Here is a 48,122-nt window from a genome sequence, read left to right on the forward strand (position 1 = left end):
GGTTGCTACAGGAGCATTGGCTTGTGCAGTAGTTAAACCAGTAGCATCGCTACATTGCAATGTTACATCAAGTGCAGTTGGAGTTGTAGTCCAAGTTGGGGCAGTAGTATCTACAATATTTATTGTTTGACTTACAGGAAGAGAAACATTATTACAAGCATCTTTCGCAGTCCAAGTTCTGGTTATCGAATAAGTTCCAGGGCATGATCCGGGAGTATTTACGTCTACAAAGGTCAGTGATGTTACCGTACCACTATTATCACTAGCAGTTGCAACAGCAAATATTGGAGTCTGTGGACAATTAATAGTTGAAACGGCAGGTAATGGATTAACGATTGGTTTAGTAGAATCTCCACTATTGATAGTTACAGAAAGTTGTTTTTGACAGCTATTAGCATCAGTTACGGTCACAATGTAAATTCCAGAAAGAATATTTATTAAATCTTGAGTAACAGGAGCAAATGTATTTCCGTCTTTTGTCCAACTATAAGTATAAGCGCCAGTACCACCAGTTACATTTATATCAATTGCACCTGTAGCATCATTGTTGCAAAGTACATTTGTTTTTGATGTTAAGGTAACAGTTAAGTCAGTTGTAGGTTGTGTAATAGCAATAGTACTAATGCCTTTACAGCCATTTACATCAGTTGCAGTAACTTCGTAAGAGCCAACGGTTAAACCAGTTAGGTTTTGAGTAGTTGCAAAAGGACTTCCATTTTTCTTCCAAGAATAGGTGTACGGAGCAACACCACCTGTAGCATTGTTAAGAGTAATTGCCCCAGTTGAAGCTCCAAAACATTTTACATTAAGATGTGAGGCAGTAGCTTCAGTTACAACAACATTGCTAACAGTTACAACAACTGGTTTTGTATCTGAACAACCAGATACAAGATTTTTTCCTTTTATGTAATAAGTACCTGCAGTTGCGGCAGTTGGAGTGTTATAAGGAATAGTTGCTGCTGCGTCTAGCCAATAAGTATAAGTTAATCCAGCCGTACTACCTGCAGTAATCGCAGGAGCAGTAAGATTTACCGTATTAGGAGAACACACTGGAGCAGGATTTGTAATAACTAAAGTATTTGTAGCAAAACTTCTTGCTTTTAAAAATACACCTGCATCATAAAGTTGATCAGATGCATCAGCAATAGCCATTTTTATTTTATAGGTTTGTCCAGGAGTAACTGCATAAGTAGCAGTAAGAACAGTTGTAGATCCGTCAAATTCCATAACTGTAGATCCAGCAGGATTATTTACATAGTAAGCTGCATTATGAGCAGGAAAAGAAGTACCGTACGTATTAGTCCCAGCAGAATGGATATTGTTTATAGTAACAGCATCATTATTGGGTAATTGAGCAAGGTTTACTGCATTATTAGTATAAGAACCAGTGATTCCAGGCCCACTTAAGAAAAAACCAAAAGCATCATTAAAATCAGTGTGAACATATTCAAGATATTCTTCAGAGGCAAATACAAATTTAAATTCAACAAGGTTCCCATCAGGAATAAAATTGAATTCAAGGATGGCGGCATCATGCATTGTTTCTCCAGAAATGTTAGTTAAGTCTGGATCACTTGCGTTATTAACCATTGCATCTGATTTATTTGCAAAGGAATTGGGCCCCATGGCAGAATTTATTTTTCCTGTTGAGATTAAAAGCCCTTCATCAATTGGGAATGTAGAAGTGCCTTTGCTGTAATAACCTAATTGTCTATCACCAGCGGTTCCAGACCAAATATGATCACTCCAGTTCCAATTACTTCCACTTTTTTGGTAGTAGCCAAATCGAACATTGCTCACAACCAAACAGCCAGAAGTTAATATGTTTTTTACTAACCCATCAGCAGTATATCCATTGTTTCCAGCAGTTGGATTAGCAACATCTATAGATCCTGCTACGGCTAATGCTTGTACTGCAGCAGGAGCTGCAAAAGCACTTTTTTTGGCCGTGGATTTACTTTGGTAAGGTGTATTCCCAATTCTAATCGGAATGTTTTTTTCTTGAGCGTATAAACCAAAAGAAAAAAAGAATAATCCTAAAATAGTTAATAAAGTAATTTTTTTCATAATCTTTAATTTCAAAAATTAATAGTTTCTCTAAAGTGATATCCTAGTGTAATTTTATTTAAATATAATTTCGGTGTGTTTAGGAATTAAAATCCTTCGAATAGATTCTTTCTGTTTGATTTTTCCTTTTTCTGGCCTTCATATATTTAACTTTATGGTTTGTGAAAATTTTATTTTTTTTAACATAATCAAAGTTATATAGTCTGTTTTTAATTGATTTTTTTTCCCTGCAAATGACTCAAATACTCGTTGAAAGGACATTTTTGACTAAAAAAAATCAAAAAAAGGGGGTTTGTTTTTTTATTTTTCATTTTTTTTTAGAAGCAATTTTTACCAAAAAATTGGTGAAAAATATTTTTCAACATTGATTTAAATCACTCATAATTAGTTAGTTGTGTGTTTTTGATTTTTATTTCAAACATCGACGAAATACATTTATTATAGATTAAGTACATGTTTTTCTTATAAAAAAACAGATGAGATTTAAAAAAAGCAGAATCTTCAGAATACTTGTAATTGACAAAATGGGATGTTAAAATTTATGTGACTTTTTTTTAAGAATTTATTAAGATTATTTTTTGTTATAAATAGTTCATCACAATAAATTAGAAATATAAAAATTCAACAAAAGAGATGACCTTATAGAATTCTTTTGTAAATTGTAGCTAAATTTTCAAGGCTGTTTTTGTGATTTAATCATAAATGATTCTTCTTTTTTTTAATTTATGATGATTAAAAGAACTAACAAATGCAGTAAAGACAAAAAGGTTAAATACCATATAAACAAATAGTATTCGTAATATGAAAAATTTAATATTGATCAGACATGCAAAATCAAGTTGGGAAGCACCTCTAAAAGATTTTGACAGACCTTTAGTAAAAAAAGGAATTCATGATGCGCATAACGTTTCAGCTAATATTTCAAATTTTCTGCCTAAGACCTTTTTGATGTGGAGTAGTACCGCTGCAAGGGCTGTAGAAACAGCACTTATTTTTGCACAAAATATTTCATATCCAATAGAAAGTATTATTTACAAAGACGATCTTTATACTTTTGATGAGAAACAATTAGAAAAGGTTATCAAATCGTGTAATAATACTTTCGAAAGTGTTATTCTTTTCGGACATAACGAGGCTATTACAAATTTTGTTAATAAATTTGGGGATGTTTTCATCGACAATGTGCCTACTTCAGGTTTTGTATCATTACAATTTGAAGCAGAAAGTTGGGACAAAATAGATAAAGGCAGAACTCAAAAAACCATTTTCCCTAAAGATTTAAAATGAATACAGTGTACGAACAAAAATATATAGATAGAGAAAAAAGTTGGCTGGCATTTAACGCAAGAGTATTACAAGAAGCAGCTGATATTACAGTACCACTTTTAGACAGATTACGTTTTTTAGGAATTTTTTCGAATAATTTAGATGAGTTTTTTAGAGTTCGTTTTGCCGCTATCCGAAGATTAAGTCTTTCAGGAATATCAGGCGAAAAATACTTAGGAGGAATATCTGCTCAACAATTAGTTAAGGATATTACCGAAATAGTGATTCAGCAACAATCAGAGAGTTTAAGGATATTAAGCAATATTGAAGCTGAACTTGAAACAGAGAATATTTTTATTATTACCGAAAATGAGATTACAAAAGATCAGGAAGAATATTTAAAGAATTTTTTCATTGAGAAATTAAGTCCAGAATTGGTTACTATCATATTAAATGACTTAGCTGAGTTTCCAGTTTTAAAAGATACCCTAGGTTATTTGGCAGTACGTTTAGAGATGAACAATACTGGAGAAGTTAGATATGCTGTAATCGAAATTCCTAAAACCATAAACAGATTTGTTGTTTTACCTTCTCATGATGATAAAAATTATATTATTCTGATAGATGATGTTATTAGACATAATTTGAGTAGCATTTTCACCATTTTTGATTACAAGAGTGTCTCTGCACATATGATAAAAATTACTCGTGATGCACAGTTAGATATCGATAGTGATTTGAGTAAAAGTATGCTTGAAAAAATAGCTACATCAGTAAAAGATAGACGAATAGGTGAGCCAGTTCGTTTTATTTACGATCAATTAATTGAGCCAGATACATTACAGTTTTTTCTCGAGAAAATGAAAATCATTTCCACAGATAGTATAATCCCTGGGGGAAGATATCATAATCGACGTGATTACATGAATTTTCCTAATTTAGGAAGACATGATTTGTTATATAAAAGAAATTTACCATTGCCAATTCCAGGACTGAGTATGGAAGGAAGTATATTGGAAAAAATTGGAAAAAAAGATTATTTGCTAAATGCACCCTATCAGTCGTTTTCGTACGTAACTAAGTTTTTACGAGAAGCAGCTTTAGATCCAAAAGTTACATCGATTAAGATTACATTATACCGTTTGGCTAAGAATTCTCAAATAATTAGTTCGTTAATCAATGCCGCTAAAAACGGAAAAAAAGTAATAGTACAAATAGAGCTACAGGCTAGATTTGATGAAGCTTCGAATATTTCGTATGCAGAGCAAATGCAAATGGAAGGAATTGACCTTATTTTTGGAATTAAAGGGCTAAAAGTGCATAGTAAAATATGTGTGATTGAAAGAGTTGATGAAGGAAAAACCAAAAGATATGGATTTATTTCGACAGGTAATTTCAATGAATCAACGGCTAAGATTTATACCGATGTTACATTATTTACAAGTCATCAACAAATTCTAAAAGATATTTCTAAGATATTTGAATTCTTTGACATTAATTACAGAGTGCACCGTTACAAACATTTAATAGTATCGCCACATTATACAAGATCTAAATTTGTAAAATTAATCGACAGAGAGATTCTTCATGCGCTAGCAGGTCGTAAGACATATATAAAGCTTAAGATGAATAGTTTATCGGATTATAAAATGATAGATAAATTATACGAGGCGAGTAATGCAGGGGTGAAAATTCAACTACAAGTAAGAGGGATTTGTTCTTTAATTCCTGGAATTCCTGGAATGAGTGAAAATATAGAAGCAATAAGTATTGTTGATAATTATCTGGAGCATTCAAGAGTTTATATTTTTGGTAATGCAGGATTGAGCGAGGTGTATATATCATCAGCCGATTTTATGACAAGAAATCTAGACGGAAGAGTAGAAGTAACTTGTCCAATTTATGATCAAGCAATTAAAAATGAGTTAATAGATAATTTTAATATTGCTTGGAAAGGAAATGTAAAAGTCCGTTTTCATTCTTATAAATTAGATAATAAATACAAAGCTAGAAACCATCATGCCGTATTTAGAGCACAATTAGAAACATACAAATATTATCAAAACAAAGTAAATACTATAGAGGAAGTTGTTTTAAAACAATAATAGTCTTTATAGTAATATGCTAAATTTCAAATCATAAGCGAGAATGATTAAAATAAAAAAATATGGAGCAATCGATATTGGATCAAATGCCATGCGATTGTTAATTTCCAATGTTGTAGAACAAGAGGGGAAGGAACCTCAGTTTAATAAAAGCTCCCTAGTACGTGTGCCAATTCGTTTAGGACAAGATGCCTTTACAGTTGGTGAAATATCTCAAGAAAATATTGAAAGAATGTGTGACGCAATGAAGGCATTCAATCTTTTAATGAAAGTACATAAAGTAGAACGTTATATGGCATTTGCAACATCAGCAATGAGAGAAGCCTATAATGGAAAAGAAGTGGTAGAAATAATCAAGAAGAAAGCAGATATAAAGATTGAAATTATCGATGGTAAAAAAGAAGCTGCTATTATTGCTTCAACAGATTTACATCATTTGTTAAAAACAGATCAAACGTATCTTTTTGTAGATGTTGGAGGTGGAAGTACAGAGTTTACACTCTTCTCAAACGGAAAATTGGTTACTTCAAGATCTTTTAAAGCAGGAACTGTGCGATTACTAAACGGAATGGTTTGCGATGTGGTATGGGATGAAATTGAAAAATGGATTAGAACTAATACAGAAGGATACGAAGAAGTTACACTTATAGGGTCAGGGGGGAATATTAATAAATTGTTCAAAATGTCGGGCAAACAGCAAGAAAAACCCTTATCATATATTTATGTAAACTCACAATATGCTTTCTTAAATTCTCTAACATATGATCAAAGAATTGCTGAATTAGGGCTTAATCCCGATCGTGCCGATGTAATCATTCCAGCAACAAGAATATATCTTAATGCAATGAAATGGAGTGGAGCACGACAAATTTATGTTCCTAAAATTGGTCTTTCAGATGGTATCGTAAAGGCAATGTATTACGGAAAAATATAATTAATTATCTTCTCGCAAAGCACAAAGAAAACGAAAAAGACTTTACTTCTTTGCGAGAGATTTATTTAGTATCAGTAAATTTAGGCTTAACAGTTCTGCAAGAATATATAGTTATAGTACTTTTATTAACTACAGCCATGAGTTGTACTATTTAATACTTTATGAATAAAACGAGATTAGAGGCTTTTAGTGACGGTGTTTTGGCAATTATACTGACCATTATGGTTCTGGAGATTAAGGTTCCTCATGAAGAAAGCTTTAAGGATTTAATACCTCTTTTCCCTAAATTTATAAGTTATGTCTTGAGTTTTGTCTATATAGGTATTTACTGGAATAATCATCATTATTTATTACACGGAGTTACCAAAGTCAATGCTAAAATTCTTTGGGCTAATCTGCATTTACTTTTTTGGCTTTCGCTGGTTCCTGTTTCAACTGGTTGGATGGGAGAACATAATTTTGCTAAACCAGCAATGGCATTGTATGGTGCTATATTATTGTTGTCAGCAATTGCATATGTTATATTACAAGAGATTATTGTTTCTAGCGAAGGAAAAAATTCAGTATTAGCTAAAACATTAGGAAAAGATTTAAAAGGGAAAACTTCGGTAGTTTTATATATAATAGGAATCATTAGCTCTTTCTTTAACGAATGGATTTCAGGAGCATGTTATTTTATAGTGGCATTATTATGGTTAATTCCGGATAAAAGAATTGAAAATATTTTCAGTTCAGCTGAAAAAGCTATCGATTCGTAAAATGCAATAATTTTGTTATTCATAATAAAACACAATGAAATCAATATTTCAATCTCTTCAAGTTTTACCTCTAAACGAATTAGATAAATTAGATGGTTTAATTACTAGAAAGAAATTAAAAAAAGGAGATTTTTTAATTCAAGAATCACAAATAGCCAAAGATATTGTTTTGATAAAATCGGGTGCCTTGCGCTCATTTTATATCAATTCTGAAGGAGAAGAAATCACAAACTGTATTACATTCGAGAATGAATTTATGGCAGCTTTTGCTAGTTTTATTACCCAGAAACCAACAGAAGAAAATATTCAGGCGTTATTTGATACAGAACTCGAAGTTATAAGCCATGCTAGTATTGAGCATCTTTATGAAAATAGTATTCATTGGCAAAAAACGGGACGAATAATAGCAGAAATGCAATATATAAATTTAGAACAACGTATTTTATCTTTTCAGAAACTGACGGGAAAAGAACGTTATGAAACCCTTTTTAAAAATCACCCCAATTATATTCAGTTGATTCCGTTACAATATTTAGCATCTTTTTTAGGAGTTACACCAAGACACTTAAGCCGAATTCGGAAAGCAATTTTATAGGACATTTGTCTGGTTACCGAGAGCAGTTTCGTTATTATGTTTGCTGAAAACAATATGTAATGATGAGAAAAAATATTTTAGTAATAGGAGGAACAGGATTAGTTGGTAAAGTTATATTGCGCATACTTAAAGGAAGAAATCCTAACTATAACTTATTTGTTGGGAGTCGACAATTAGGGAATACAATCAATGATTTGGTTATTGATGTAAACAATTCAAAAACTTTTGACTGTATTATTGATAATAAAATTGATCTAATTGTATTGTGTACAAAAGACAGTGATAATGAAATCTTAAAGTACGCAATACAAAATAAGCTAGATTATATAGATATTACAAAACCTACTCCAGATTTAACAGTTGCATATGATCTAGCAATAGCAAACAAACAAAATGTAAATAGTCGCATCGTTTTTGGCTCCGGCTGGATGGGAGGGATAGTTGGTAATTTAGTTGATTTGGTAGAACCAGATAAGAGCAAAATTCAGGAAACAAATCTTTATATTTATTATTCTATAAAAGACTTGGCAGGGAAAAGTTCAGCAAATTTTTTGGCAGAAAATGTATGTAAGCCATTTATTGTCTATAAAAATAATAAACCTCAAAATGTCAAGCATTTTTTAAACTCTGAAAAATACAACTTCTCATTCGGAATTGGAAAACGACAGGTTTATAATCTAGATGTGCCAGATTTATTTATTTTAAATCAGATAGAAAAAATACCGACTGTTTCGGTAAAAATGACCTATAATTCTAAATTTGTCACCAGTTTAATGGGTTATTTTCAATCGCTTAAGATTTTTAATATCATGTCTTTAAGAGAAAGAAAACTATTGTTTGGAGGGAGCGGAAATGGAGATCAAACTATTTTTGAAATCGTTATTAAAGCACAGAATAAGACAAGAAAAATAAGCTTACAAAGCGTTAAAGGTCAGGCTGAGCTAACAGCATTTTCTACAGTTTTACATATCGAAAAGATGCTAAATGAAGATTTAGTAAACGGAATTTATTTCAGTCATCAAACACATTCAGCACAAGAAATCTTTGAAGTATTAAATAATTACAGCACAATTAATCTTAAAATAAGCTAATTGAACATGAAAAACATTCTCATTATCAATGGACATCCTAATCCAGCAAGTTTTAATTTTGCTTTAGCCGAAGCTTATAAAAAAGGAGCTTTGCAATCAGATGCAAAAGTAGAAACGATTACAATAGCCAATCTGAAGTTTAATCCCAATTTGCAATTCGGTTATCAAAGAAGAACCGAATTAGAGCCTGATTTATTAGAGTCGTGGGAAAAAATAAAACGAGCAGACCATTTAGTTTGGATTCATCCAGTTTGGTGGGGAGGATTGCCAGCAATTACAAAAGGATTTATTGATCGGCTTTTTTTGCCAGAAATGGCTTTCCAGTATCGTGAAAATTCGGTTTGGTGGGATAAACTCTTAAAAGACAAAACAGCTCATATTATTACTACTTTAGATCAGCCAGGTTGGTATTACAGATTGTTTTTTGGAAGACCAAGCGTAAATCAATTAAAGAAATCTACTTTAGAATTTTGCGGAGTAAAACCAGTCAAAGTAAGTTATATTGGAGTTATAAAAACATCCAATAGTAATCAAAAAGAAAAATGGCTGACAAAAATTTATAATTTTGGACTAAAGAATAAGTAGTTTTTTAGCCATTCTAGCTATTGGGACTGTAGTAATCTTTGCGTATAATCTTTGAACCTTAGTGTCTCAGAGTCTCAGAACTTAGCTTAATTAAGTATGTAAATCTAATCCAAATGTTGTTCTTAAAAGTTCGATGTTTGGATTTATTTCTAATAACCTATTATAGCGATCCTGATCGTTAAGACTTCTTTTGAATTCAAAACTCTCATTTACAATAATATTAATAGTAATATCGTGATTATGCAAATGTCCTCTTAAATGTCCTAATAAGCCATTAAGTTCTTTTTCAAAATCAAGCTTAGAGCCTTCATTAGGTAGTTCGATAGAAATAGAAGTACCGTTTAAAACAGGATCGTTTATCAGTAATAATGATTCCATTATCTTAAAACCTTTCTCGCCTAAACGTTGTGCATACTTATTCCATTGTAGTAACATTTCTGTTTCGGTAAAATCCTCAGTAGGTAAATGAGTTGTTGGCTTTACATAAGATTTATTAGCAGCCTCTAATTCTTTTTTCTTACGAATACTTGATAAAGAAAATGCTGAAACACCTGGCTTTGTAATATTTGGCATTACTGGATTAGCTTCAGCTACTTTTTCTGGAGCTTCAGTTTCAGGTTTTTGAGTATCTGGAGTTGAATTATGCGTTGCTAGAGGTGCTTCTTTCTTTTCGACAGGAGCTTTAACTTCTGTGATAGAGAAAGTAGGATTTCTATAATAAGTAGGCGGAATTATGTATTGCTCAACTTTTTTTTTTCTCCATCAAAGTTGATAGAGGCCAATTGCATCAAACTAAGTTCAACCAAAAGTCGCTGATTCTGACTTAGCTTATATTTTAAATCACAATCATTAGCAATTTCAATTCCTTTTAGTAAAAATTCCTGACTCGCTTTTTGAGACTGTATCCCATACATTTGTTGAGCCTGTTCACCAACTTCAAGAAGAGATAAAGTAGAAGGAGTTTTGCTAACCAATAAATCTCTAAAATGCGATGCTAAACCAGCAATAAAATGATGGCCATCAAAGCCTTTGGCAAGGATGTCATTGTAAGCGATTAATAATTCAGGGATTTTATTTTCAAGGATAAAATCAGTGATAGAAATATAAGTTTCGTAATCTAAAACGTTTAAGTTTTCGGTAACAGCCTGACGTGTTAAATTGGTACCACAATAAGAAACAACTCGGTCAAAAATAGACAAAGCATCACGCATTGCACCATCTGCTTTTTGCGCAATGATATGTAACGCATCGTCTTCGTAAACAACACCTTGACTTGTTGCCACTTCAGCTAGGTGTTCTTTGGCATCTTTAACGGTAATTCTTTTGAAATCAAAAATTTGACAACGAGATAAAATCGTTGGAATGATTTTATGTTTCTCAGTTGTTGCCAATATAAAGATGGCATGTTTAGGCGGTTCTTCTAATGTTTTCAAAAAAGCATTAAAAGCGGCCGATGACAACATATGCACCTCGTCAATAATATATACTTTATACTGTCCTGTTTGTGGAGGGATTCGAACCTGATCAATCAAGTTACGAATATCATCTACAGAGTTGTTAGAAGCAGCATCAAGTTCAAAAACATTAAAAGCAAAATCTTCATTAGGATCATCATAACCGGGCTGGTTTATTTTTCGTGCAAGAATACGTGCACAAGTTGTTTTACCAACTCCACGAGGTCCTGTAAATAATAGCGCCGAAGCAAGGTGGTTACTTTCTATGGCATTTAGTAAAGTGTTGGTAATCGCTTTTTGTCCCACAACATCTTTAAATGTCTGCGGGCGATATTTACGAGCCGATACTACAAATTGTTCCATAGATTGTTTATTGGATAGCAAAGATAGATTATAATTTAAAGATTTAAAAATTTAAATATTGAAAGATTTTGCACGTTTAAGTAGTTACTGATTTTTAAATAATTACTATTAAATAATAGAGCCTAATTTTATTTGAAATGATAACATTCAGGTATTTAGTTATTCATTTTAGAATGTTAATTTGTAATCAAAAAATAATTATTTTAGCTAGAAATAAAGTCATTCGTTACTGTATAATTGAAATAAGATGAATTTATTGAATTATTTAGATGAATCTTTTAATAGTAATTTTTATAAAATTGAATAACATGAAAAAGTTATCAGCAGAACAAAATAGAACATTACTTGATATCTTAAAAACTCGTTTTGAGAAAAATAGCAACCGTCATAAAGGAATTGAATGGGCTAAAGTACAAGCAAAACTAGAAGCAAATGCCGAAAAAATGTGGTCGCTAAATGAAATGGAAATAACCGAAGGCGAGCCAGACGTTGTTGGTTATGATAAAGTAACCGATGAATATATTTTCTATGATTGTTCTGCTGAAAGTCCCAAAGGACGCAGAAGTATTTGTTACGATCATGAAGCGCTGGAAAAAAGAAAAGAAAATAAGCCAAAAGATAGCGCAGTTAATATAGCAACCAATATGGGGGTTGAGATTTTGACCGAAAAAGAATACCGAGAGCTACAGCAACTTGGTAAATTTGATACTAAAACATCAAGTTGGATAGTTACACCAGCTGATATCAGAAAACTAGGAGGTGCACTTTTTGCTGATTTTCGTTATAACACAGTTTTTGTATATCATAACGGTGCAGATTCGTATTATGCCGCCAGAGGATTTCGTGGGATGTTAAGAGTTTAGATTTCTATTCTCAATCTTATCAGATTAAAGAAGGAAGTGTCATGTAAACAGTTTTGATATGTTTTAATGATAATTAGTAAGCAGATCTAGAAGATTATGCATATTTTTACTTCCGACCTTGTTAACGCTGACAAAAGTAGTATCATATAAAATGACTCGATTTTTATTATTTTAATTAATTATAATATTAAGGTGATTAAAATTTGATTACGGATATGTATAAATTATTGATTAGAGCAAATGAAAGGTTAATACTAATTATAAACTTGAAAATTATTTTTAGATATGGGAATGATTGCAGAATATCTTATGATTGACCAAGAGACATTGGACTCTCTTATAGATTTAAGTAATGAAGATTTGACAAATAAGATTTTTGAAATAGAGGAAACCGAAAAGTTTGAAAGAATAGATATTGATAAAATTTGGGATGTACTACATTTCTTTTTAACAGGCGTTTCGGCATCAGAACCTATTGAGGATAATAAGCTGAGTGAAGCCGTTGTAGGAGTTGATAATTTTAATCCAGATGATGAAAATGCCGATTTTGTTTCTCTTATTAAAAATGAAGCATTAGCCGAAATAGTAATTGTAATTGAAAAAGTTGATTTTGAAAAACTCACAACTAATTTTGATTTGCAACTATTGAAGAAAAATAAAATATATCCAAACGGAATTTGGAAAGATGATAGAGCACAATTACTTGAAGAAATAAAAGAATCACTAAATTCAATTCTTGATTTCTACAAAAAAGCATTACTAACAAAACATCATATAATTGTAAGTATTCTTTAAAGGTTAAGAAATATTAATTAGTAATATAGTTTGCTGAATTACCAAAAAATGGTAACTTTACGTAAATCTATAAGATATCATGGGAAGAAATACATCTATATCGTTGGGGGATCATTTTGAGAATTTTATCGAACATAGTCTTTCTGATGGAAGATTTAAAAATGCTAGTGAAGTTGTTAGAGCAGGTTTACGTCTTTTAGAAGAAGAGGAAAATCGACTAATCATTTTAAAAAATGCAGTTCAGGAAGGAATTAATAGTGGGCGAGCTGAGAATTTCGACCCTAATAAACATCTTGAAAGTTTGAAAGCAAAAAGGAAGTAAATGGCTAAATATCATTTAACTAATAAGGCTGTTGAAGATTTAGCTCAAATTTGGAATTATACTTGCGAAGAATGGTCCGAAAGGCAGGCTGATAAGTATTATTTCCTACTTCTAGATTCATGCAGTGAAATTGCCGAAAACCCCAATTTGGGTAAAAATTATGATGAGATAACAAAAGAATTATTTGGATTCAAATCAAATGAACATATTCTGTTTTACCAGGTTATTTCAAATGATGAGATTGAAATTATTAGAATACTTCATAGTAGAATGGATTTAAAAAGTAAATTTTTAAAATAAAATTGATAAGAAACTCCTAGCAGAGTAATTGCTTGCTGTAATATGGTTTCTTGAAAACGAGAATAGTATTAAAAGTGATATTTCAATAAGAAGCCTCCTGACTCCGCACCCATTTCAAATATATTTTTTATAATTCCATTTGTTTATCTGTAAGATATAGCAAAGCAAATTTTTCATTTATAATAGAATAAGAATATAATTATCTTTGTTTCATAATAACTACTTTCTAATGAAGAAATCCATCGCCTATCTGCCACAAAAGAAACAAAGAGATCTTCTGCGTTTTGTAGAACAAATAACTGCAAGACTTCCAAAAACGCAAATGATTATTCTCTACGGAAGTTATGCAAGAAATGAATATGTAGATCGTGACGAAAGAGTAGAATTTGGTATTCCTACTTCTTATAGGAGCGATTATGATATACTCGTAGTAACAGATGGAGTAACCGACCAAAGAGCAACCCGAATGCTTGATGCAGTTGATGATATGTATTATAGAGACCCAGATTTGCAAACTCCAGTTGAGTTTATTCATGAAAATATAAAACGATTAAATGAATATATCGACACAGGCAGATATTTTTATACACAGATAAAAGAAGAAGGGGTTGTACTTTATGATAGTGAAAAGTTTACTCTTGCAGAACAGCGCCCACTTCGTTTTGACGAAATAAAACAGCAAGCAGAAGAATATTTTAAAGAAAAATTTGAAAGCGCAAAAGAATTTTTATTAGTTGCTCAATTTTGTTATGAGCAAGAATTATATAAGAAAAGCTCTTTTAATCTTCATCAAGCTTGCGAAAACAGTTTTCAGACGATTCGATTGGTACATACGTTAACCAATCCAAAACAGCATAATTTGACTAAGTTGTTTTCTTTTACAAGGAAATATTCATCAGATTTACCGTCAGTTTTTCCCAATGATACCCCCGAAGAAAAACGATTATTCGAACTTTTAAAAAGTGCTTATATCGAAGCACGTTATAATCCAAAGTTTATAGTAACAAAAGAAGATATCGATGCATTGCTACCCAAAGTAAAGCGATTACTCGAAATTACAAAGCAAATAAGCGAGGATAAAATTGCCGAATATGCAAAGCTAATTAAGGCTTAAAGAAAAATTATCTCTCTTGTGTAGGTATGAGCTAAATGTCATTAAGTTAAGCTTTTTGAACTATAATTTATCTCGCAAAGACGCCAAATTTTTACATGATTTTTTGCGACTTGGCGTCTTTGCGAGAGATTTATTCAGTTCAATATAAAAGATGTTTTTAGCTTAATTGCATTGTCCAATAGCAACTAAGATTGTTCCTAAATAAATCATCTTCCTTTGATGCTTAAATCACTTAAGATTTTTGCAGTTTCAGAATCAGAATTGGCTGAAAATCCTGCAACATAAACACCTTTTTTGCCTGAGGTAGATTTTATTCCATAAACCACAGCTTCATCTCCAGGATCGGAGTTGCCTTCGTATCGATACACATGCACGATTTCAAATTTTTCAGGATTTTTCTTAATTACATCTTCATTTAGATTAAAATCATAAGTAAATCCCTTTTCGTTTAATTGATCCAAAGCCTTGGATACAGTTGCGTAATGATACATTCTAATCATGATAAATGAAATTTTACAGGTTGACGACTAAAGATAACTATTTTAAAATTAAGTCTTTGTAAAAGAGTGTTAAAGTAAATTTTGTAATGCTCGGAAGTAACCTATAAAAACGCTAAATTTGCCACGCAGACCGCCTTATCGTCGTTTTGAGAAATCAAAAGGGAGGAAAGTCCGGACACCACAGAGAAGCATAGCGGGTAACACCCGTCGGCGTTAGAAATAGCGTTAGGACAAGTGCAACAGAAAGTATGTACAGGTAATGCTGTAGTGAAAACAGGTAAACTCTATGCGGTGAAATATCAAGTATATCAGCATTTAAGAGCTTCTCGTTCGTTGCTGAAGGGTAGATAGCTTGAACTTATGAGTAATTGTAAGTCTAGATAAATGATAAGGTATTGTTAGTAATAACAAGAACAGAATCCGGCTTACAGGTCTGCATTTTTTTATATTTGTGAGAGTATCAAAGTTATTTTCATGAAACAATCTTCTTCAAATTATTTCTAAAAACTCAAAATAGGAATTTATTACTTTTGGTTTAGCAATTTTATTTTTTAGTATTTATTATTGTAGAAGCTTATTTTAAAACTAGTTAATACTATTAAAAGACTATCGATTAAGCAGGTTTTAAGTTTTTAATCTATAGCGACCTTTTTAATTTGTATAAAAAAATATCATAATGAAAACAAGAATCGGAATTTTAGGATTGGGTGGAGTAGGTGGTTATTTTGGTGGACTTTTGGCGAAAGCCTATGCTGAAAATGATGCTATAGAGGTAGTTTTTATTGCTAGAGGAAAAGCAATGGAAGTTATTGCTCAATCGGGTTTAAAAATTAGTACTGATGAAGGAGAAACGACTGTTTTTCCAACTGTAGTATCAAATGATCCTGATGTAATCGGTAAGCTAGATTATCTTATTTGTGCTACTAAAACCTATGATATCGAAGAAAGTCTTGATGCCATAAAAAAATGCATTACCAAGAATACGGTTATTCTTCCTTTATATAATGGCGTTGATGCTCCAGAACGCATTAGTACTATTTTTCCAGATAACGAAGTCTTGCAAGGTTGTGTATATATCGTTTCGATGATTGTTGCGCCTGGTGAAATTAAAAAAATAGGTGTTTACGAAAAACTATTTTTTGGTTCCGATAGTGCTTCGGTTTATAGAATGAAGGCGTTACAAACTATTTTTGAGAATGCTAAAATCGAAAGCTATTTAGTAGATACTATCGAAGATACGGTTTGGGAAAAGTTTGTTTTTATTTCATCTTTGGCTTCGGCTACTTCTTATTTAAATCAGAATATTGGTGAAATCATGGGAAATGCTTCTAGCCGTAATTTATATGTTTCGTTATTAAATGAAATCACTATGATAGCAGCTGTAAAAGGACTGAATTTACCTAATGATATTGTAATGCAAACGATATTGAAATTAGAAAAAACGCCTCGTGATGCAACTTCGTCTATGCACCGTGATTTGTTGGCAGGAAAAAAAACAGAGCTTTCGTCGCTTACTGAATTTGTAGTAAATGAAGGTTTGAAATACGAAATCGAAACGCCAACCTATCAGACGATTTTAGATAAATTAGCTAAATATGAGAGTAATTAATCTATTATTTTAAACTCCAGTCCGATATTACGAATACTATCGATGCTAATTCGGGAGTCGTCTTTAAAGTATTTTCGAATTTTACTGATATAAACATCCATGCTTCTTCCAGAAAAAAAGTCGTCATTTTTCCAAATCGATGATAGGATTTGTTCTCTTTTTAGCATTTGATTTTTATGTGTGTAAAAGAAATGAATAAGAGCTGCTTCTTTTTCAGTAAGTTGTTGTGTTATATCGTCTTTTTTTAAGCACAAACGTTTGGTGTCAAATAAATAAGCTCCAATTTGTAAATTGTTTGCTTGGGCAAAAATCGGTGTTTTTTGTTGGCTTCTTTTCAAGATGTTGTTCAGGCGTAAGATAAGCTCTTCAGCTTCAAAGGGTTTTACGATATAATCGTCTGCTCCCAGTTTTAAACCAATGATTTTGTCTTCTTTAAGCTTTCTGGCTGTCAAAAAAATAAAAGGTATTTCGGGATTGATTTTAATGACCTTTTCGGCAAGTGTAAATCCATCAATGATAGGCATCATAACATCAAACACACAAATGTCAAATGTTGTAGTTTGAAATATAGCTAAAGCTTCTTGCCCATTTTCTGCCCATGTAACTTCATAATTATATAATTCCAAGTATTGTTTAAGCACGTTTGCAAAATCTGAATCATCCTCGGCTAAAAGTATTTTTTTCATTTTATTAATTGTAAGTATTGCAACTGATTCCGATAGTTATCAGGACTGAAACTGCGACTGAAAACTTAACTCAACGGAATGCTAATGTAAAACTTTGCTCCTTTTCCTAAATCGCTCATTACGGCAATTGATCCTTGATGTGCTTTTATAATTTGGTTTACATAATACAGTCCTAATCCTAACCCTTTTGAATTGTGTAGATTGCCTTGTTCTACGCGGTAAAATTTATCAAATAATAATAGATGTTTGTTTTTAGAAATTCCAATTCCGTTATCCTGAATGCTTAAACCGAATTCGTTCTTGTTTAATATTGTTTTAATAGTAATTGTATTTGAACCATATTTTACAGCATTTTCGAGTACATTTAGGATGGCTGTTGTTAAATGAAATTTATCTAATACCAATATCGTATCGTTTGTAGTAAATTGAGTTTCAACGGTAACCTTTGGATATGTAATTCTAAAATCTTCTATAATAGCATTTAGGAAAGGCTCTGTAATGATTTTTTCTTTTTGCATTTCCATTTCATTCTCCTCTAAGGAGTTTGCCAGAACTTGGTCGATTAAACTCTGTAAACGGTTGTTTTGGCGAGAAATGGTATTAAGAATAGAATTAAAATGAATTTCGTTGTCACGAATGTCTTTTCGCTCCAGTATTTTGGTCGAAATAGCCAAAGTTGTCAGAGGAGTTTTGAGTTCGTGGGTGATATTATTAATAAAATCAGTTTTGATATCGCTTACTTTTTTTTGCTTGATTAATGCTTTTATGGCAATTACAAAAAGTGTTATCAGGGTTAAAATAGATAGTAAAGAAAGAAACAAAATCATGCTCATTCTTTTTAATATTATCATTTCCCAATCGATAACCGAAACATACATAGAGTCTTCGGTTAATAAATTATAATCTTGGGTTTGTGCTGTTACGCTTGCTGTATTTGCATAATTTCGCACTAAAAAAGCATTGTCAAGCGAAGCCAGATTACCATATAATTTGTTTTTTATAAATGGCTTTTCAGAGAAAATAGTATCTGCTTTTTTAGAATTATTATAGATGATAAACTTGTTGAGTACAATGGCAAAATCAATCGAAAAATTTGGAATTTCTCTTTCAAATTTCAGTTGCAATTTTTGAGTTAGTTCGCTACGAAATTCATTTTGTAACAAAGCACTTTTAATATCCGCTTTTGTTTTTTTGTCATGGATATAATTCTCAGCTAATTGCTTGTAAAGAAGCTCTTTTTTGAAGACAATAGTTGAATCGATATCGCTATAATCATTTGTAATATTAGCTATTTCATTCTTTATTTCTGAATGGAATTGTGCGACTTTATAATCATAGGTTGTTTTTACTAAATAGCATTGTACAACAGATAAAACCACGAGGGCGATAGCCGAAAAAAAAATTAATAAATTGATTCTGTGTTTCATATTATCAAAAAATACATTTCAAAAATAAGTCTTTTATCTTTTAATTCTTGAATTAACTCCCGATTAACCTACGATTAACTTACAATAGTATTTTTTAGGAGCATTTTTGCAATCGAAATATATAGAAAAATACAAATTATGAGAAAACAATTATCAATGCTGATTCTATTTGGAATTACATTTTGTTATGGACAAAAAATGGAAAAAGTAACGGTAGATTATTTAGATACCAATGATTTATATGTCAATGACGAAGACTCTCAATCATTGCATTATTATAAAATGGTTCCGAAAACGGATATTATTGGTGCTTTGGTAATTTTGCCTTCTGGAGGAGAAACTACAGAAGATTTATTAAAACAAATAACACTGCATGAGTTAGCTGTTAAGAAAGGAATGGTCGTAATTATTCCTTCTATAAATTGGGGAACAGATAGTAGAGAAGCTGATTTTGCTTTTTTAGACAAGATTTTTAATGAAATTGTAACAAAGCACAAAGTCTCTAAGGATAATTTTATTTTAGGAGGTTTATCAAATGGTGGTATTATTTCTTTGACTTATGCAGAAAATTCGGTTAAGAATCCGAGTAAATTCTTTTTAATTCCTAAAGGCATTTTTGCTCTAGATGCTCCGCTGGATCATGCTCGTTTTTATAAATATTGCGAAAGAGAAATTGAAAGAAATTTTTCTGAAGCAGGGGCAAATGAAGCAAAATGGATAAAGGATAATTGGGATAGTTTGTATGGTGGTTCGCCTGATCAGTTTCCTGAAAAATATATCGAAGCTTCTATTTTTTCTTTTGGTGCAAAAGATGGAGGGAATGCAAGATACTTAAAAAACATGCCGATAAGAATGTACACTGATCTGGATATTAACTGGCTAATTAATGAACGTCACCGCGATTTACAGGATTGGAATGGGATTGATATAGTTGGAATGATCAACCAATTAAGAATCATGGGCAATTACAATGCAAATGTAATTATAAGCCAAGGTAAAGGCGTGAAATTAAACGGGAGCAAAAATCCACATTCATGGTCGATAATGGATACAGAGGATTGTTTGAATTGGATTCTTAATTTACTTAAAAAATGATTAAAATAATAATAATTATAATCTGTCTTCTTGTTTCTGCATTTGGATATGCACAAAATGAAACTCTAAAAGATAGTATTCCGAATAAGTTAGAGGAAGTTGTTATTGATGCTAAGTCAAAAACATTTATCAATAAAAACGGAAACTTAAAAATAGATGTACCCAATTCTATTTATAATTCTATTCCTAATACGATGGATTTATTGTCCAAACTGCCTAAAATTATTATAAGTTCAGACAAAGAGAATATTTCTATTGTTGGCAAAGGAACTCCTCTTATTTATATCGATAATCAAAAGGTAGGAATAAACGATTTGAATGCTCTAGCTGTTGATGATATAAAGAATATCGAAATTATCCAGAATCCATCTGCTAAATACGAAGCCGAAGGTAGAGCAGTAATTTTAGTTACAAGAAAGTTTAGTAAAAAAGATGGATTTAGGACCATTTTATCTGAAACAGCTTCTTTTAAGAAAGACTTTAATAATTATATTGGATTTAATTCTAGTTTTAAGAAAGGTAAACTAGAGTGGAAAGCTAATTTTAATTATAACCAATTGCAACCTTGGGAATACCAGAGTGTCGATTATGCAATCCCGAATGCTAGTATTGTTTCGAATTATAACGTTGAGGCTTTTACAAAAAGGAAACAGTTTGTTTTTGGTGGTAGTTTATTTTATAAAATAAATGAGGATGATTATCTGTCGTTTACTGTTAGTAGTAAATTGCAAAGTGATACTTTTTACATAAATGCAAATACTTATAATAAAAAAGAGGATGTTACAAATAACGTTCTAACTTTTACTGATAATGCTAGTAATAAGGATTTTTCGAACTCATTTTTGAATTATTTAAAAAAGATTAAGTCTATTGAAACACAGGTTTTTGCAGGTATTCAATATTCTAATTTTGATCAGGGAGTGTTTAGTGAAGTTCAAAATAACTATAACGATACTGAGTTTGGATTGACACAAATTCGAGATCAAAAATTTAAAGTTGGTGTTTTTTTAGGAAGAATTGATATAGAGAAAAAGTTTAAAAATGAAATGATTTTTGAAGTGGGAGGGCTTTATTCTTCTGCAAATTCAAAGTCAGATTTTGATATTTTCGACTATGAAACAAATCAAAATATACTGAGCCATTATGATTTTAAAGAGCAAAATCTAGCAGGATATAGTCAGTTATCAGGTAAAATAAATAAAATTGATTTTACGGTTGGACTTAGGGTTGAGAATACTAATGCAAATGGAAGATATAAAACGGATGTAACACCTTTAATTGAGAAAAACTACACCGATTTTTTCCCAAAAGCAGAATTTACATTTCCGATAGATAGCACAAAAAGTATTAGTTTAAATTACTCTAAAAGTATTTCTAGACCTAATTATTCCTCTTTAAGTCAAGGAACAACTTATATTAATCCTTATTTTGTATATGCGCGAAATATCAATCTTGACCCGACTATTAGCAACGAAATTTCTTCCGTTTTTCAGTATAATGATAAATCGCTTAAACTAAGTTTTTATCAAAATACAAATCCTGTTTATAGTAGTTTTACTTATGATAAAGAGCAAAATATATTAACTTTTAAAGATGAAAATTTCGATAGAGAGTCAGGTTTTTCAGCCGACTTTACGCTACCCTTTAGTTATGAATTTTGGACAATGACAAATTCTTTAGTTTTCATTTTAGAAAAAATAGAAGATGATTCGGCTCTGTTTTTATCCTCAAAACCCTATTTGTATTATTACTCAAGTAACGAATTTAAACTACCAAAAGGATATACTTTATCTGTTTCTTGCTGGGGATTAACCAAACAACATATAGGAGCATTTGAGAAAAATGAAAGATTTGTTATTGATATGGCACTTTCTAAAACCTTTTTCAAAAACTGGAATTGTACTTTGAGTTTTAATAACGTTTTTAATAATAATGTTATTGAAGAGCAGTTTGTTGTTAATAATGTAAACTCACAAGCAAGATATTTGATAGATTCTCATGAGATTTCAATTGCCATAAAATATTCCTTTGGTAAAATGAAAGACACTGAATTTAAAGGCAAAAATATAAATGATTCAGATAGAATTCGGTAATGTCTATTTAGATATGAATATATAAAAACAAGCCTCCTTGAATAATCAAGGAGGCTTTATGCTTATGTGAATCAGATTTTAGTTATCCTTCGTCGTCTTCGGTATTTTTTGTAGATGTTTCGTTGTTTTCCTCTTCCTCTTCAGATGAATCAAATTCGAAGAAACTAAAAAACGAACCTCCATAACTTTTCTTGAATGAAAAATTACTCAAATGATCGAGTTTAGTGTATTTAGAATGTTCGATAATCATCATTCCGTCTTCTTGCAATAGGTCTCTTTCAAAAACTAGCATGACAATTTTTTCAAATGTAGCTTGATCCATTGCATACGGAGGATCGGCAAAAATGATATCGTAAGAAGTTTTACTGCTTTCTAAGAATTTAAAAACATCACTTTTTGTAGCAGCAATATTAAAGTCATATTCTGCTGCGATTTGTTTGATGAATTTTACACAACCAAAATCACCATCTACAGATGTAATTGGTGTGCATCCGCGAGAAGCAAATTCATAGCTTATGTTTCCGGTTCCGGCGAATAAATCTAATATCTTTAAACCTTCGAAACTAAAATGGTTGTTCAAAACATTAAATAATGCTTCTTTAGACATGTCAGTTGTAGGTCTTACGGGAAGGTTTTTTGGTGGAAAAATGCGTCTTCCTTTGTGTTTTCCTGAAATGATTCTCATGATTGAAAAAGTATAAAATGTTGTTGATTTTGAGCTGTTGAAAAAGAATTTTTTCTTTTTAAGTTAGATACGTCAAACAAGGATACATTTCGGATATACTTATAAGCGATTTCAAAGAAATTATCATCTTCAGAAATCGTTCCTAATAATTCAAGTTTAAAAATCTCTGGGTTCATATTAAGTTGTTCTGCTGTAAACAGTAAGTAATAAATAAAATCCTCAGGAGTTTGATATTCAAAAGAATTAAATAATAATAGTTTTTTGTTTTGCAGTACAATGATTTCAAAATGGCCAAAATTAAAATTGACTACCATTGTCTTTTCGTCATTGTTTTTGGATTGATCCAAAAGCTTTTCGACAAGAATACTATTGGCATGTTTGTATTCGAATGAACCAAACTGGTCAATAAAAAAGTTATTGATATTTACATATGGAATGTAAACAGCATTCATTTGGTAATTAGTAATTACATCGAAAGCAAAAAAATCGGTTTCAAAAACCTTGGTATTATATTGTAAATAACTCCCTAGGAAGTTTTCATCAAAAAGGGCAGTTGGAACAAATGTTGATAAATTGTTGTTGTGAACAACTGTTATTTCATCATAAGTATCTTTAAGCTCGGGATGTTTACTAAAAGCATCAGCAAATAAATCTTCAATTTTTGTAGTTTTATGAAACGTGTCAAAAGTAACTTCGTTTAAAGATAGAATTGTATTGTTTAAAGTATCAAAACAACAAAATGAAAGTCCAGTCAGTGAAACCTGAATAGAAAGTTTTTTGTATTTTTTTGATGTTATATTTGTATTTTGTGATTGCATAAATGGTTTTAGAATTCAATTCTTGTTAAGAATCAAAATAGAATTATACGTGATGACAAACTTACAATTTTTTTTTATTCATTTGGGAATTTATGTGGTTCCCTCGCGTTTGATACCTATATTTGATGATAATTTTACATTAAAATAATCGTTATGAGTTCTTCCTTGTTTTATAGTCTTTTACAAAAAAAGTTTCCTTTTTCTCCTACATATAAACAGGACATTTTTTTCCAAAAGATTGCTATATTTTTAACCGATACAGCTAATGAGACAATTTTTGTGCTTAAAGGGTATGCAGGAACAGGAAAAACCACAGTAATTTCGACTATTGTAAATAATTTAATTGACATTGATAAGAAATATGTCTTGCTTGCACCAACTGGTCGTGCAGCCAAAGTAATTGCGAATTATTCGAGCAAACCAGCTTTTACGATTCATAAAAAAATATATTTCCCAAAGAAATCTTCAGGAGGAGGCGTTTCGTTTACTATTCAGCAAAACAAGCATAAAAACACCATCTTTATTGTCGATGAGGCTTCGATGATTTCCGATAGTAATTCAGACTCTAAATTATATGAAAATGGTTCTCTATTAGACGACTTAATTTCATATGTTTATTCAGGAACCAATTGCAAAATGATTCTTTTGGGAGATACAGCTCAGTTGCCTCCGGTAAATCTAGATATTAGTCCAGCGCTAGATATTCATACTTTAAGCGTAAATTATAACAAAGAAATTGAGCATATCGAACTTGATGAGGTAATGCGTCAGGAAGAAAATTCAGGGATTTTATTTAATGCTACTGAGTTACGTGAATTGTTAAAAGAGAGTTTTATTACTGAGTTTAGATTTGATGTTAAGAAGTTTAAAGATATCGTGCGATTAACAGATGGTTATGATATTCAGGATGCTATCAATTCTGCTTACAGTAATTATAGTATTGAAGATACAGCATTTATAGTACGTTCTAATAAAAGAGCCAATCAGTACAATGAACAAATTAGAACCAAGATTTTGTTTAAAGAAAGTGATCTTTCTACAGGAGATTTCTTGATGGTTGTTAAGAATAATTATTTCTGGTTAAAAGATTCAGATGAAGCTGGTTTTATTGCAAATGGTGATATTATCGAGATTTTAGAAATCTTTAGTATTCAGGAATTGTATGGATTTAAATTTGCTAAAGTAAAAATTAGAATGGTCGATTATCCAAATCAAAAGCCTTTTGAAACAGTTTTGCTATTGGATACTATTAAAAGTGAATCTCCATCATTAACCTACGAAGAATCAAACCGATTGTATGAAGAGGTAATGAAAGATTATGAAAATGAAACGACAAAGTATAAGAAATTCCAGAAAGTAAAAGCCAATGAATATTTTAATGGCTTGCAAGTAAAATTCTCTTATGCGATAACCTGTCATAAATCGCAAGGTGGGCAATGGGATACTGTATTTATTGAACAGCCTTATTTGCCAAACGGAATCGATAGAGATTATATTCGATGGTTGTACACCGCTATGACAAGAGCAAAAAATAAATTATATTTGATAGGATTTAAAGACGAGTATTTTGTTGAATAATTTAAAGTTTTAAATACGAACTTGATTTGTTATAAAATTTAATCGCTTTTCTCTCAGATATTGCTGAGGTTAAGTGTAGCAGGGTTTAAAAACTTGTTGGGTTTGCTTTGAAACAAAATATCTTTAGAATAATTTGTGCTAATTCGTGCCATTCGCGTTAGCTTTTTTAGAAAACCAATCTCTTTATGATTATGAATACACTAAACGACCTACATACTATTTCACAAACTTTTTCGAATACCGATAAAATGCCCGTTTTGTTTCTTGGGCATGGAAGTCCGATGAATGCTATTGAAGAAAATGAGTTTGTAGCTGGATTTAGAAACTTAGCTAAAACTTTGCCTCAACCCAATGCTATTTTATGTATTTCGGCACATTGGTATACCAAAGGAACAAAAGTTACGGCTATGGAAATGCCTAAAACGATTCATGATTTTGGTGGTTTCCCTCAAGCTTTATTTGATGTACAATATCCTGCCAAGGGTAGCCCCGAATTAGCCGTTGAAACGAAAAGAATACTTAGTCCTGTCGAAATAGAATTAGATGAAACTTGGGGTTTAGATCATGGGGCTTGGAGTGTGATAAAACATTTATATCCTGAGGCAAATGTGCCAGTGATTCAGTTAAGTATTGATTACACAAAACCTGGACAATATCATTTTGAATTGGCTCAAAAACTACAATCACTACGCCATAAAGGCGTTTTGATTATTGGTAGTGGTAACATTGTTCATAATTTGAGGCTGATTGATTTTCATAATTATGATAAGGATAATTATGGTTATGATTGGGCGATTGAAGCACGACAGACAATTAATGACTATTTGTTAGACGGGAATTTCCAACCGCTTATCAATTTTGAGAAAATGGATCGAGTGATGCAATTAGCAATCCCAACACCCGATCATTATTTACCACTGCTTTACACTTTAGGATTAAAAGAAAAATCAGAAGAACTAAGTTTGTTTAACGATAAATTGATGGCAGGGTCGCTGAGTATGACATCAGTTAAGATTATGTGATTTTTTAGTTTCAAGTTTCAAGTTTCAAGTTTCAAGTTTGGCAACTTTGCGCCTTTGTGCCTTTGTGCTCTTTGCGGTTAATTTTAGTTTCTAAGTAGGTATAAGTTTTAATAGCCTGTTGTTAGTCTAATTGCATAAAAATACCCATCTGCACTCCCGAAATAAACAGTATTGTTGCTAATAAACGGTGATGAAACGATTGCGCCAAGTTTGTAGAATTCATCCATAACCTTTTTGCTCTCTTTGTATTGAGATAAATCTGAGCCTTTGGCCGCGTAAACAAAATCTAGATTGTCGTTGTTTAGTATTTCGCCAGCATGTTTTTTTCTTGCATCTGTACTTATAAGCTTTGATATTTTGCCCGACGAAAGCATGTCTAGAGAAAAGAAGTTACCTGTAAAGTCTCCAAAATAAATAGTGCTTCCTGCAATTGCTGGTGATGAATATACGTATCCACTAGTTCTAAAGCGATAGAGTTCTCTGCCTGTTTTAGAATCTAATGCAAGTAATGCATAGGTATCTGAGGTTCCTACATATAGAATGTTGTCTAATACTATTGCCGAGCTGAGAATCCATGAGTTTTCTGCATCATATCTCCAGATTTCTTTTCCTGTTTCTGAGTTTAAAGCAAAAAGGTAAGGATCTCTAGCTCCAAAATATACCATTCCATCGGCAACAGTTACAGACGATTGAATTCCTTTGAATCCCGTTTTGGTTCCTGTAGAAAACTTCCATTTTTCTTTTCCTGTTGTGCAATTGATTGCATACAAATTAGCATCCCATCCGCCAATATATAATATGTTTTTATCTATAACTGGTGTGCTATGAATTGGACCGTTAGTTTTAAATTTCCAATTAAGACTTCCTTTTTTTGCATCGAGTGAGTATACATTTCCGTCACTACTTCCAAAAAGAACCGAAGCTTGTTTGTCGTCTTTGTAAATAACAGGTGATGATAAAAAATAATCCCATAAATTATCCATAGCTCCCTCAATGCCAGTTTCTCTATACCAATTCTCACCTCCAGTTCTGAATTTCCATATCTGATTACCTGTTTTGGTATTTACAGCATAATAATAACCATCAAAGCTGCCAAAATAGATAGTATTTTCATAAATACATGGCGAACTATGAACTGCACCGTTTGTTTTAAATTTCCATTTTAAATTTCCAGAATTTTCTTCGATTGCATAAAGATATCCATCTTCGCTACCAATAAAAACGATTCCATCTTTTGCAATTGGAGAAGAAAAGATTTTACCATCGGTTTTAAATTTCCATTTTACATCTCCTAATGGTAAATATCCTTTACCTGGAAATACTCGATCAGAGAATGAGTTTATGATTGATGTTTCAGTTTTTTGTGCAAATGCGCTATGCATAACTAAAAAGAAATAGAGAGGGAGAAGTGCTAATGATCTTTTCATATTTTTATTTTTCGTATAAAAATAAAAATTTTATAATATATTAAACTTTAGTTATTTAAGAAATATGTTATAAATAAATTTTTTAAACCTGATAGTGAATAAGTATATTTGTTTTCAGGATTGAACATTAATAATACTATCAAAAATGAAAACAATAGCAGTTATTCCCGCACGTTACGCTTCTACACGATTTCCAGCGAAACTGATGCAAGATTTGGGAGGTAAAACAGTAATTTTAAGAACCTATCAAGCTGCAATGCAAACCAACTTGTTTGATGATGTATTTGTTGTGACCGATTCGGATATTATATTCGATGAAATCGTCTCGAATGGAGGTAAAGCCATAATGAGTATTAAAGAACATGAGTCGGGAAGTGATAGGATTGCTGAAGCAATCCAAGATTTAGACGTAGATATTGTTGTAAATGTTCAAGGTGATGAGCCTTTTATTGATGCAGAACCCTTAGCAAAGGTTATTGAAGTTTTTAGAAATGATTTCGATAAAAAAGTAGATTTGGCTTCTTTAATGCGTGAAATAAAAGACGAATTTGAAATAAATAATCCTAATAATGTAAAAGTAGTGGTAGATCAAAGTGGATTTGCTTTGTATTTTTCTCGCTCTGTAATTCCATATCCAAGAGACAAAGATGTTGGAGTATGTTATTTTCAGCATATTGGAATTTATGCTTTTAGGAAGCAGGCATTATTGGATTTTTATAGCCTTCCGATGAAAACTCTTGAAGCTTCAGAGAAGCTAGAGCAGTTACGTTATTTAGAGTTCGGAAAACGTATTAAAATGGTCGAAACTACTCATGTAGGTATAGGAATTGATACACCAGAGGATTTAGAAAAAGCAAGATTATTGTTGTTATCGAAATAAAGTTACTGTATAGTCTTGTCTTCCTGAGTGTTTCGGAATTTCGGGAGAAGATCAGTAGCGGCCTTCGACTCCGCTCAGGGTGACAGTATAGTGTATAAGTGATGTAATGAGTATTTGCTTGTTGTAGTATATTCATTATGTTGTCAGGCTGAGCGGAGTCGAAGCCCTACGTAACGGTAATCTTTGCTTAGTCTGACATACTTTAATAAATACGCAAGTCTTAGCCCTGTCCCGATAACTATCGGGAGTAGCGGCATCCTTTTTCTGGCTTTTTTGCCAGTAAAAGATATAGCGGACAGCAGGAAGTAGCTCCTTAAAAAAGGAGTTGTTATAAAAATAAAAAAGATTTATTTAAACAGTCTATAAAAAAAGCTCCAAAACGTGAAGATTTGGAGCTTTTTTATATTTGATGATTAAACTAATTTCTTAGTATAAATTAGGATATTTAGAAGGATTTACCTCATTCATCATGCTGTATACTTTTTCATAAATATCTTCGGCAGAAGGTTTTGAAAAGTAATCTCCATCAGTCCCATAAGCAGGACGGTGAGCTTTTGCAGTTAATGTTTGTGGTTTGCTATCTAGATGTACGTATGCGTCTTGTTGTTCGACAATTTGTTGCAGGATGAAAGCTGAAGCACCACCTGGTAAATCTTCATCGATTACTAGCAAGCGATTTGTTTTAGCGATACTTTTTACGATATCCTGATTGATATCAAACGGAAGTAATGATTGTAAATCGATAACCTCGCAGTCAATACCAGCTTGCAATAATTCAGTGGCAGCTTGTTCAACTAATCGCAAAGTCGATCCGTATGAAACTAGGGTGATGTCTTTACCTTCTCTTAAAGTTTCAACAACTCCAATAGGGGTTTTAAATTCTCCGTAGTTGCTAGGAGCTTTTTCTTTTAATCGATATCCGTTTAAACATTCGATTACAAGAGCAGGTTCGTCACATTCTAATAAAGAGTTATAAAATCCTGCAGCTTGAGTCATGTTTCTAGGAACTAGTACATGTATTCCGCGTATAGCATTGATGATCATTCCCATTGGAGAACCCGAATGCCAGATGCCTTCTAAGCGGTGACCACGCGTTCTAATGATTAATGGAGCTTTTTGTTTACCTACAGTTCTGTATTGTAAAGTAGCCAAATCATCACTCATAATTTGGATTGCATATAGTAGATAATCTAAATATTGAATTTCAGCAATAGGACGTAAGCCTCTTAAAGCCATTCCAATTCCTTGACCAATTATGGTTGCTTCACGAATACCTACATCGGCAACACGAAGTTCTCCATATTTTTCTTGCATTCCTTCTAATCCTTGGTTAACGTCGCCAATGTTTCCTACGTCTTCACCAAAAATTAAGGTTTCAGGGTATTTAGTAAAGATTGCATCAAAGTTATCTCTAACAATCATTCTGCCATCTACATCTAAGCTGTTAGCTTCATATTTTGGTAAAACTTTCTCTACAGAGAAAACATTTAAATCAGAGTCTGAGAATAAATTACTGCTAAATCTCTCTTGAGTTGTAGCTATATAAGATGTGATCCAATTTGCTAATTCAGTTTTGCAGTCTTCGTTTACAATTAAGCGCAATACTTTACGAGCAACAACTAGCATTTCCTTTTTTAGAGGAGATTTTACAGTACTTAATTCAGAAGTAAGTTTTATTATTTGGTCTTTATTTGCGCTTTTTGGAGCAATGTTTTCTAATAAAGAAAGTAATTCTTTTTGATCGTGTATAATTGGATCTATAAAAGAATTCCATGCTTCTTTTTTAGCGTCAAAAACTTCTTTTTTAAGTTCAAGTTCCATCTCAGAGAGTTCTTCAGGAGAAGCAATATTGATGGCAATCATCCATAATCTCATTTGACGAATACAGTCAAAATCTTTTTCCCAAGCCAAACGAGTTGCATTCTTATAACGTTCGTGAGAACCAGAAGTAGAGTGTCCTTGCGGTTGTGTTAATTCGTTTACATGAATTAATACAGGAATATGTTTTTCGCGGGCAATAGCAGCCGCTTCTTCGTAAGTTGCTATTAATTCGGCATAATCCCAACCTTTAACTCTAAAGATTTCATATCCGTTTGAGTTTTCATCACGTTGGTATCCTTTTAATATTTCAGAGATATTTTCTTTAGTGGTTTGATGTCTTGCATGAACCGAAATTCCGTACTCATCATCCCAAACACTCATTACCATTGGTACTTGTAATACTCCAGCAGCATTTATAGTTTCAAAAAATAAACCTTCAGAAGTACTGGCATTTCCAATAGTTCCCCATGCAATTTCGTTACCATTAACAGAAAAATTATCTTTGATTTTTATACCATCAACATTTCTGTATATTTTAGATGCCTGAGCAAGTCCTAATAATCTTGGCATTTGTCCAGCAGTAGGAGAGATATCAGCACTAGAATTTTTTTGTTTGGTTAGGTTTTTCCATGAACCATCTTCATTTAAACTATGAGTAACAAAGTGTCCACCCATTTGTCTTCCTGCAGACATAGGATCAAAATCTAAATCTGTATGTCCGTACAAACCAGCAAAAAATTGTTTAGGAGTTAATTCTCCAATAGCCATCATAAAAGTTTGATCACGGTAGTATCCTGATCGGAAGTCACCATTCTTGAAAGCTTTAGCCATTGCCAATTGAGGAACTTCTTTTCCGTCGCCAAAAATTCCAAATTTGGCTTTTCCTGTCAATACCTCCTTACGGCCTAATAGGCTACATTCCCTGCTGATTATAGCGATTCTGTAGTCGTTCAAAACTTCAGTTTTGAAATCTTCGAAAGTAAGTGTAGTATTGTTTTTTTCTTTTATCATAATCTGGAAAGGGTCATGTTAGGTCACAAAATTACTTAAAAAGTAGCAATTATCATAATTCGTTAAAAAAAATATAATTTAATTATCTGTATTTAAATGGGTATAACGGGATACTTTTTTTATTGTATTTTTATTGTTTTGTTTAATTTTGTGATAATAATTTATGTTTTATTTAATTTTTATTTGATTAAAACCACTTTCTTGTAAAAAGATTGGTTAATGTTTTAGGAGATAAAGTGACTACAAATCGTATTTTTTCGCCATAATTATCTTGAGAAATTTCCCATCCATTATTAGAATATACAGGAAAATACAATTCAAAGTAATCTGGAACAAAATTTAATCGGATACCACTATCATATATAAATTTTTCAGAAAGGCCTTTACTCTTAATAAAACCAACGTCGCCATAAGCTTCTATCCAGTTCCATAGCGAATAACTTGCATTTAAAGTTCCTATCCATTGATTAGCAAATTGAGGAATTAGTTTTGATTTAAAACCTCCTTCGGCCATTATAAATTGTTGACTAAAAATACCAGTGCTTTCAGATCTGCCATAATAGTTATAGTCAAATAGGTAATCAGTAGGGCGATCAATACCAAAACTGAAATAATCAGAATTGGTGTTGTTGTATAAAAAAGTTCCAGCGTACATTCTTAGGTTAATTTGGCGATTGTTTTCAAAAAGTTTTCTGAATTCTATTTCGCTGGCAAGTTTTCCAAATTGGCTAGCAAATTGGACTTCCGACATAAAATTAAAATGATTCGTAATCTCTGTTTTTGTATTATAATAACGAGCATTGAAAACTGAATAATTGGGACTAGAATTATCAGTTATATAATTACTTTTTTCTCTATTTACAATAACTTGGCGCATTGTGATAAGTTGTTTTCTGTTGTCACGAAAATTTTCTTCTCTGATACGTAACTGTACCATTGGGTTTAATTTTAGATACGTTGCGTCTGGAGCGTAGTGAAAATAAGCCTCAGAAAAGGAATATCTTATATTGTATAAGGTACTATTTCTAAAATTCTGAACATAAGAGAAGCCAGACGAACCAGATATAGTCTTTGCTTTTATAGAGTAAGCAGGATTTACATCAAATGTAAATGGTTTGTCTAATATTGTTTTGTTATGAAAACGTATTCCAGGAGCAATCCCATCATAATAATTATAATTAAGAGTCGGAATGTAGATTATCTGATTGTAATAGGGATCTTCTAAATCTTTTACAAAATTAAATTTTATAGGACGATTGGTTGGTGAAAAACCTTTTAAGGATTTCCAGTTGTTTCTCAAATTATATTCAGGAACTTCATTTTGATAATTTATAACAATTTTATCTGCATTTTTTCTTTCTACAGTAAATGTAGTGTCGGTGCTTTTAGTGTCTATCCATTGTTTAAACATTATATCTTTTTTCTTCACTCCATATATTGGAATCGGAAGATAATTATCTGTTTTGTTTCTTATAGAAAACGTAACGCTGTCTTTTGTTTTAGAAACATTATGAAATTTGTAATCAATTATTTTTCTAGAGTTAATTATAATATCAAAGAACCAATCAATGTTCTTTTTGGCATTATAATTCATTAAACTTTCAAAGTTTGTACGACTTACTTGCTCTATTTTATTAAGTTCATAAAAATCCTGAATGCTCGTTTGTACACTATTGTTACCCAAATAATCATCTAGATAGCTAAGGCTTAGTCCAGCTCGGTATTTGCTGGCAATTTGTTCATTAAATTTTATTAGCGTGTTCTTAGGATCGCCTAGTGGCTGGTCGAGGTTCTTGCGAGCCATAAGCATATAAAAATAGCTGTATTGCTCATTAAAACTCAAATTTGTTAGTTTGTAGCTTTTTAAGATCTTTAGTTTAGAAAGACTTCCCATCATTTTCTGATCAGGGTAGTTTTCTTCGATATATTTCATCATGACATATATTTGAATGCCATCATAAATCCAGTTGTCTTTTCTGGGGTCAAGGCGTAAGCTGTTTTTTAAATAAGTGTTTAAGTACGTTTTTAAGAACTTAATTTCAAACATAAATGCATCAGGAAACGGATTTATAAATGAAGGCAACTGGTTTAAACCATAAAACGGATTTCTTTCATAATCTATTTGCGAAACAGTAATTTTATTATGCGGATATGTACCAATATAAGCATTTGTGTAATCTACAATTTTGCTTATAGCAAGAGCTTTCTGTATTTCGTCTAAATTGTTATTCCTTAAATTAGTGGAAACTTCTAGGGAGCCAATTTTATAATTTTTGAAACTATTCTTCGGTTCAATAAACATACTGAAATCAGTTCTCTTATTGCCAGAATAGCTAGTGTTGCTGTAAGTCTCAAATTGATCTTGAGAAACCTTATCTAAGTCAGTTGTGATAGTGTAATTGTTCGGAATTTTTATTTCAACGTCATAATCAGTAGTAGCATTTGCAATGTCATCTAGATTGTAATTGTTGTATTTTATAAAACGATGATTTTCAAATCGGGCAGGCGTTAAGAACCAGTTTTTTAGGTTTAAACTTCCGTTTTGTGAAAATCCATATCTTGTAAATTTATCACTAGGAATCTTAACAATATAGGTCAGGTGTAAAACAATAGTTTCGTTAGGAGCTAGTTTCTGGTTTAGCTTAACGACAATAAAATCGGGGTTCTTAACAGATCTTTCCCAAGCAAGTGCTCCGTCTTGAGTATCGGCTAAGCTTATAATTGTTGTATTTCCACGTTCTTCTGGTTTTGCAAGATGGAATCCTCTGTAAAATTCATCCGAAAAACGTTTGGCAAGTGGGGTGTTTTTATCTGAAAAAGAATTGTTCCAATCATTAAGAACAACAGAAATTAAGGTGTCGTTTGATACATTGTTAAAAGTAATTTCTTGTCTAATGTTCAATGTTTTTAGCTCGAGATTTACCGCAACCGCCATTTTAGAATGATGCTGTGCGTATTGTTTTATCGAACTAAATAAAACAAAAATACAAATAGTAAATTTAGAAAGTAACTTCAATGATTATCCTTAAAGATTTAATAACGAAATAAATATACTATTAATTGTGGATTTATGAAACTTAATAGACAGAAAAAAGCATAAAAAAAGCTGTTGTTACACAGCTTTTTTAAATTTTAGAAATTAGGACTTAAATCATATTTTTTATAGAATTTATCCAGAGCTTCAACTACTTCATCTTCAGAATCAACGATTTTGAATAAATCTAAATCCTCAGGACTTACAGTATGTTCTTTCTCTACCAAAGTAGTTTTTACCCAATCAATTAATCCTGACCAAAATTCGGTTCCAACTAAAATAATAGGAAATTTTCCAATTTTCTTAGTCTGAATTAAAGTGATAGCTTCAAACATTTCGTCAAGAGTTCCAAAACCACCTGGCATAACCACAAAGCCTTGAGAATATTTTACAAACATTACTTTACGAACAAAAAAGTAATCGAAATTTAAGTTTTTATCGTGGTCGATATAAGGGTTAAAATGTTGCTCAAAAGGCAATTCAATGTTCAATCCAACTGAAGTTCCACCTCCTAAATGAGCACCCTTATTACCAGCTTCCATGATCCCGGGACCACCACCAGTAATTACACCATAGCCAGCTTTACTGATTTTATAGGCAATTTTCTCAGCCAATAAATAATATTTATTATCTGATTTTGTTCTTGCTGATCCAAAAATAGACACACACGGACCAATGCGTCCCATGTTTTCATATCCATTTACAAATTCAGCCATGATTTTAAAAATCGCCCAACTATCATTGGTTCTAATTTCGTTCCATGTTTTTTGTTTTAATCTATCTTGGATTACTTTATCCTCGTCATTGTCAAAATCTTCTAATCTCATTTTATTTTGTATTAATTTATTTTTCAGGAGCATTTACCAGCTATTCGCTTTATCTTTTGGTTTTTAAAGAAAAAACCAAAAGGATGCCGCTACTATCTGGGCTAGGGCTTCCGTCTTAAAAGTGTATTTGTTTTAAAGCGGGGCGCAATATACTAAGATAATTCTTTTTTCAAAAACTGCGCTGTATAACTTTTCTTGTTTTTTATTATTTCTTCGGGAGTTCCTTTTGCAATAAGCTGTCCGCCACCTTTTCCGCCTTCGGGACCAATATCAATAATATAATCAGCAAGTTTAATTACATCCATATTATGCTCGATAATCAATATAGTATTTCCTTTATCGACCAATTTATTAATCACATCCATAAGAACCCGAATGTCTTCAAAATGCAATCCAGTTGTAGGTTCGTCAAGAATATAGAATGTATTTCCAGTATCTTTTTTAGATAATTCACCAGCAAGTTTAATACGTTGCGCTTCACCACCAGAAAGCGTTGTGCTTTGCTGACCAAGTGTGATATAACCTAAGCCAACATCCTGTATAGTTTTTACTTTTCTGTAAATTTTCGGAATGTTCTCAAAAAACGGAACCGCTTCATCTACAGTCATATTTAAAACATCCGAAATGGATTTTCCTTTATAACGTATCTCAAGAGTTTCTCTGTTAAAACGTTTTCCTTGACAAGTCTCGCATTCAACATAAACATCAGGTAAAAAATTCATTTCGATAGTTCTCACACCGGAACCTTCACAAGTTTCGCAACGGCCACCTTTTACATTAAAACTAAAACGACCTGCTTTATAACCACGAATCATACTTTCAGAAGTCATCGTAAATAGATTTCTTATCTCAGTAAAAACTTCAGTATATGTTGCCGGATTCGAACGTGGAGTTCTACCAATCGGACTTTGGTCAATATCGATAACTTTATCTATATGTTCCAAGCCTTCAATTTTTTTATAAGGCTGTGGTTTCTTTACACCATTAAAATAATAAGCATTAAGAATAGGGTACAGTGTTTCATTTATCAATGTTGATTTCCCGCTTCCAGAAACACCAGTAACGCAAATCATTTTTCCTAAAGGCAATTCAATAGAAACATTTTTTAGGTTATTTCCTGTTGCACCAGTAAGTTTTAAAAACTTTCCGTTTCCTTCACGACGTTTTGCAGGAATTTCGATTTTCATTTCTCCATTCATGTACATAGCCGTTATGGTATGGTGCTGCAGAATTTCCTCTGGAGTTCCTTTACTTATAATTTCACCACCATATTTTCCTGCTTTAGGGCCAATATCAATAACATAATCGGCACGTTCAATCATGTCCTTGTCGTGTTCTACTACAATAACAGAATTCCCGATATCACGCAATTGTTCCAAAGAATGAATTAGTTTTTCATTGTCTCTTTGGTGCAAGCCAATGCTTGGTTCATCTAGAATATATAATACCCCAACTAATTGTGAACCAATCTGGGTTGCTAATCGAATACGTTGCGCTTCACCACCAGAAAGAGATTTAGAACTTCGGCTTAATGCTAAATAATTTAAACCTACATTCATTAAGAAGTTCAGGCGGTCTTTTATTTCTTTAACAACTTCAGAAGCAATCAAAAGTTGTTTGTCGGTTAAATGACTGTTCAGATCTAAGAACCATGCAGTCAAATCAGATATATCCATATCACACAATTCGGTGATATTTTTTTCATTTATTTTGAAAAATAAAGCTTCTTTTTTTAATCTAGAGCCATGACATTCTGGACATTTTATTTCGTCCATAAAATCTTTTGCCCAACGTTTTATTGTAGTCGAAGCACTTTCGTCGTGTTGACTTTTGATGAAATTAGATATTCCTTCAAAATCTATTTTATAATCACGAGCTACACCCAAATCTTTTGAGTTAACGGTAAATTTATCTTTTCCACCATGTAAGATCATATGCATGGCTTCAGCAGAAATTTTTTCGATAGGATCGGTAATTTTAAAACCAAACTTCTCTCCAATAACTTCCAGCTGTTTGAAAATCCAAGACGATTTATATTCGCCAAGCGGAACAAATCCACCGGCTTTAATAGATAATTTAGGATTCGGAATTATTTTTTTTATGTTGATTTCATGTACGGTTCCTAATCCGTTACAATGAGGGCAAGCTCCTTTTGGAGAGTTAAAAGAAAATAAATTCGGCTCAGGATTTTGATAAGATATTCCAGTAGAGGGACACATTAAATTACGACTAAAATAGCGCACCTCATTAGTATCCTGATCTAAAATCATCAATACATTTTCACCATGATGCATAGCAGTATTAATGCTTTCAGATAATCGCTTTTGATTGTCAGGAGTATCTTCAATAACCATTCTGTCAACAACAATCTCAATATCATGTGTTTTGTAACGGTCTAGTTTCATGCCGGTAACTAAATCCTGAACTTCACCATTAACACGAACTTTTATGAAACCTTGTTTGGTTATTTGTTGAAAAAGCTCGGCATAATGACCTTTACGTGCTTTAATTACAGGAGCAAGAATGTTAATGCGTTTGCCATTAAAATCATGAATAATCAAATCTTTAATTTGTTCGTCGCTATAGCTCACCATTTTTTCGCCTGTATTATAACTATAGGCATCAGCGCCTCTCGCATATAATAAACGGAGGAAATCATATATTTCGGTAATCGTACCTACGGTAGAACGAGGACTTTTACTAGTTGTTTTTTGTTCAATAGCAATAACAGGCGAAAGGCCATCGATTTTATCAACATCAGGACGTTCTAAGCCACCTAGAAACTGTCTGGCATAGGCTGAAAAAGTTTCTACATAACGACGTTGACCCTCGGCATAGATAGTATCAAATGCCAAAGAAGATTTCCCTGAGCCTGATAAACCGGTAATTACGACCAGTTTTTCACGAGGAATAGAAATATCGATGTTTTTTAGGTTGTGAACTCTTGCGCCAAGAACTTCAATAGTATTATTTGTATCCGACATAATTTTTGCAAAAAAGCAAAGTTACCATTTTGATTTGTTCTTTCGATATAACAGTATAGAAGTTTGTGTTAAAATAGAATATGGATGAAACTGATTTAATATATGTTGCGTTAAAAAGAACACGAATAAAACAGATTTCATCCGCGTCCCATTACACACACAGGAAAAAACGCCAACTTAAATAGTTAGCGTTTTCTTTTGCGAGTTAAAATGTAATTATCAATGGCTTCTTTGGTTGTGTACCAATTGCGTCCTTCTTTATAAGCATCTATTTTACCTGTTCTAGCTAATAAGCTCACGTATTCCTGACCATAAGGAGCACTTGGTTCACTTACAATATTAGATATCGTTTGGTATTCGGTTTCGTTACCAGGCATTGCATTTAAATAAATAGTAAGGGTTCTTTCTAGAGCTTGACACATTAAAAGAACTAGTTTTTGATAATTACCATTGTTTGCCTGATTGAGTGCTTCGTAATATTTTTTTCTATCATTTTTAAGGATAATGGCAGGTGGAAAACCACAACGCATCAATAGTAAATTCATACTCAAGCGAACTGTACGACCATTACCATCAAAAAATGGATGAATCCAAACAAATTTATGATGAAAAATAGCTGCTAGCTCGATATCATTTAAACCTAGTGGATTTGTATTTATAAAATCGATTAATTCATCTAGATAATCGGAGACTTTGTTAGCATTTGGAGGCATAAAATTAGCACCCGAAATACGAACACCACCATTTCTGATACGTCCTGCAAAATCCTCTTCGATAGAACGTAAGACTAAATTATGAAGAGAAAGTATATCTATACTTCGAAGTTTGTAATCATCAGTTACTATTGAGTATACATAATCAATGGCTTTATCATGGTTGTGAGTTTCAAAATGTTCTCGAAGTGATTTACCTTTTATAGTAATTCCTTCCTGTATTACCATTTGGGTTTCTCGTAAGCTCATTGTATTGCCTTCGATGCTATTAGAATTGTATGTCCATTCTATCGATAAGCTTTCACGGATTTTATTCAAAGCGATAGTAGGCAATGGTCTGCTGGCTTGCAAATCTTGTCTTTTTTGGTAGAGTCTTTTAAATGTTGATTCAAACTCGTTTCTATATGTTAAGTCTATATTCCACATTCCACAAAGATACGTCTTAATATCGGATATTTTTAATTTATACGCTATCCGATAATAAGGTTATTCTATTGTCATAGATTTTAACTTGGTTCTATAGGCTTCTAGTGCTATAGATTTGGAAATGAACCCGTAATATTTTCCATTTTTTATTACAGGCAAGAAAGCCACTTTAGATGCTTCAAATTTATTCATCACTGTTTCCATGCTATCTATTGAGGAAATAGTTGCCGGAGGAGTTTTCATAACATCTTTTATCAAGGTATATTTTACTCTGTAAACATTAAAGATAATTTCTCGGATATCATTAAAATGTACTATTCCTACTAGTTCTGAATCTGAATTTATTACAGCAAAAACAACTTGATTAGAGTGCGAAATATAATCAACTAATTTACTAAGATGCTCATCAGGAGAAACTGTTAAATAATCGGTCTGAATGATAGAATCGATTTCTAGAGTCGACAAAATATTAGAATCTTTATTGCTTGTAAAAGCATGTCCTTTCTGCGCTAATCCTTTTACATCTAGAGAATATTTTTCGAAACGTTTAGAAATAGCAAAACTAATTGAGGAAACAATCATAAGCGGAATCATTAAGCTATAACCACCCGTAATTTCGGCAATAAGGAAAATAGCTGTAAGAGGCGCATGAAATAAACCGCTTAAGATTCCAGCCATTCCTACCATTGTAAAATTACTAATTGGTAGTTGCGTAAGACCTGTTAGGCTAATCAATTTAGAAAAGAAATAACCTATGTAAGAACCTAAAAATAAAGAAGGAGCAAAGTTACCACCATTACCACCACTACCAATTGTTAAACCAGAAGCAAAAACTTTTACCATCATAGTACATCCAACAAAAAGTAATAAAACCCACTGGTTATTTCTGAAGCCTTCAAATAGGGTATTGTCTAATAATTTTCCAGGGTCACTTTCTGATAAGGTCTTAATGCTTTCATATCCTTCACCAAAAAGGGTTGGGAATATGAATATAAGAATTGCTAACATCGAAGAACCAAATAGCGCTTTTTTATAAGCACTCATTTTTAATTTAGAAAAATAGTGTTCTACTCTTTGAAAGTTTCTAGCATAATATACCGCTATAAAGCCGGTTAATACTCCTAAAAGTACATAGAAAGGGATATTGTGATAATCAAAAGTTTGTTGTTGTTTAAAATTTAATAAGATGTTTTCATCTAGAACAATCGCCGAAACCAAAGCGCCAGTAGCAGCCGAAATCATAATTGGAGTAAATGCTGAAATGCTTACATCAACTAATAAAACTTCGATAGCAAAAAGAACACCAGCAATTGGGGCATTAAACGCAGCTGCAATTCCAGCTGCAACACCACAACCAATAAGTAATGTTCGGTCTTTATAAGGTAATTTGTAATTTTGGGCATAATTAGATCCAAAAGCAGCTCCAGTAACCACAATTGGGCTTTCTAAACCTGCAGAACCACCAAGACCAACAGTAAGGGAGCTGGTGATAATTTGCGCATACATTTGCTTTTTAGGGATAATACTAGCCTTTTTAGCAACAGTATATAAAATCTGAGAAGTACCTTTTTCAATAGTTCCACCTAAGACTCTCTTTACTACAAAAACGGTAAGTAAGATACCAATGATAGGTAAGATACTATTAATGAAACTTAGTTTTAGAATACCATTAATGTAAGTGGCAAACGAGAACACACTATGCGCAAAGGTTTTTAAGACAATTACAGCAAAGGCACAGGAAATACCAACCAAAACACTGGACATGAATATAAATTGCTTTTGCGTCAATATAGATTGCAGCATAGCAATAATTGATTCGAATCTCCTGAAGTATTTTTTTAACATTATGTTTTAAAAAAGTTATATGATAGTGCAAATTTAGCCTTTAGAACCCGAATTAAACAATTTTAAAGCTGTTAATCTCTTTAAAGAAATTAACAGCTTTAAAAAAAGTATTCTAAAATGTTATTTAATTAAAATCCAACGGCAGCATCGTCACCACGATAATCAGCACCACCTTCAAGTTTTTTGTTTGGTAAAACCAAAATAGCATCTACTTTACCAATTACAGGAGCATTTTTTTCGTTGACGATATAATTTTTTGATTTTAAATATTCAAGTGTTTTTGTATCAAAAGCTTTTGGTTCAAAACTTATATTGTCAGGTAACCATTGGTGATGAAAACGAGGAGCATTTACAGCTTCCTGCATACTAAGATGATATTCATGTACATTTAAAATAGTTTGTAAAACCGATGTAATAATTGTAGAACCACCAGGAGTACCAACAACCATATATAGGTTGCCATTTTTTTCAACAATTGTAGGAGTCATAGAACTTAACATTCTTTTTTGAGGCGCAATACTATTAGCTTCGTTTCCTACTAATCCAAACATATTAGGTTCACCAGGTTTAACACTAAAATCATCCATTTCGTTGTTTAGGAAAAAACCTAATTCGTCACAATAATATTTAGAACCGTATGCATCGTTAATTGTTGTTGTAGCAGCAACAGCATTCCCAAACTGATCTACGATAGAATAATGGGTTGTTTCGGTACTTTCGCTATATTTTACTTCACCATGCTTAACATCCGAAGATAAAGTGGCTTTGTCAAAACTAAAATTTGACATTCTATGTTTTAAATAATCATCAGCAAGTAATCCTTTTAATGGGATTTTTACAAAATCTGGATCGCCTAAAAAGTAGCTTCTATCAGCATAAGCTCTTCTTTCGGCTTCTACAATTACTTGTATTGCTTCAGCTGAATTATGGCCCATTTTTTCTAAATCGTAAGGCTCAATCATTTTTAAAATTTGTGCCAAACAAATTCCGCCACTACTAGGAGGAGACATTGAAGTAATTTTTAAATCTTTGTAATTAAAAGTCAATGGTTTTCTCCATTTAACTTCATAAGTTGCTAAATCTTTCATGGAGATAATTCCTCCTTTTTTGTTAAGATAATCAACTAATATTTTAGCCGTTTTTCCTTTGTAAAATTCATCGCGGCCATTTTTCTGAATTCTTTTTAACGTTTCAGCAAGAGCAGAATATTTAATCGTATCATTTTCTTTGTATACGGTTGCAAGCAAAGTATTTTTGCCATTTCTTTCTATAATTACATCACGATATTCGTTTAATCGTTTTTCTTGTTTCTGGGTTACAATTACACCTTTTTCAGCAAGAGCAATAACAGGTTCCAGAATTGTTTTCATTGGTAAAGAACCAAATTTTTTGTGAACTGCAAAAACACCAGCAACAGTTCCAGGTATTCCAATGGCTAGTGCAGTTTCGGTACTTTTTCCTTTAATAACGTTTCCGTTTTTGTCTAGAAACATATCTTTAGTAGCTTTTAAAGGAGCTCTTTCTCTGTAATCAAGAGAACCAACTTCGCCATTTGCTTTTCGGTATACCATAAATCCACCGCCGCCAATGTTTCCAGCATAAGGAAAGGCAACAGCCAATGCTAATTCGGTAGCAACCATGGCATCAAATGCGTTTCCTCCTTTTTTCATGATGTCGGCACCAATTTTCGAAGCTTCTTCACGTGCCGAGACAACCATTGCTTTATTGGTAACTAATCCTGTTGGTTGATTGGTTGCGTTCTGGGCAAAAGAGGCAAGAGAGATAAAGTAGCATAAAAAGGCAATCTTTTTCATAATGAAAGTAATTTGTGATTAACATGTTGTTTTAATTCTTCAAAAAAGGCAGTGAATTCAGTTTCAAATTCAGAATAGAATTCTTTTAATTCCGCTGTAGCGAATTGCATTTTTGAAGTGTTTTTTGTTCTGCGATCCATCTGAGTCAGGATATGATTAATCCCTTCGATGGTTTGGTAGCTTACCAGCCAATTTTCCCGAAACATAATAGGCATTATACGCTGTGTTTTTTCAGATAAGATATCATGATTTTCAGTCAGAGAATCGTAAAATTTCTTAACAAAACCATCAAGATTTTCATCAGAGTAAGCTTTCCAGTTTTTTGCCAAAAAGTGATCATAAAAGATATCAATAATAACGCCAGCGTAATGGTGATACTTCTCATGGAGCTTTTTGGTACTTTGTCTAAAAATAGGATGAGCATCGGTATAGGTATCTATGGCGCGATGCAAAATTATACCTTTTTGAATTTCAGCAGGAAAACTTTCAAATTGTTTTCCTCGAATTCCATCAGCCATAAAATTGCCAATTTTGATTAAATCATTATCGCCAGAAAGATATATATGAGCTAGGAAATTCATTTTTTTTAGGAGTTACTAACGCTATAAAAAGACGTAGCGTTAAGTTTACTCATGTAAATGTAATAAAAACTTTTTAACTCATTTGCTTAAAAATACAGCAGTTTAGATACTTTTTTTAAATCTTGGCATCTTATTCACTTAGTTACTCCGCAACTTTTTTATATTTGTAGCAATAACCATAACTCATTAAAATGACTTTAATAAAATCGATATCAGGGATAAGAGGAACAATTGGTGGTAAAGTAGGTGATAATCTAACACCAGTTGATGCAGTAAAATTTGCTTCGGCCTATGGAACATTCCTTAAAAATAATATTAAAAAAGAAAAACTAACAGTTGTAATTGGTCGTGATGCGAGAATTTCAGGACCAATGATTCACAACTTGGTTGTAAATACATTAATTGGTTTAGGAATAAATGTTATAGATTTAGGTCTTTCAACAACACCAACAGTAGAAGTTGCTGTTCCTTTAGAAAAAGCAGATGGAGGAATAATACTTACAGCATCACATAATCCAAAACAATGGAATGCATTAAAATTATTGAATGAAAAAGGAGAATTCTTAAATGGAGCAGAAGGATCAAAAATTTTAGAAATTGCAGAAGCAGAAGCTTTCGATTTTTCGGATGTAGATAGTTTAGGAGAAATCACAATTAATGATGCTTATATGGATATCCATATCGATGAAGTTTTAAATTTACCTTTGGTAGATGTAGAAGCGGTAAAAGCAGCAAAATTTAAAGTTGTAGTTGATGGAGTAAATTCTTCTGGAGGAATAATTATTCCAAAATTATTAGAATTAATGGGAGTTGAAGTAGTAAAATTATACTGCGAACCTAACGGACATTTTCCTCATAACCCCGAACCATTAAAAGAACATCTTACAGATATATCAGAATTGGTAGTGAAAGAAAAAGCACATTTAGGAGTTGTAGTAGATCCAGATGTAGATCGCTTAGCTTTTATTTGTGAAGACGGAGAAATGTTTGGAGAAGAATATACTTTAGTAGCTTGTGCAGATTACGTTTTGAGTAAAACACCAGGTAATACAGTTTCAAATATGTCATCATCTCGCGCATTAAGAGATGTTACAGTTGCACACGGAGGAAAATATGAAGCAAGTGCAGTAGGAGAGGTGAATGTAGTAGAATTAATGAAAAAAAATAATGCTATTATCGGTGGAGAAGGAAATGGAGGAATCATTTATCCAGAATCTCATTACGGAAGAGATAGCTTGGTAGGAGTAGCATTATTTTTAACACATTTGGCAAATAAGAAAATGACCGTTTCAGCTTTGCGTGCTTCATATCCGGAATACTATATGAGCAAAAATAAAATTGAATTAACGCCTCAGATTGATGTTGATGCAATTTTGGTTGCAATGACAGAAAAATATAAAAATGAAGATATCACAACCATTGATGGAGTGAAAATTGATTTTGCTACAGAATGGGTTCATTTAAGAAAATCGAATACAGAACCAATAATTCGTATTTATACCGAAGCACCGTCTCAGGAAAAAGCAGATGTTTTAGCTTTAAGAATTATAGATGAAATAAAAGCAATCGCAGGAATTTAATTTTTGAGATAGAATCGAATAAAAAATGCCCGAAATTTAATTTCGGGCATTTTTGTTTTGTGTACTTAAGTAATAAACTCAATATAGTCGTAAGGCTTTAAACTTATTTATCTTCTGTGTTTCCATCTTTTATGAGTCCATAAATAATACTCGGGAGCTTCAAGAATTTGCTTTTCAACTTCTCGCAGATAAGCATGAGTAATCTCAAAACCATCAGCTTTTTTAGGCGTATCGCAAATAGGAATAAAAGTAGCTTCGTAATAGCCGCGTTTTACTTTTTTTACTTTCACAAACAAAACACTTAAATTGTATTTTCTGGCAAGCATTTCGGCACCAGTATGAACAGGAACTTCAATTCCCATAAACGAATCCCAATGAAAAGCTCTGTCAAGTTTAGGAGATTGGTCGCTAGCTAAACCATACATGCTCAAAATACCATCTCTTTGGTTTTGTGCCATGAGTGGAATTATTTTTTTAGTTTCTACTAATTCAGCATCATATTTAGAACGGATTTTTCGAACTAACTTGTCGAAATAAGGATTCACAATTTTTTTGTAAACACCAATACCTCTAAATTTAATTTGCGAATTTATAGTTAATAGCCATTCCCAGCTGGCATAGTGAGAAGCAACCAAAACTACGCTTTGACCTTTTTCTTCGTATTCTTTTATAAGATCGATATTGGTAATAATAAAACGTCTGTGCATTTCTTCAGGAGAAATAGTCATTGTTTTTATCATTTCCAAAAACATGTCACACATGTGTTGGTAAAACTTTTTTTCGATTACTTTTCTTTCTGTGTCATTAAGATGTGGTAATGCAAGAGCTAAATTTTCTTTAACCGTTTTTCTTCGGTATCTTATAAGATAATAAACAATGAAGTAAACGACATCAGAAAATAGATAAAAAACCGGAAAGGGAAGTATGGATATAATCCAAAGTAATGGATATGAAAGTATGTAAACAAGGAATTGCATGCAGTTTAATTTTTTACAAATATAACTCAAAAATGAATAACGTATATATTTTAATCGGTAACTGTGGAGTCTATGAGAATTACTATATTTACAATTCATAATAAATATAGAATATGAATACTATTTTGATAGGAATAATTGTTGCCAATGTTTTAGTTAGTTATAAGGGATTTAATGATCTTTCTTTTTTTAGAAAATATGAATTTCATGTCGGGAGCATTCGCTCAGGTGAGCAAATAAGAATGTTAACATCTGGTTTCTTGCATGTTGATATGATGCATTTGCTTTTTAATATGCTAACGCTATATTTTTTCGCACCAGTAGTTATTAATCATTTAGGGAGTTTTTCGTTCATATTGATTTATATAGGAAGTTTAGTTTTTGGAAGTTTACTAACGATGGTATTTCATAAAAACGACTACAGTTATCGCGCAGTAGGAGCCTCTGGAGCTGTAACAGGAGTTTTGTATTCTGCAATTTTATTACAACCGAACATGATGTTGGGTATATTTTTTATAATTCCGATGCCAGCATATCTCTTCGGGATCCTGTATTTATTGTATTCGATATATGGAATGCGAGCTAAAAATGATAATATCGGGCATACGGCGCATTTTGGAGGAGCTATTGGTGGTTACATGATTACTTTGATAAAAGAGCCAACATTAGTTGTTGATCATTCATTGATGGTTATTCTCTTGGCTATCCCAATTGCTGTACTTTTTATAATGGCTAAGCTTGGAAAACTTTAATGGCATAACTTTTGAAAAGGATTAATCAAACAATTAAATGATACAAATATGAAAAGAATAGCTTTATTTTTAACTCTTATGTTTATGACTATGACTCACGCTCAAGAAGCTAAACAAATCCCTCAAATTAGTGTGTCTGGAGAGGGTAAAGTAAAAGTAGCTCCAGACCAAGCAACAATTTTAGCAACTATTGAAACCAAAGGAAGTAATGCTAAAGATGTAAAAAAACAAAACGATCAAAAAATGGATGCAGTTTTAAAATTCATTAAAAAAATGAATATTCCAACTGCAGATTTTAAAACTAAACAAGTTTCATTAAATCCTCAATATGATTATGAAAAAAAGAAACATAATTATAATGCTACGCAAACAGTTGAAATCTTATTGAAAGATTTAACTAAGTATGATGAGTTAATGGAAGGATTGGTAGATCAAGGAATCAATCGTATAGATAATGTAACATTCGAGTCTTCTAAATTGGCGCAATACGAGTCGGAAGCTAGAAAACTAGCAATAAAAGACGCAAAGTCTAAAGCGGAGGATTATGTATCAGTCTTAGGGCAAAAAGTAGGTAAAGCAATTGTTATTTCGGATAACTCTCAAGGATACCGTCCGCAACCGATCTATGCAGCAATGAAATCTATGGCAATGGATAGCGCAGGAGCGGCTTCGAATGAAACGCTAGCAATAGGGGAAATTGAAATCGTGTCAAACGTAAGTGTGAGTTTTATTTTAGAATAATAAAAACACTTTAATATATAGAAAATCCCGTCATTTATAAAATGGCGGGATTTTTTTATAGAGTAAAATTAGCGGAGTAATGTCTAGTTATAATAGATGTCGTTTTTTGGGCTACTATATATAGTAGCCGCTTTTTTTTGTATCCTATATATTAGGAGTAATATTCTATTATTAATACATAAGAGAAGTTTTTTTGGGAGCACTTTCCTGCTATCCGCTCCAATCTTAGCCTTTTTAAAGGAAAAAGGTTAAGGATTTCCTCTTTTATCAGGGCTAGGGAGTTCTAAATCTGCTCAATCAACGAAATCTGTGAGAAACAAGAACCCGAAACCCCAGTAAAACCGAGCGAAAACAGGAGAAGAAGAAGTTAATAAGTAGAAAAATCTTAGAAAACCCAAAAACACCGAAACAGTAAGGTGTGAGTTATCAATGTGTTAAGAAATAAACGCAAAACAAACATAAAAATGCGATCGAAAAGTATTGTTTATCTATAAAAAGGTGGTAGTTTTGCACCCGCAACAAACAAGACGTTCACTGATACACTGGCAAGCAAAACAATCGGATTTAGGAACGAAAGTTTCTAA

Annotated in this window: 39 protein-coding genes and 1 other RNA gene; 22 read left to right on the forward strand and 18 right to left on the reverse strand. The window is 32.1% G+C overall.

Annotated elements, in window-relative coordinates; translation table 11 throughout:
• On the reverse strand, positions 1-2,067 hold a 2,067-nt coding region (locus LPB87_RS19630; protein ID WP_230729028.1), incomplete at its 3' end, for a choice-of-anchor L domain-containing protein.
• A gap of 801 nt (positions 2,068-2,868) precedes the next feature.
• Between LPB87_RS19630 and LPB87_RS19635 the strand changes: the two genes are divergently transcribed.
• From LPB87_RS19635 to LPB87_RS19665, 7 genes are all read left to right on the forward strand, one after another.
• On the forward strand, positions 2,869-3,354 hold the full coding sequence (locus LPB87_RS19635) for a histidine phosphatase family protein (RefSeq protein WP_230729029.1): 486 nt from the start codon (positions 2,869-2,871) through the stop codon (positions 3,352-3,354).
• Positions 3,351-5,438, forward strand: coding sequence for a polyphosphate kinase 1 (gene ppk1 / locus LPB87_RS19640; RefSeq protein WP_129539077.1), 2,088 nt, complete (start codon positions 3,351-3,353; stop codon positions 5,436-5,438). The genes LPB87_RS19635 and ppk1 overlap by 4 nt, the downstream gene beginning before the upstream one ends.
• A 43-nt stretch (positions 5,439-5,481) precedes the next feature.
• Positions 5,482-6,372 (forward strand): rod shape-determining protein, encoded by an 891-nt coding sequence (locus LPB87_RS19645; protein WP_129539076.1) that lies wholly within the window; start codon positions 5,482-5,484, stop codon positions 6,370-6,372.
• A 161-nt stretch (positions 6,373-6,533) separates the two neighbouring features.
• The gene (locus tag LPB87_RS19650; protein ID WP_230729030.1) at positions 6,534-7,130 is read left to right on the forward strand and encodes a TMEM175 family protein; all 597 of its coding nucleotides are present in this window, start codon (positions 6,534-6,536) and stop codon (positions 7,128-7,130) included.
• A gap of 34 nt (positions 7,131-7,164) precedes the next feature.
• Entirely contained in the window at positions 7,165-7,725 is a 561-nt protein-coding gene (locus LPB87_RS19655) for a Crp/Fnr family transcriptional regulator (RefSeq protein WP_129539074.1), read from the forward strand.
• Positions 7,726-7,784: 59 nt separating this feature from the next.
• Positions 7,785-8,816 carry a saccharopine dehydrogenase gene (locus tag LPB87_RS19660; protein WP_230729031.1) on the forward strand — a complete coding sequence of 344 codons (1,032 nt, stop codon included), beginning with the start codon at positions 7,785-7,787 and terminating at the stop codon, positions 8,814-8,816.
• A gap of 6 nt (positions 8,817-8,822) precedes the next feature.
• Complete coding sequence (locus LPB87_RS19665; protein ID WP_230729032.1) at positions 8,823-9,401, forward strand: NAD(P)H-dependent oxidoreductase; 579 nt, start codon at positions 8,823-8,825, stop codon at positions 9,399-9,401.
• Between the two features lie 90 nt (positions 9,402-9,491).
• Here the strand turns inward: LPB87_RS19665 and LPB87_RS19670 are convergent, their stop codons facing one another.
• Both LPB87_RS19670 and dnaX read right to left on the reverse strand, forming a co-directional pair.
• Entirely contained in the window at positions 9,492-9,974 is a 483-nt protein-coding gene (locus LPB87_RS19670) for a DNA polymerase III subunit gamma/tau (protein WP_230729033.1), read from the reverse strand.
• 158 nt (positions 9,975-10,132) lie between these two features.
• Positions 10,133-11,218 carry a DNA polymerase III subunit gamma/tau gene (dnaX, locus tag LPB87_RS19675; protein WP_230729034.1) on the reverse strand — a complete coding sequence of 362 codons (1,086 nt, stop codon included), beginning with the start codon at positions 11,216-11,218 and terminating at the stop codon, positions 10,133-10,135.
• Between the two features lie 308 nt (positions 11,219-11,526).
• Between dnaX and LPB87_RS19680 the strand changes: the two genes are divergently transcribed.
• From LPB87_RS19680 to LPB87_RS19700, 5 genes are all read left to right on the forward strand, one after another.
• Positions 11,527-12,081 carry a DUF4256 domain-containing protein gene (locus LPB87_RS19680; RefSeq protein ID WP_230729035.1) on the forward strand — a complete coding sequence of 185 codons (555 nt, stop codon included), beginning with the start codon at positions 11,527-11,529 and terminating at the stop codon, positions 12,079-12,081.
• A gap of 285 nt (positions 12,082-12,366) precedes the next feature.
• On the forward strand, positions 12,367-12,876 hold the full coding sequence (locus LPB87_RS19685; RefSeq protein ID WP_230729036.1) for a YfbM family protein: 510 nt from the start codon (positions 12,367-12,369) through the stop codon (positions 12,874-12,876).
• A gap of 79 nt (positions 12,877-12,955) precedes the next feature.
• A complete protein-coding gene (locus LPB87_RS19690) occupies positions 12,956-13,198 on the forward strand; it encodes a type II toxin-antitoxin system ParD family antitoxin (RefSeq protein WP_230729037.1) in 243 nt (80 codons plus the stop codon).
• Positions 13,199-13,498 (forward strand): type II toxin-antitoxin system RelE/ParE family toxin, encoded by a 300-nt coding sequence (locus LPB87_RS19695; protein WP_230729038.1) that lies wholly within the window; start codon positions 13,199-13,201, stop codon positions 13,496-13,498.
• Between the two features lie 229 nt (positions 13,499-13,727).
• The gene (locus LPB87_RS19700; RefSeq protein WP_230729039.1) at positions 13,728-14,612 is read left to right on the forward strand and encodes a HEPN domain-containing protein; all 885 of its coding nucleotides are present in this window, start codon (positions 13,728-13,730) and stop codon (positions 14,610-14,612) included.
• 206 nt (positions 14,613-14,818) lie between these two features.
• Here LPB87_RS19700 and LPB87_RS19705 read toward each other — a convergent pair whose 3' ends face one another.
• On the reverse strand, positions 14,819-15,112 hold the full coding sequence (locus LPB87_RS19705; RefSeq protein WP_129539065.1) for a hypothetical protein: 294 nt from the start codon (positions 15,110-15,112) through the stop codon (positions 14,819-14,821).
• A 122-nt stretch (positions 15,113-15,234) separates the two neighbouring features.
• Here LPB87_RS19705 and rnpB point away from each other — a divergent pair.
• Together rnpB and LPB87_RS19715 are read left to right on the forward strand one after the other, a co-directional pair.
• Positions 15,235-15,556: RNase P RNA component class A (gene rnpB, locus LPB87_RS19710), an RNA gene on the forward strand.
• Between the two features lie 232 nt (positions 15,557-15,788).
• Complete coding sequence (locus tag LPB87_RS19715) at positions 15,789-16,721, forward strand: 2-dehydropantoate 2-reductase (protein WP_230729040.1); 933 nt, start codon at positions 15,789-15,791, stop codon at positions 16,719-16,721.
• Here the strand turns inward: LPB87_RS19715 and LPB87_RS19720 are convergent.
• Together LPB87_RS19720 and LPB87_RS19725 are read right to left on the reverse strand one after the other, a co-directional pair.
• On the reverse strand, positions 16,718-17,407 hold the full coding sequence (locus LPB87_RS19720; RefSeq protein WP_230729041.1) for a response regulator transcription factor: 690 nt from the start codon (positions 17,405-17,407) through the stop codon (positions 16,718-16,720). The two genes, LPB87_RS19715 and LPB87_RS19720, sit on opposite strands and share 4 nt — an antisense overlap.
• Positions 17,408-17,472: 65 nt before the next feature.
• Positions 17,473-18,834: a HAMP domain-containing sensor histidine kinase gene (locus LPB87_RS19725; RefSeq protein ID WP_230729042.1), complete on the reverse strand. Its 1,362-nt coding sequence runs from the start codon at positions 18,832-18,834 to the stop codon at positions 17,473-17,475.
• Positions 18,835-18,972: 138 nt separating this feature from the next.
• On the opposite strand from LPB87_RS19725, the gene LPB87_RS19730 reads away from it, so the two are divergent.
• Both LPB87_RS19730 and LPB87_RS19735 read left to right on the forward strand, forming a co-directional pair.
• Positions 18,973-19,929, forward strand: coding sequence for a hypothetical protein (locus tag LPB87_RS19730; protein ID WP_230729043.1), 957 nt, complete (start codon positions 18,973-18,975; stop codon positions 19,927-19,929).
• Positions 19,926-22,022: an outer membrane beta-barrel family protein gene (locus tag LPB87_RS19735; RefSeq protein WP_230729044.1), complete on the forward strand. Its 2,097-nt coding sequence runs from the start codon at positions 19,926-19,928 to the stop codon at positions 22,020-22,022. Before LPB87_RS19730 ends, LPB87_RS19735 begins: the two co-directional genes overlap by 4 nt.
• Before the next feature lie 82 nt (positions 22,023-22,104).
• Here LPB87_RS19735 and LPB87_RS19740 read toward each other — a convergent pair whose 3' ends face one another.
• Positions 22,105-22,707 carry an RsmD family RNA methyltransferase gene (locus tag LPB87_RS19740; protein WP_129539057.1) on the reverse strand — a complete coding sequence of 201 codons (603 nt, stop codon included), beginning with the start codon at positions 22,705-22,707 and terminating at the stop codon, positions 22,105-22,107.
• Positions 22,704-23,525: a DUF3822 family protein gene (locus tag LPB87_RS19745; RefSeq protein WP_230729045.1), complete on the reverse strand. Its 822-nt coding sequence runs from the start codon at positions 23,523-23,525 to the stop codon at positions 22,704-22,706. Before LPB87_RS19745 ends, LPB87_RS19740 begins: the two co-directional genes overlap by 4 nt.
• Positions 23,526-23,678: 153 nt before the next feature.
• On the opposite strand from LPB87_RS19745, the gene LPB87_RS19750 reads away from it, so the two are divergent.
• A complete protein-coding gene (locus LPB87_RS19750; RefSeq protein WP_129539055.1) occupies positions 23,679-25,103 on the forward strand; it encodes an AAA family ATPase in 1,425 nt (474 codons plus the stop codon).
• Between the two features lie 191 nt (positions 25,104-25,294).
• Positions 25,295-26,125 (forward strand): 4,5-DOPA dioxygenase extradiol, encoded by an 831-nt coding sequence (gene ygiD / locus LPB87_RS19755; protein WP_230729046.1) that lies wholly within the window; start codon positions 25,295-25,297, stop codon positions 26,123-26,125.
• 107 nt (positions 26,126-26,232) lie between these two features.
• Here ygiD and LPB87_RS19760 read toward each other — a convergent pair whose 3' ends face one another.
• Complete coding sequence (locus LPB87_RS19760; protein WP_230729047.1) at positions 26,233-27,552, reverse strand: PQQ-binding-like beta-propeller repeat protein; 1,320 nt, start codon at positions 27,550-27,552, stop codon at positions 26,233-26,235.
• 145 nt (positions 27,553-27,697) lie between these two features.
• Here LPB87_RS19760 and kdsB point away from each other — a divergent pair, with 145 nt between their 5' ends.
• A complete protein-coding gene (kdsB, locus tag LPB87_RS19765; protein WP_230729048.1) occupies positions 27,698-28,432 on the forward strand; it encodes a 3-deoxy-manno-octulosonate cytidylyltransferase in 735 nt (244 codons plus the stop codon).
• 426 nt (positions 28,433-28,858) lie between these two features.
• Here kdsB and LPB87_RS19770 read toward each other — a convergent pair whose 3' ends face one another.
• From LPB87_RS19770 to LPB87_RS19805, 8 genes are all read right to left on the reverse strand, one after another.
• Positions 28,859-31,264, reverse strand: a complete 2,406-nt coding sequence (locus LPB87_RS19770) for an alpha-ketoacid dehydrogenase subunit alpha/beta (RefSeq protein WP_230729049.1) — start codon at positions 31,262-31,264, stop codon at positions 28,859-28,861.
• 187 nt (positions 31,265-31,451) lie between these two features.
• Complete coding sequence (locus LPB87_RS19775) at positions 31,452-34,199, reverse strand: aminopeptidase (RefSeq protein WP_230729050.1); 2,748 nt, start codon at positions 34,197-34,199, stop codon at positions 31,452-31,454.
• Between the two features lie 197 nt (positions 34,200-34,396).
• Entirely contained in the window at positions 34,397-35,125 is a 729-nt protein-coding gene (locus LPB87_RS19780; protein ID WP_129539052.1) for a TIGR00730 family Rossman fold protein, read from the reverse strand.
• A 152-nt stretch (positions 35,126-35,277) separates the two neighbouring features.
• A complete protein-coding gene (gene uvrA, locus LPB87_RS19785) occupies positions 35,278-38,109 on the reverse strand; it encodes an excinuclease ABC subunit UvrA (RefSeq protein ID WP_230729051.1) in 2,832 nt (943 codons plus the stop codon).
• Positions 38,110-38,294: 185 nt separating this feature from the next.
• Positions 38,295-39,248, reverse strand: a complete 954-nt coding sequence (locus LPB87_RS19790; protein WP_230729052.1) for a Fic family protein — start codon at positions 39,246-39,248, stop codon at positions 38,295-38,297.
• Between the two features lie 60 nt (positions 39,249-39,308).
• Positions 39,309-41,093: a chloride channel protein gene (locus tag LPB87_RS19795; protein ID WP_129539049.1), complete on the reverse strand. Its 1,785-nt coding sequence runs from the start codon at positions 41,091-41,093 to the stop codon at positions 39,309-39,311.
• Between the two features lie 128 nt (positions 41,094-41,221).
• Positions 41,222-42,907, reverse strand: a complete 1,686-nt coding sequence (gene ggt, locus LPB87_RS19800; RefSeq protein WP_230729053.1) for a gamma-glutamyltransferase — start codon at positions 42,905-42,907, stop codon at positions 41,222-41,224.
• Positions 42,904-43,488, reverse strand: coding sequence for an acyl carrier protein phosphodiesterase (locus LPB87_RS19805; RefSeq protein WP_230729054.1), 585 nt, complete (start codon positions 43,486-43,488; stop codon positions 42,904-42,906). The genes ggt and LPB87_RS19805 overlap by 4 nt, the downstream gene beginning before the upstream one ends.
• Positions 43,489-43,679: 191 nt before the next feature.
• Here LPB87_RS19805 and glmM point away from each other — a divergent pair, with 191 nt between their 5' ends.
• Complete coding sequence (gene glmM / locus LPB87_RS19810; protein WP_230729055.1) at positions 43,680-45,068, forward strand: phosphoglucosamine mutase; 1,389 nt, start codon at positions 43,680-43,682, stop codon at positions 45,066-45,068.
• Between the two features lie 107 nt (positions 45,069-45,175).
• Here the strand turns inward: glmM and LPB87_RS19815 are convergent, their stop codons facing one another.
• Positions 45,176-46,045 carry a lysophospholipid acyltransferase family protein gene (locus LPB87_RS19815; protein ID WP_230729056.1) on the reverse strand — a complete coding sequence of 290 codons (870 nt, stop codon included), beginning with the start codon at positions 46,043-46,045 and terminating at the stop codon, positions 45,176-45,178.
• Positions 46,046-46,158: 113 nt separating this feature from the next.
• Here LPB87_RS19815 and LPB87_RS19820 point away from each other — a divergent pair, with 113 nt between their 5' ends.
• Positions 46,159-46,797, forward strand: coding sequence for a rhomboid family intramembrane serine protease (locus tag LPB87_RS19820; RefSeq protein WP_129539044.1), 639 nt, complete (start codon positions 46,159-46,161; stop codon positions 46,795-46,797).
• Between the two features lie 48 nt (positions 46,798-46,845).
• Positions 46,846-47,538 (forward strand): SIMPL domain-containing protein, encoded by a 693-nt coding sequence (locus LPB87_RS19825; protein ID WP_230729057.1) that lies wholly within the window; start codon positions 46,846-46,848, stop codon positions 47,536-47,538.
• Positions 47,539-48,122: the final 584 nt, after the last annotated feature.

This window comes from Flavobacterium sp. EDS (genome assembly GCF_020991525.1).
Lineage (GTDB): Bacteria > Bacteroidota > Bacteroidia > Flavobacteriales > Flavobacteriaceae > Flavobacterium.

Coding starts and splice junctions, on each gene's coding strand:
- LPB87_RS19700 (WP_230729039.1), top strand. CDS start 13,728: ATGAAGAAATCCATCGCCTATCTGCCACAAAAGAAACAAAGAGATCTT.
- LPB87_RS19805 (WP_230729054.1), bottom strand. CDS start 43,488: ATGAATTTCCTAGCTCATATATATCTTTCTGGCGATAATGATTTAATC.
- LPB87_RS19790 (WP_230729052.1), bottom strand. CDS start 39,248: ATGTGGAATATAGACTTAACATATAGAAACGAGTTTGAATCAACATTT.
- LPB87_RS19735 (WP_230729044.1), top strand. CDS start 19,926: ATGATTAAAATAATAATAATTATAATCTGTCTTCTTGTTTCTGCATTT.
- LPB87_RS19750 (WP_129539055.1), top strand. CDS start 23,679: ATGAGTTCTTCCTTGTTTTATAGTCTTTTACAAAAAAAGTTTCCTTTT.
- kdsB (WP_230729048.1), top strand. CDS start 27,698: ATGAAAACAATAGCAGTTATTCCCGCACGTTACGCTTCTACACGATTT.
- uvrA (WP_230729051.1), bottom strand. CDS start 38,109: ATGTCGGATACAAATAATACTATTGAAGTTCTTGGCGCAAGAGTTCAC.
- dnaX (WP_230729034.1), bottom strand. CDS start 11,218: ATGGAACAATTTGTAGTATCGGCTCGTAAATATCGCCCGCAGACATTT.
- LPB87_RS19650 (WP_230729030.1), top strand. CDS start 6,534: ATGAATAAAACGAGATTAGAGGCTTTTAGTGACGGTGTTTTGGCAATT.
- LPB87_RS19645 (WP_129539076.1), top strand. CDS start 5,482: ATGATTAAAATAAAAAAATATGGAGCAATCGATATTGGATCAAATGCC.
- LPB87_RS19760 (WP_230729047.1), bottom strand. CDS start 27,552: ATGAAAAGATCATTAGCACTTCTCCCTCTCTATTTCTTTTTAGTTATG.
- LPB87_RS19690 (WP_230729037.1), top strand. CDS start 12,956: ATGGGAAGAAATACATCTATATCGTTGGGGGATCATTTTGAGAATTTT.
- LPB87_RS19820 (WP_129539044.1), top strand. CDS start 46,159: ATGAATACTATTTTGATAGGAATAATTGTTGCCAATGTTTTAGTTAGT.
- LPB87_RS19635 (WP_230729029.1), top strand. CDS start 2,869: ATGAAAAATTTAATATTGATCAGACATGCAAAATCAAGTTGGGAAGCA.
- LPB87_RS19815 (WP_230729056.1), bottom strand. CDS start 46,045: ATGCAATTCCTTGTTTACATACTTTCATATCCATTACTTTGGATTATA.
- LPB87_RS19705 (WP_129539065.1), bottom strand. CDS start 15,112: ATGATTAGAATGTATCATTACGCAACTGTATCCAAGGCTTTGGATCAA.
- LPB87_RS19660 (WP_230729031.1), top strand. CDS start 7,785: ATGATGAGAAAAAATATTTTAGTAATAGGAGGAACAGGATTAGTTGGT.
- LPB87_RS19725 (WP_230729042.1), bottom strand. CDS start 18,834: ATGAAACACAGAATCAATTTATTAATTTTTTTTTCGGCTATCGCCCTC.
- LPB87_RS19780 (WP_129539052.1), bottom strand. CDS start 35,125: ATGAGATTAGAAGATTTTGACAATGACGAGGATAAAGTAATCCAAGAT.
- LPB87_RS19730 (WP_230729043.1), top strand. CDS start 18,973: ATGAGAAAACAATTATCAATGCTGATTCTATTTGGAATTACATTTTGT.
- ppk1 (WP_129539077.1), top strand. CDS start 3,351: ATGAATACAGTGTACGAACAAAAATATATAGATAGAGAAAAAAGTTGG.
- LPB87_RS19795 (WP_129539049.1), bottom strand. CDS start 41,093: ATGTTAAAAAAATACTTCAGGAGATTCGAATCAATTATTGCTATGCTG.
- LPB87_RS19695 (WP_230729038.1), top strand. CDS start 13,199: ATGGCTAAATATCATTTAACTAATAAGGCTGTTGAAGATTTAGCTCAA.
- LPB87_RS19715 (WP_230729040.1), top strand. CDS start 15,789: ATGAAAACAAGAATCGGAATTTTAGGATTGGGTGGAGTAGGTGGTTAT.
- LPB87_RS19740 (WP_129539057.1), bottom strand. CDS start 22,707: ATGAGAATCATTTCAGGAAAACACAAAGGAAGACGCATTTTTCCACCA.
- LPB87_RS19825 (WP_230729057.1), top strand. CDS start 46,846: ATGAAAAGAATAGCTTTATTTTTAACTCTTATGTTTATGACTATGACT.
- LPB87_RS19775 (WP_230729050.1), bottom strand. CDS start 34,199: ATGGCGGTTGCGGTAAATCTCGAGCTAAAAACATTGAACATTAGACAA.
- LPB87_RS19720 (WP_230729041.1), bottom strand. CDS start 17,407: ATGAAAAAAATACTTTTAGCCGAGGATGATTCAGATTTTGCAAACGTG.
- ggt (WP_230729053.1), bottom strand. CDS start 42,907: ATGAAAAAGATTGCCTTTTTATGCTACTTTATCTCTCTTGCCTCTTTT.
- LPB87_RS19665 (WP_230729032.1), top strand. CDS start 8,823: ATGAAAAACATTCTCATTATCAATGGACATCCTAATCCAGCAAGTTTT.
- LPB87_RS19655 (WP_129539074.1), top strand. CDS start 7,165: ATGAAATCAATATTTCAATCTCTTCAAGTTTTACCTCTAAACGAATTA.
- ygiD (WP_230729046.1), top strand. CDS start 25,295: ATGAATACACTAAACGACCTACATACTATTTCACAAACTTTTTCGAAT.
- glmM (WP_230729055.1), top strand. CDS start 43,680: ATGACTTTAATAAAATCGATATCAGGGATAAGAGGAACAATTGGTGGT.
- LPB87_RS19680 (WP_230729035.1), top strand. CDS start 11,527: ATGAAAAAGTTATCAGCAGAACAAAATAGAACATTACTTGATATCTTA.
- LPB87_RS19745 (WP_230729045.1), bottom strand. CDS start 23,525: ATGCAATCACAAAATACAAATATAACATCAAAAAAATACAAAAAACTT.
- LPB87_RS19770 (WP_230729049.1), bottom strand. CDS start 31,264: ATGATAAAAGAAAAAAACAATACTACACTTACTTTCGAAGATTTCAAA.
- LPB87_RS19670 (WP_230729033.1), bottom strand. CDS start 9,974: ATGCCAAATATTACAAAGCCAGGTGTTTCAGCATTTTCTTTATCAAGT.
- LPB87_RS19685 (WP_230729036.1), top strand. CDS start 12,367: ATGGGAATGATTGCAGAATATCTTATGATTGACCAAGAGACATTGGAC.